General features: G+C 39.7%; 55 protein-coding genes (2 of these 55 cut by a window edge). 21 read left to right on the plus strand and 34 right to left on the minus strand.

Features of this window, described 5'->3' with window-relative positions:
- The 5 genes from MHI18_RS10985 to MHI18_RS11005 all read right to left on the minus strand — a co-directional run.
- On the minus strand, positions 1-250 hold the 5' end (the start) of the coding sequence (locus MHI18_RS10985) for a sensor histidine kinase (RefSeq protein ID WP_340847382.1). It extends 776 nt beyond the left edge of the window; the window shows 250 of its 1,026 coding nt (coding positions 1-250); it begins with the start codon at positions 248-250; its stop codon lies beyond the left edge, outside the window.
- The gene (gene liaF, locus MHI18_RS10990; protein WP_340847383.1) at positions 247-984 is read right to left on the minus strand and encodes a cell wall-active antibiotics response protein LiaF; all 738 of its coding nucleotides are present in this window, start codon (positions 982-984) and stop codon (positions 247-249) included. The genes MHI18_RS10985 and liaF overlap by 4 nt, the downstream gene beginning before the upstream one ends.
- 83 nt (positions 985-1,067) lie before the next feature.
- Positions 1,068-1,715: a PspA/IM30 family protein gene (locus MHI18_RS10995; RefSeq protein WP_340847384.1), complete on the minus strand. Its 648-nt coding sequence runs from the start codon at positions 1,713-1,715 to the stop codon at positions 1,068-1,070.
- A 21-nt stretch (positions 1,716-1,736) separates the two neighbouring features.
- On the minus strand, positions 1,737-2,084 hold the full coding sequence (locus MHI18_RS11000) for a lmo0954 family membrane protein (protein WP_340847385.1): 348 nt from the start codon (positions 2,082-2,084) through the stop codon (positions 1,737-1,739).
- 163 nt (positions 2,085-2,247) lie between these two features.
- Positions 2,248-3,570, minus strand: coding sequence for a DEAD/DEAH box helicase (locus MHI18_RS11005; protein WP_340847386.1), 1,323 nt, complete (start codon positions 3,568-3,570; stop codon positions 2,248-2,250).
- A gap of 273 nt (positions 3,571-3,843) precedes the next feature.
- On the opposite strand from MHI18_RS11005, the gene MHI18_RS11010 reads away from it, so the two are divergent.
- The gene (locus tag MHI18_RS11010) at positions 3,844-5,139 is read left to right on the plus strand and encodes an NCS2 family permease (RefSeq protein WP_340847387.1); all 1,296 of its coding nucleotides are present in this window, start codon (positions 3,844-3,846) and stop codon (positions 5,137-5,139) included.
- A gap of 41 nt (positions 5,140-5,180) precedes the next feature.
- Here MHI18_RS11010 and MHI18_RS11015 read toward each other — a convergent pair whose 3' ends face one another.
- Positions 5,181-5,744, minus strand: a complete 564-nt coding sequence (locus MHI18_RS11015) for a hypothetical protein (protein WP_340847388.1) — start codon at positions 5,742-5,744, stop codon at positions 5,181-5,183.
- 8 nt (positions 5,745-5,752) lie between these two features.
- Entirely contained in the window at positions 5,753-6,946 is a 1,194-nt protein-coding gene (locus MHI18_RS11020; RefSeq protein ID WP_340847389.1) for a ParM/StbA family protein, read from the minus strand.
- A gap of 402 nt (positions 6,947-7,348) precedes the next feature.
- Here MHI18_RS11020 and MHI18_RS11025 point away from each other — a divergent pair, with 402 nt between their 5' ends.
- Both MHI18_RS11025 and MHI18_RS11030 read left to right on the plus strand, forming a co-directional pair.
- A complete protein-coding gene (locus MHI18_RS11025; RefSeq protein ID WP_340847390.1) occupies positions 7,349-8,878 on the plus strand; it encodes an FAD-dependent oxidoreductase in 1,530 nt (509 codons plus the stop codon).
- A gap of 107 nt (positions 8,879-8,985) precedes the next feature.
- Complete coding sequence (locus MHI18_RS11030) at positions 8,986-9,660, plus strand: SIMPL domain-containing protein (protein WP_340847391.1); 675 nt, start codon at positions 8,986-8,988, stop codon at positions 9,658-9,660.
- 33 nt (positions 9,661-9,693) lie between these two features.
- On the opposite strand, the gene purU is transcribed toward MHI18_RS11030, so the two are convergent.
- Positions 9,694-10,593: a formyltetrahydrofolate deformylase gene (gene purU, locus MHI18_RS11035; RefSeq protein ID WP_340847392.1), complete on the minus strand. Its 900-nt coding sequence runs from the start codon at positions 10,591-10,593 to the stop codon at positions 9,694-9,696.
- A gap of 448 nt (positions 10,594-11,041) precedes the next feature.
- Between purU and MHI18_RS11040 the strand changes: the two genes are divergently transcribed.
- From MHI18_RS11040 to MHI18_RS11055, 4 genes are all read left to right on the plus strand, one after another.
- A complete protein-coding gene (locus tag MHI18_RS11040) occupies positions 11,042-11,821 on the plus strand; it encodes a transporter substrate-binding domain-containing protein (RefSeq protein WP_340847393.1) in 780 nt (259 codons plus the stop codon).
- A gap of 29 nt (positions 11,822-11,850) precedes the next feature.
- Positions 11,851-12,516 (plus strand): amino acid ABC transporter permease, encoded by a 666-nt coding sequence (locus MHI18_RS11045; protein WP_340847394.1) that lies wholly within the window; start codon positions 11,851-11,853, stop codon positions 12,514-12,516.
- 11 nt (positions 12,517-12,527) lie between these two features.
- Positions 12,528-13,268: an amino acid ABC transporter ATP-binding protein gene (locus MHI18_RS11050; protein WP_340847395.1), complete on the plus strand. Its 741-nt coding sequence runs from the start codon at positions 12,528-12,530 to the stop codon at positions 13,266-13,268.
- A gap of 223 nt (positions 13,269-13,491) precedes the next feature.
- Positions 13,492-15,147, plus strand: a complete 1,656-nt coding sequence (locus MHI18_RS11055) for a glutamine--tRNA ligase/YqeY domain fusion protein (protein ID WP_340847396.1) — start codon at positions 13,492-13,494, stop codon at positions 15,145-15,147.
- 96 nt (positions 15,148-15,243) lie between these two features.
- Here MHI18_RS11055 and MHI18_RS11060 read toward each other — a convergent pair whose 3' ends face one another.
- From MHI18_RS11060 to gnd, 6 genes are all read right to left on the minus strand, one after another.
- The gene (locus tag MHI18_RS11060) at positions 15,244-16,812 is read right to left on the minus strand and encodes an IS1182 family transposase (RefSeq protein WP_340846018.1); all 1,569 of its coding nucleotides are present in this window, start codon (positions 16,810-16,812) and stop codon (positions 15,244-15,246) included.
- A 266-nt stretch (positions 16,813-17,078) separates the two neighbouring features.
- Positions 17,079-17,930, minus strand: coding sequence for an STAS domain-containing protein (locus tag MHI18_RS11065; RefSeq protein ID WP_340847397.1), 852 nt, complete (start codon positions 17,928-17,930; stop codon positions 17,079-17,081).
- Positions 17,931-17,954: 24 nt separating this feature from the next.
- Positions 17,955-18,920 carry a peptide-methionine (R)-S-oxide reductase MsrB gene (gene msrB, locus MHI18_RS11070; RefSeq protein ID WP_340847398.1) on the minus strand — a complete coding sequence of 322 codons (966 nt, stop codon included), beginning with the start codon at positions 18,918-18,920 and terminating at the stop codon, positions 17,955-17,957.
- A gap of 146 nt (positions 18,921-19,066) precedes the next feature.
- Entirely contained in the window at positions 19,067-20,248 is a 1,182-nt protein-coding gene (locus tag MHI18_RS11075; protein WP_340847399.1) for a NupC/NupG family nucleoside CNT transporter, read from the minus strand.
- Between the two features lie 56 nt (positions 20,249-20,304).
- A complete protein-coding gene (gene gntK, locus MHI18_RS11080) occupies positions 20,305-21,858 on the minus strand; it encodes a gluconokinase (RefSeq protein WP_340847400.1) in 1,554 nt (517 codons plus the stop codon).
- A 53-nt stretch (positions 21,859-21,911) separates the two neighbouring features.
- The gene (gnd, locus tag MHI18_RS11085; RefSeq protein ID WP_340847401.1) at positions 21,912-22,808 is read right to left on the minus strand and encodes a phosphogluconate dehydrogenase (NAD(+)-dependent, decarboxylating); all 897 of its coding nucleotides are present in this window, start codon (positions 22,806-22,808) and stop codon (positions 21,912-21,914) included.
- Positions 22,809-22,958: 150 nt separating this feature from the next.
- On the opposite strand from gnd, the gene MHI18_RS11090 reads away from it, so the two are divergent.
- Positions 22,959-23,807, plus strand: coding sequence for a MurR/RpiR family transcriptional regulator (locus tag MHI18_RS11090; RefSeq protein ID WP_340847402.1), 849 nt, complete (start codon positions 22,959-22,961; stop codon positions 23,805-23,807).
- 92 nt (positions 23,808-23,899) lie between these two features.
- Here the strand turns inward: MHI18_RS11090 and MHI18_RS11095 are convergent, their stop codons facing one another.
- The 3 genes from MHI18_RS11095 to MHI18_RS11105 all read right to left on the minus strand — a co-directional run bounded on the left by MHI18_RS11095 (position 23,900) and on the right by MHI18_RS11105 (position 26,162).
- On the minus strand, positions 23,900-24,184 hold the full coding sequence (locus MHI18_RS11095; protein WP_340847403.1) for a hypothetical protein: 285 nt from the start codon (positions 24,182-24,184) through the stop codon (positions 23,900-23,902).
- A 66-nt stretch (positions 24,185-24,250) separates the two neighbouring features.
- Positions 24,251-25,480, minus strand: coding sequence for a sensor histidine kinase (locus tag MHI18_RS11100; protein ID WP_340847404.1), 1,230 nt, complete (start codon positions 25,478-25,480; stop codon positions 24,251-24,253).
- Between the two features lies 1 nt (position 25,481).
- On the minus strand, positions 25,482-26,162 hold the full coding sequence (locus MHI18_RS11105; RefSeq protein WP_340847405.1) for a response regulator transcription factor: 681 nt from the start codon (positions 26,160-26,162) through the stop codon (positions 25,482-25,484).
- A 393-nt stretch (positions 26,163-26,555) separates the two neighbouring features.
- Here MHI18_RS11105 and MHI18_RS11110 point away from each other — a divergent pair, with 393 nt between their 5' ends.
- Positions 26,556-26,891 (plus strand): DUF485 domain-containing protein, encoded by a 336-nt coding sequence (locus MHI18_RS11110; RefSeq protein ID WP_340847406.1) that lies wholly within the window; start codon positions 26,556-26,558, stop codon positions 26,889-26,891.
- Positions 26,892-26,907: 16 nt separating this feature from the next.
- Positions 26,908-28,446: a solute symporter family protein gene (locus MHI18_RS11115; RefSeq protein ID WP_340847407.1), complete on the plus strand. Its 1,539-nt coding sequence runs from the start codon at positions 26,908-26,910 to the stop codon at positions 28,444-28,446.
- 66 nt (positions 28,447-28,512) lie between these two features.
- On the opposite strand, the gene MHI18_RS11120 is transcribed toward MHI18_RS11115, so the two are convergent.
- The 3 genes from MHI18_RS11120 to MHI18_RS11130 form a co-directional block, all read right to left on the minus strand.
- Entirely contained in the window at positions 28,513-28,947 is a 435-nt protein-coding gene (locus tag MHI18_RS11120; RefSeq protein ID WP_340847408.1) for a threonine/serine exporter family protein, read from the minus strand.
- A 17-nt stretch (positions 28,948-28,964) separates the two neighbouring features.
- A complete protein-coding gene (locus MHI18_RS11125; protein WP_340847409.1) occupies positions 28,965-29,714 on the minus strand; it encodes a threonine/serine exporter family protein in 750 nt (249 codons plus the stop codon).
- A 133-nt stretch (positions 29,715-29,847) separates the two neighbouring features.
- The gene (locus MHI18_RS11130) at positions 29,848-30,648 is read right to left on the minus strand and encodes an alpha/beta fold hydrolase (RefSeq protein ID WP_340847410.1); all 801 of its coding nucleotides are present in this window, start codon (positions 30,646-30,648) and stop codon (positions 29,848-29,850) included.
- A gap of 258 nt (positions 30,649-30,906) precedes the next feature.
- Here MHI18_RS11130 and MHI18_RS11135 point away from each other — a divergent pair, with 258 nt between their 5' ends.
- A complete protein-coding gene (locus MHI18_RS11135) occupies positions 30,907-32,175 on the plus strand; it encodes a dicarboxylate/amino acid:cation symporter (RefSeq protein WP_340847411.1) in 1,269 nt (422 codons plus the stop codon).
- Positions 32,176-32,287: 112 nt separating this feature from the next.
- A complete protein-coding gene (locus MHI18_RS11140) occupies positions 32,288-32,950 on the plus strand; it encodes a lysoplasmalogenase (RefSeq protein ID WP_340847412.1) in 663 nt (220 codons plus the stop codon).
- Between the two features lie 62 nt (positions 32,951-33,012).
- Here the strand turns inward: MHI18_RS11140 and MHI18_RS11145 are convergent, their stop codons facing one another.
- From MHI18_RS11145 to MHI18_RS11165, 5 genes are all read right to left on the minus strand, one after another.
- Positions 33,013-34,002, minus strand: coding sequence for a LacI family DNA-binding transcriptional regulator (locus MHI18_RS11145; RefSeq protein WP_340847413.1), 990 nt, complete (start codon positions 34,000-34,002; stop codon positions 33,013-33,015).
- A 3-nt stretch (positions 34,003-34,005) separates the two neighbouring features.
- A complete protein-coding gene (gene galT / locus MHI18_RS11150) occupies positions 34,006-35,511 on the minus strand; it encodes a UDP-glucose--hexose-1-phosphate uridylyltransferase (RefSeq protein ID WP_445669990.1) in 1,506 nt (501 codons plus the stop codon).
- Between the two features lie 19 nt (positions 35,512-35,530).
- Positions 35,531-36,520, minus strand: coding sequence for a UDP-glucose 4-epimerase GalE (gene galE / locus MHI18_RS11155; protein WP_340847414.1), 990 nt, complete (start codon positions 36,518-36,520; stop codon positions 35,531-35,533).
- A complete protein-coding gene (locus MHI18_RS11160; protein ID WP_340847415.1) occupies positions 36,517-37,704 on the minus strand; it encodes a galactokinase in 1,188 nt (395 codons plus the stop codon). The genes galE and MHI18_RS11160 overlap by 4 nt, the downstream gene beginning before the upstream one ends.
- A 190-nt stretch (positions 37,705-37,894) precedes the next feature.
- Positions 37,895-39,094 (minus strand): class I SAM-dependent rRNA methyltransferase, encoded by a 1,200-nt coding sequence (locus MHI18_RS11165; protein WP_340847416.1) that lies wholly within the window; start codon positions 39,092-39,094, stop codon positions 37,895-37,897.
- A 171-nt stretch (positions 39,095-39,265) separates the two neighbouring features.
- Here MHI18_RS11165 and MHI18_RS11170 point away from each other — a divergent pair, with 171 nt between their 5' ends.
- A complete protein-coding gene (locus MHI18_RS11170; RefSeq protein WP_340847417.1) occupies positions 39,266-40,204 on the plus strand; it encodes a Gfo/Idh/MocA family protein in 939 nt (312 codons plus the stop codon).
- Between the two features lie 279 nt (positions 40,205-40,483).
- Here the strand turns inward: MHI18_RS11170 and MHI18_RS11175 are convergent, their stop codons facing one another.
- A complete protein-coding gene (locus tag MHI18_RS11175; RefSeq protein ID WP_340847418.1) occupies positions 40,484-41,503 on the minus strand; it encodes a PTS transporter subunit IIC in 1,020 nt (339 codons plus the stop codon).
- 211 nt (positions 41,504-41,714) lie between these two features.
- Positions 41,715-42,620 carry a LysR family transcriptional regulator gene (locus MHI18_RS11180; protein WP_340847419.1) on the minus strand — a complete coding sequence of 302 codons (906 nt, stop codon included), beginning with the start codon at positions 42,618-42,620 and terminating at the stop codon, positions 41,715-41,717.
- A 159-nt stretch (positions 42,621-42,779) separates the two neighbouring features.
- Here MHI18_RS11180 and gdhA point away from each other — a divergent pair, with 159 nt between their 5' ends.
- The 5 genes from gdhA to MHI18_RS11205 all read left to right on the plus strand — a co-directional run bounded on the left by gdhA (position 42,780) and on the right by MHI18_RS11205 (position 47,664).
- A complete protein-coding gene (gene gdhA, locus MHI18_RS11185) occupies positions 42,780-44,162 on the plus strand; it encodes an NADP-specific glutamate dehydrogenase (protein WP_340847420.1) in 1,383 nt (460 codons plus the stop codon).
- A 145-nt stretch (positions 44,163-44,307) separates the two neighbouring features.
- Entirely contained in the window at positions 44,308-44,925 is a 618-nt protein-coding gene (locus MHI18_RS11190; RefSeq protein ID WP_340847421.1) for an NAD(P)-dependent oxidoreductase, read from the plus strand.
- 938 nt (positions 44,926-45,863) lie between these two features.
- Positions 45,864-46,865, plus strand: coding sequence for a 3-oxoacyl-[acyl-carrier-protein] synthase III C-terminal domain-containing protein (locus tag MHI18_RS11195; protein ID WP_340847422.1), 1,002 nt, complete (start codon positions 45,864-45,866; stop codon positions 46,863-46,865).
- A gap of 54 nt (positions 46,866-46,919) precedes the next feature.
- Complete coding sequence (locus tag MHI18_RS11200) at positions 46,920-47,270, plus strand: hypothetical protein (RefSeq protein WP_340847423.1); 351 nt, start codon at positions 46,920-46,922, stop codon at positions 47,268-47,270.
- Between the two features lie 94 nt (positions 47,271-47,364).
- On the plus strand, positions 47,365-47,664 hold the full coding sequence (locus MHI18_RS11205; RefSeq protein WP_340847424.1) for a transposase: 300 nt from the start codon (positions 47,365-47,367) through the stop codon (positions 47,662-47,664).
- Between the two features lie 12 nt (positions 47,665-47,676).
- Here the strand turns inward: MHI18_RS11205 and rbsB are convergent, their stop codons facing one another.
- The 6 genes from rbsB to MHI18_RS11235 are packed head-to-tail and all read right to left on the minus strand — an operon-like array spanning position 47,677 to position 53,327.
- A complete protein-coding gene (rbsB, locus tag MHI18_RS11210) occupies positions 47,677-48,591 on the minus strand; it encodes a ribose ABC transporter substrate-binding protein RbsB (RefSeq protein ID WP_340847425.1) in 915 nt (304 codons plus the stop codon).
- Between the two features lie 15 nt (positions 48,592-48,606).
- Positions 48,607-49,563, minus strand: coding sequence for an ABC transporter permease (locus tag MHI18_RS11215; RefSeq protein WP_445669967.1), 957 nt, complete (start codon positions 49,561-49,563; stop codon positions 48,607-48,609).
- A 1-nt stretch (position 49,564) separates the two neighbouring features.
- The gene (locus tag MHI18_RS11220; RefSeq protein ID WP_340847426.1) at positions 49,565-51,046 is read right to left on the minus strand and encodes a sugar ABC transporter ATP-binding protein; all 1,482 of its coding nucleotides are present in this window, start codon (positions 51,044-51,046) and stop codon (positions 49,565-49,567) included.
- A gap of 18 nt (positions 51,047-51,064) precedes the next feature.
- Positions 51,065-51,457, minus strand: a complete 393-nt coding sequence (gene rbsD / locus MHI18_RS11225) for a D-ribose pyranase (protein ID WP_340847427.1) — start codon at positions 51,455-51,457, stop codon at positions 51,065-51,067.
- The gene (gene rbsK, locus MHI18_RS11230; protein WP_340847428.1) at positions 51,454-52,335 is read right to left on the minus strand and encodes a ribokinase; all 882 of its coding nucleotides are present in this window, start codon (positions 52,333-52,335) and stop codon (positions 51,454-51,456) included. Before rbsK ends, rbsD begins: the two co-directional genes overlap by 4 nt.
- Positions 52,336-52,337: 2 nt before the next feature.
- Positions 52,338-53,327 carry a LacI family DNA-binding transcriptional regulator gene (locus tag MHI18_RS11235; RefSeq protein ID WP_340847429.1) on the minus strand — a complete coding sequence of 330 codons (990 nt, stop codon included), beginning with the start codon at positions 53,325-53,327 and terminating at the stop codon, positions 52,338-52,340.
- Between the two features lie 156 nt (positions 53,328-53,483).
- On the opposite strand from MHI18_RS11235, the gene MHI18_RS11240 reads away from it, so the two are divergent.
- The 3 genes from MHI18_RS11240 to MHI18_RS11250 all read left to right on the plus strand — a co-directional run bounded on the left by MHI18_RS11240 (position 53,484) and on the right by MHI18_RS11250 (position 56,679).
- A complete protein-coding gene (locus tag MHI18_RS11240) occupies positions 53,484-54,167 on the plus strand; it encodes a polyphosphate polymerase domain-containing protein (protein WP_340847430.1) in 684 nt (227 codons plus the stop codon).
- 28 nt (positions 54,168-54,195) lie between these two features.
- On the plus strand, positions 54,196-54,891 hold the full coding sequence (locus MHI18_RS11245; RefSeq protein ID WP_340847431.1) for a DUF4956 domain-containing protein: 696 nt from the start codon (positions 54,196-54,198) through the stop codon (positions 54,889-54,891).
- Positions 54,892-54,960: 69 nt separating this feature from the next.
- A complete protein-coding gene (locus MHI18_RS11250; RefSeq protein ID WP_340847432.1) occupies positions 54,961-56,679 on the plus strand; it encodes a CotH kinase family protein in 1,719 nt (572 codons plus the stop codon).
- 264 nt (positions 56,680-56,943) lie between these two features.
- On the opposite strand, the gene MHI18_RS11255 is transcribed toward MHI18_RS11250, so the two are convergent.
- On the minus strand, positions 56,944-57,671 hold the final stretch of the coding sequence (locus MHI18_RS11255) for a sensor histidine kinase (protein ID WP_340847433.1). 1,486 nt of this gene lie beyond the right edge of the window; 728 of the gene's 2,214 nt are visible here — the last part of the coding sequence; its start codon lies off the right edge, out of view — the gene reads right to left on this strand; the stop codon is at positions 56,944-56,946.

Consider the following 57,671-nt stretch of genomic DNA (forward strand, 5'->3'; position numbering starts at 1 on the left):
AGTGTAAATCATCACTAAGCCTATTCATTTGTCTGCGCCAGTATATTCCTGATAATATTCCATATACAATTCCTACAAATAAAAGGATACTCGGAAAAGCAATGATAAATGATAGATTAAGCAGTTTCATTTCCCAGAGATTTCGCCAGTTCTCTAAAGGATAAACGTAGAAGACGAGAGCCGGAACAACAATTGCAGTTATGAGCGCAATAACAAAGGCATAGACAATCTGGCGAGTCATCACATTCATACCCGATTCACCTCGATATTTCCAATGAAGACGGAGGTGATAATGGTCACTTTTTGAACAGCCTTATTGAAGCCCTCTGTTTGGCAGGAAATAATCTGATTATACATCCGCTTTTCATGATTCTGAAAGATAACGGCTCTGCCGATTACGACTGAGTGGTGAAGGTTCACTTCAACATCATACGGAATTTTGATTTTTACGTTTCCGACCAAGCTTCTTATCGAAATAATGGTTTCACCTTTTGGAAGGATTGTATTGCTTAAATCGATGACTACATCACCAATTCCTCGTTGAATATTGACATTATTCCATTCGTAGACTGACTTTTGGGTTTGCTGCGATCCTATTAGTTTATTACTGAATAAATAACTTGTTTTAATCAACTGTTCTTTTTCTTCGGTATTTGGTTTAGGTTCAGTCAACATTAACTGTACTTTTTCTGGATTTTGTTTAGATAAATAGAAACCATAGAGGGCATATGCAAGAATCACGAGGAGAAAAAATTTGAATACGAACATATTTAACACAATAATAATCGCGCTAAATACCCCAATAAAAAACAGTATTTTCCCTATTTTTCGATGGTATTTTTTTTTACCTATAAATAAGCAGCCGATGGAGAGGGCTAGGGTGTAGATAAGTCCGCCGTCAAAAAAAACAAGTTCCATAATAAGCGAGATAAGGCCAATTAAAAAGATCCAGCTGATATAATCTGTGTTTACTTGTTTAAACATCCTGATCCTCCTCTCTCATCAACCCTGTTGATTATTCATTACGAAAAAGACGCAGCTAACTACGCCTTTTAAGAATACCATGATTACGAAATTGAGTGTGTTTCTTCTTTTTTCATATCCTTTTCTAGTTGAATAATTCGGGCATCGATACTTTGCCTTTGATAGTTTGAGTTAATTCTTTGCTCCAAATTATCCAAGTAGTTTTCTGTATCTTCAAATTTTCCTGTTGACGAACTTGACGTACTGCCAGCATCGATTACTTGATTCATACGTTGATGGGCATGAGCAATGTTTTCTTTACCCATTAGTTCCATTCTTCTTATATTCATGTCCTTTAATTTATGCTTCATTTCTCTGTACTTATACTCCAGTTCGTTCAACTGCTTTTCCGCCTTAACTAATGCTTCTTTTATTCGGAGTGCACGTGTGCTGTAAAGTTCATTTTCTTGAATAGCAAAGGCCTGCAGCTCTGATTCCCCAGCTTTTTCTGCAATCTTCGCTTGATTCTTCCGTTTTTCAGCTAACCCCTCCGCTTCAGCAAGTTCCTTCGTAAATTCGGCTTTTAATTGATACTGACGCTCGACCAGCTGACGGACCTTTTCAGTTTCCGCTTCGGCCTGACGTAAATATTGATTGAGCAGTGCTATTGGGTTTTTCTGTTCCATTTTATCAAGTACATGATAAAAATCAGCTGTTAGTGTTTGTTTCATTCGTGAAAATAGGTCATTCATATAAAACACTCCTCCGTTTTTTTATTTCTTCAAATTTGCCCACTGTTTTTCAAAGTTTGTAAAAGGATCTGATGATTCTTCATTAACTGTTTTTTTGTCTCCGTTCCATTTCTTATACACAAGATAGACGATATATGCTGCCACAAGTCCGAGTATTGCAGGTACATGTGATACAGATGCCATTAATGCTACCAGCACAATAATTGCCCAGGTAATTTTTGCTCCTGTATTTTCTGATTTAAGCAATTGTTTAAAGCTGTAATAAAGAATGGCTAAACAGATAATCAAGCTGATTAATGGGCCAACATTTGTAAGAGCAATGATCGCTGCAATTCCTCCAATAATGATTAAGCCTGCTTTTTTCATCATAGTAACCGTACCTCCTTTCCTTATTTCTATCATAGCTATTTGATGGATTTCTTATAATGAGCTACAGAGGTATTTTCACATAGGTCCTGCGACGTATTTCAACTAAGAAAAACGCAAACAAGCCCTGCTGCATAGCGCAGCAGGGCTAAAGAATGACACTCATTTATCTCTTACGTGAATCACTTCGTCCATTTCCTGATTTGGCTGCAAAGCCGCTATCTGAATTTGCGCCTCTTTTTCTTGAAGGAGAAGGTTTCCCAGAGCTTTTACCTGGGCTGCTCGGCTTGCCATGGCGCTTATTGAAATCAGAACGAGCATTATTGCCCTGAACTCGTTTTGGCTTAGCAGTCGCCCTTGTAGGCTCATTCATAACAATGCCTTCGAGCTGTCTACGATCGATTTTCATCTCGATGCCCTTTTCGATATCTTTTAAAATCGGCAAATCTTTTGTAGCGATAAACGTTACTGCTAAACCATGTTCACCTGCTCGTCCAGTCCGGCCGATTCTATGAATGTAACTTTCAGCATCTTCTGGAACATCATAGTTAAAGACATGCGTAACCCCCTCAACATCAAGACCCCTCGCAGCTACATCTGTCGCTACTAAAAACTGAAGGGAAGCATTCCGGAAGTTTCTCATGACACGTTCACGTTTCGCTTGTGAGATATCCCCATGCAGTTCGTCTGAATTGTAACCAGCACTCTTTAACGCTTCATTTAACACAGATACCCTGCGCTTTGTTCGACAGAAGATAACCGCTAAGTAGGGTTGTTCTTCATCAATGATTTTAATAAGTGATGCTTGCTTAGCACGGTCCGTGGTTTCAATAACCACCTGACGGATTTGTTTAACTGTAACCTGGCTGTTCTCCACCGCAATTGTAAGCGGATTATTCATAAACCGTTTAGATAGAGAAATAACTTGTTCTGGCATCGTTGCCGAGAAAAGCAGCGTCTGCCTATCAGCTGGAATATTTTCAATGATTTCCTCAACCTCAGGCAAGAAACCAATTTGAAGCATTTGATCTGCCTCATCAAGGACCAGATGTTTCACTTTTGATAGATCGATTGTTCCTCTTCTCGTATGATCTAACAATCTTCCTGGAGTAGCAACCACGACTAATATACTGCGTTTTAGTTTTTTCAATTGGCGGTCTACATCTTGCCCCCCGTATACAGCAAGGACATGAAAGTCCTCTATTTGTTCCGCGAATTTCGTCAGCTCTGCAGTAATCTGCAGAGCTAATTCTCTTGTCGGGGTGACAATAAGTGACTGAATATAAGGTGTCTCCGTATCGGTGTGCTCAATAATCGGCAGTAAAAAAGCCAGGGTTTTTCCAGTTCCAGTTTGCGCCTTGCCTATTACATCCCTGCCGGCTAGTATCTCAGGAATTGCTTGCTCTTGAATCGGCGTTGGAGATGTAATCCCCATATAATTCAACATTTCTTCTATTGGTCCATCTATTCCTAGTTCAGTAAATTTCATTTCGTACCTGCCTACTCTCCGAAGAGTTTTTTTCTTCTTACTTCTTTTAGCAAGTATACCACGTTTCACGACCTTCTTTTATACCTGTTCTTTTGTAGAACTTCCTTATCCTGTTATTGTGCTTTTAAGAGAACTTGATTATAATTTATAGGATTTATAATTATGTACAAACTAATGCATACAGAAAAAATTGCCGTTTATCGGCAGTCTATTCCTCCTTGCCTAAAGAATCCAACATGGCAAGGAGGTTTCTATATTAAAAGGAGTGGCATCATGTTTAAACTTAAAGAACGGAACACAACCGTTAAAACAGAAATTATTGCAGGCTTAACTACATTCTTAACCGTGGCCTATATTATTGTTGTTAATCCGAAGATCTTATCAGAAGCTGGTGTACCTTTTAACCAAGCTTTTACCGCAACGATAATTGCTACACTAGTCGGGACATTATGCATGGCCTTCCTTGCTAACTACCCAATTATTATTGCACCGGCAATGGGTTTAAATGCCTACTTTGCCTATTCCGTACTGGGTACTTATAATATTTCTTATACAGTTGCCTTTTCTGCTGTATTTGTAACTGGGATCATCTTCTTGATTCTATCTTTAACATCATTCAGGACAAAGCTAATCACAGCTATTCCCGATAATTTGAAGCATGCGATCAGTGCTGGTATCGGTCTATTCATTGCTTTTATCGGCCTGCGTCTATCTGGTATAGTCGCCGATCACCCAACCAACTTAGTAGCCTTGGGTGATTTTACAGATCCAAAGGTCGCACTGACATTAATAGGCTTAATCATAACCATCATCTTAATGACCTTAAACATTCAAGGATCCATTTTCATTGGTATGGTCATCACAGCTTTAATTGCCTACTTTACCGGTCAGTTACATTTCAACGGAATTGCTGCCTTGCCGCACTTACCAGAAGGCGCGCTCATCACAAATCCGATTACATCGTTCAATGATGTCATAAATTACGGTTTATATGGTGTCGTTTTCTCCTTTTTACTTGTTATGCTGTTTGATACGACAGGAGCCCTTCTAGGGATTGTTCGTCAAGCAGGGTTATTAAAGGACGGGAAGCTTGAAAAACCAGGCAGTGCCTTTTTTGCCGACTCCATCGGAACGACTGTAGGAGCTGTGTTTGGAACAAGTCCAACTGCTGCCTCCGTAGAATCTTCAGCAGGAGTAGGAGCTGGTGGTAAAACTGGTCTAACTGCCTTAACGGTAGCTGTTTTATTCTTAATAACGGCTTTCTTCAGTCCTTTAATCGGTTCTTTATCAGATGTTGCCGCTATTACTGCACCAAGTTTAATCATTGTAGGATGCTTTATGATCAAAAGTATTTCAGACATCAATTGGCATGATTTTGACGAAGCCTTCCCTGCTTTCTTGGTGATTGTGACCATGCCATTAACGTCAAGCATTGCTAATGGAATAGCTCTTGGATTCATCGCCTATCCTATTATGAAAATTGCAAAAGGGAAAATCCGTGAGGTTCATCCTTTCGTATACGTATTCGCTATTTTATTCTTATATCAACTGATCTTCTTAGCAAGATAATAAAAAAGATGCAGCCTCATTATGCGGCTGCATCTTTTTTATTATTTATTCATTTGAGCAAGAAAATCACCCAATAAATCATCAAGGCTTTCCTCTTTCACTTCTTCACTGCTCTCTTCCACCACTGCTGCACTGTCATTCCAATCAAAGTTATCCAATTCAGCTTCAGATACGGGTAAGCGTATGTGAATATCCTCTTCTACTTCTTGATCTTCTGTAACGGGCTGCTCCTGCAAATAAAGGGCATCATCAATCTCTAATGCATTGCTGGTCAGAGAAGCCAATAAGGACGTCGCTCTTAATGGATCAGACAATATATGATATAAAATGGTTCCAAGCATTGCTTCAGAATGAGCGTGTTTGAGCCAATCTCTTTGGCCTTTACTTAGCTTATGCGGAAGGGGCACTTTAATCATTTCCCGATCCTGTACAGTTGAGTTTCCAACATTCTCAAGCACAAATTCGGCTATCTTACTAGAAAAATTTCGTTTCTCTGTTTCCTTTAACTTTTGAAGCTGTCTTAATACATGATCGGGTGTGTCAGACGGTATTCGAAACGTAATCGCCTGGCCTCGCTGTATTTCAGATGCATTTGTTTTTTTCATATTTCAGCCTACTTAGTCATGCCGGATTTTTGAACATCCTTTTTGCTTTGAATTTGCTCTTGTTTAGCATTTTTTTTGGCGTAATCAGAAATTAATTTATAATAGGCATTCGCCATCATCCAGATGCTTTCTTTTTCGTCTTCAAAGAAGTCGATATTATAACCATCTAAGTTATTATTTAATTTCTTCAAATAATCCTTAAGTACAATGGCTCCTCCACCAACAAAATAGCAGATTTCCGTTTGAGAATTCTTCTGCCAAACATTGCGAAGATGGCGGTATTCTTTCTTAGCCAGTTCACCTAAGATACGATCCGTAATATCATGAACGCTTGTCCGGCTTCCGCGTACCATAATATGATTGCGGTCATTTTTCTTAGTAATTATGTCAACAACGTCTCGTCTGCTGTCCAATTCTACGCCATGTTTACTGCGAATTTCTTCTCTAATAGATTCTAGTGCTTCTGCAACACCCAAATTAAATCCTTGTGCTTTATCATCATCCACTTTACGGTTTCGAATGACCGCGATATCTGTCGAAAGACCACCAATATCTTGGATGAGGATTTGTTTATCGATTAAATCTCTATTAATAATGTTCAACTCATTATCCATAACTAAATTGATATAAGCAGCAAAACCTTCTGGGTACACTTTCACTTCATCAAATTTAATATTTACTTTAATTCCTTGGTATTTCGGTGTAACCAAGAACTCTACTTGATGGACAGATCCTAGTAATCTTGAACGATAACCAACATCCTTGCCTTCTTTTACTTCTCTTAACGGTAAACCAGTACCAAGCGTGTAATTGGCATCTACTACATTATTAGCCTTCTTAAAGTTTGATGCGTTTTCGTCTTTAACAGCATCAAGAGCAAGTGCAGCAAATAACATAATTAATGTTTGATCTTCCTCGGACTTACTGCTGCCTGGATCCAATTCTGATGGATTATCACTCTTAGTAGCTAAATTTCCCACACGGTAAATCATATTGTTTTCTTGTAATGCTGGAGAGTGAACACGAATATGAATTCCTTCAATTGGATCATTATCATTTAAATCTTCGATTCCGATTACCGGACGGTCTGCTATGTCTTGTGCAATAACATTAGGAATATATAACTCTGAATCTAATTTCCCAAAAAGTGCTTTAATTGCATCATTACCTACATCAATTGCTGCGATTCTTGAATAACTCATTTTATTAACCATCCCTTTCTTACCTACTATCTTCCATTTCATTTTATAGTAAATACAGATTAATACAAGAATTAATAGCTATTAAAATCACCTGGAAATCAGATGAACTAATTCCTAACACTTGTGTACAAAATTGTAAACATGTATACATTTTTGTACACATCCCGTTATATCAACATGTATACACTTTTGTATACATGTACACACTTTTCGTATACATGTATACGTTTTTGTAAACATGTATACGTTTTTTGTATACATCCATTTTTTTCTTATTTAGACATACGAAATCATTAATGATTTTCCTCTCGAAATTAAAATTTAAAGAGTAATTGAACAAGATATGGGTATGGTAATAAATGGAGAATACGAAACGAATAAATGAACTGGAGGGACACATATATGACTAGCCAAAATGATCATCTTCCAAAACAGCCAGAACCTTGTTGGAGGGACAACCTCCCCTTTCCAACGTTCCCTGCACTTGAAAAAAATTCCACAGCTGATGTAGCCATTGTAGGAGGAGGAATTACAGGAATTACGGCTGCCTACTTACTCGCAAATAAAGGTTTGTCAGTAACACTCATAGAAGCCAGTGACCTTTTAAATGGGACCACTGGGCATACCACAGCTAAAATAACCTCACAACACGGCCTAATTTACGATCAATTGATTAAGGACTTTGGTGAAGAAAAAGCAAAACTATATTATGAAGCAAATAATGAAGCCATGCACTTTATACGGGACATCGTAAATACGCATGATATTGATTGTGATTTAACGACGGAGGATGCTTACGTTTACGCAGGGACGGACGAATACATACCCAAAATCCAAGCGGAATTTACAGCTTATGAAAAGCTGGGAATACCATGTGAATATACTGAAAGTATTCCCTTCTCTATTCCGTGTAAGGCAGCCGTTGTTATGAAGAATCAATCACAATTTCATCCCCTTAAATATTTAACTGCACTGATTCCTACTTTGGTTGATGCCGGAATCAAGATTTATGAACATACTACAGCTGCCAAAGTTGAAGAAGAGGGTTCTAAACAAGTAATTCATACGTCTTCTGGTCAGACCATTACATGTAAGTATGTATTGACTGCTTCCCATTACCCTTTTAATGACGAGATTGGTTTGTATTTTACCCGTATGCATCCAGAAAGGTCCTATGTATTAGGCATCAAAACAGCTGAAGAGTACCCAGGCGGAATGTATCTCAGTGCTGATAGTCCTTCACGTTCTCTTCGGGACACCATAATTGATGGCGAACGCTTAATCCTCGTTGGCGGAGAAAGCCATAAAACCGGTCAAGGCATTCCAACCATGGAGCATTATGAAGCCCTGCAAGCCTTTAGCCATCAATTTTTTAGTGTAACGGACATTCCTTATAGATGGTCAGCGCAGGATCTTATTACCGTTGATAAGGTGCCTTATATTGGGGCAGCAACGAAGAACCATCCAACCATTTTGATTGCAACTGGATATGGAAAGTGGGGTATGACCAACGGAACTCTAGCTGCACAGATTCTAACGGATCGTATCTTAGACAAAGAAAATCGCTATGCCTCTCTATTTGATCCTTCCAGATTTGAAGCGAAAAGTCTTAAAAACTTTGTCACTGAAAATGCAAATGTCGCAAAGGAATTAATCAAAGGAAAATTATCGGTAAGTCCTCAAAGCTTGGAAGATTTGTCTATTGGAGAGGCAGCCATTATACGAGTTAATGGTGAAAAATCCGGCTGTTACCGAGATCAAACCGGTCAGCTTCATGTTGTGGATTCAACATGCACCCATCTAGGCTGTGAGGTAGCCTGGAACAGCGGAGATACAACTTGGGACTGCCCATGCCATGGATCTCGCTATTCTATTGATGGAACAGTGCTTGAGGGACCAGCTGTGATTCCTTTAAAAAAGGTAGATATTTAAAAAGAAGCAAGGCCAAGTCGCCTTGCTTCTTTTCTTTTTGTTGACATGTAAACAATTCCCAAGTCGTATAATAGATGGAGATGAACCAGAAAGGAAGGGTACATATTATGACAAATGATTCTCGTGAAGATTGGCACGCTTTGAATGACCTGATTCGTTTAGAAAAGGATTATACATTACGTGTAAATGGAGAAGGAATTGTCCGAGCGTCTCCTGATCAAGCAACCATTTCTTTAGGTGTCCGAACAGAAAATATTGATCCTGCCTCTGCTCAGCAAGAAAATGCCCTTATCGTAGCTAATGTGCTGACGTCAATGACTTCACTAGGCATTCCCGATGATCATATTAAAACGACTGATTATCGAATAGAACCCCAATATGATTTCCAAGATGGAAAAGAGATTTTCAGGAATTATAAAGTTACCCACATGATTGATATCCTAACCAGCCAAATTGACCAAGTCGGTGTAATTGTTGATACAGCTGTTAAGAATGGTGCTAATTCCGTTTCAAACATACGTTTTTCATTGGCTAATCCTGAATTAGTTTACAATCAGGCGTTATCAATTTCACTAAGAAATGCTTATCAAAAAGCCTTGGCCATTACCCAAACCATCCGAACTACCCTAGCCCCTACTCCACTAAAAGTGGTTGAACTATCCGGAGAACCTCTGCCTGTTCTTTATCAAGCAAATGTCTTCAGTAAAGCAGCCGCCACCCCCATTCAACCGGGGGAATTAACTATATCGGCTAGAGTCCAAGTAGAGTATGAATATAAATAACAAACTCCAGCGCTAAACACGCTGGAGTTCTTTTTAAAAGACAACTGTTTTATTTTGATGAACAATTACACGATCTTCGACATGCCACTTAACAGCCCTAGCTAAAACACGACGTTCGATTGAACGACCGATTTTCTTCATGTCTTCTGCATTATCACGGTGATCTACTCGATCAATATCTTGTTCTATAATTGGCCCTTCATCTAAATCATTCGTTACATAATGAGAAGTCGCTCCAATCAGTTTCACACCTCGATCATATGCTCGTTCGTATGGGCGGGCTCCGATGAACGCCGGCAGGAAAGAATGATGAATATTAATAATCCGATGCGGCAGGGCTGCAACGAAGTCAGGGGTTAAGATCTGCATATACCTTGCCAATACGATGAAATCCACTTCATAATCTGCCAATAGTTTTAACTGTGTTTTTTCCGATTCCTGTCTAATCTCTTTGTTCGCCGGAATATGGTAAAAAGGAATTTGAAGGGATTCGACAAGCTGGCGATTATCCGCATGATTACTAATGACAAGAACAATATCAGCCATTAAATCACCGCTTTGCCATTCCCACAATAATTCAAGCAGACAATGAGGCTCTTTGGAGACAAAGATGGCCATTTTTTTCAGACTGCTTACCTTTGATAACGTCCATTCCATTTCAAATTGATCCGCAATTTCCGCAAAGGATGTCTTCATTTGCAAAACTTTGTTAGTCAAATCAGGACAATCAAACTCTATTCGAGTAAAGAATGTGCCGCCGTTAGGATTAATGGAATACTGGCTCAACTCAACAATGTTAGCATTGTATTCTTTTAAAAAAGCGGTTACTGCAGCAACAATCCCAGGCTGGTCAGGACATTTGATCATTAAACGTCCCGTATTTACATGCTTTTCTATAAAATTATTTAGTTGATCCTTTACTCCCGAAGTCATTTCAACAACTGCCTCTCATTTGTTTTTACTCATTATACTTCATTGCATCCATGATAAAAAATGAACCAATGTAAAACCTCACCTTTTCCATCATAATTCCACGATTATTCAATACTCCCGTTACCCCCCTCTTACGTTCTTCAATGACTTTTATCCTTCACTCATCTTCATAACATCAGCAGCCAAGAAATTCGATGATCGAATGAAAACAAAAGCAACCGTATAATTAATATCGTAAATCAAAAAACTGAGCACTTATATGCCCTCACAAACTAAAAAATAGACATCCACGGATCATTTGGTCTGTGGATTTTTTAACCTATTTTTCTAGTAAGAAATGGATTTACTATTATCATAAAATACTTTTTTTACTAACTAAATGATTACTCAATTGTAAATATGGGTATGTAATTATCAGTCTAGTCGCGAAGGAGGTTACGTTTTTCGAATGAAGAAATCATTGATAACTATTTTATCGACATTATTTATACTTGTTTTGCTTTCTGGCTGTGCTGAAAAAGAACAGCTTGAGGATGGAACCAAACTGATTCAGAAGGATCAATTCGTATTTGCATCTTCTGGTGAGTTTAAACCATTCAGTTTTGTAAAAGATGACATGGAAGTCACAGGATTTGACGTTGAGGTTGGGAAAGCAGTCGCAGAAAAACTTGGCTTAGAACCCGTACCTAAACGAATCAAGTTCAAAGGAATCGTTGAAGGTGTTAAAACGGGACGGGCTGATGCAGCCGTGGCTAGTCATACGGTCAACCCGCAACGAAGTAAGCATGTTTCCTTTACAACTCCTTATTATTATTCTGGTCCACAAATATTCGTCCGTCCTGATAGTAAGGTAAAAAATATAGAAGATCTTAAAGGAAAAGAAATCGCCGCTTCAAAAGGCTCTACGTATGCCGACACCGCCGCTGAATACTCAAAGAATATTAAGACCTATGACAGTGATATTACTGCACTGAAGGCCTTGAGTGAAGGCAGACACGATGCAGTAATCACCGATTTCGTTACAGGTAAGACAGCGATTAAAGCTGGATTTGACATCGTCGGTCGTCAACTGATTGAACGAAGCGAGCAATCCATTGTTATCCCTCAAGACAATCCACAATTATTAAAACGCGTTAATACGGCTCTTGAGGAATTAAGACAAGATGGAACGCTTAAGAAGTTAAGTCAAAAGTACTTCGGAGAAGACATTACTACAAAACCTGAATAAGACGTTTAAACAGAAGGGGAGTTGTCCATTTGCCTAGTTTGTCACATTTTTTCGAAACATTCTTTGGAAAATCAAATGTATTCATAGACGCCATGCTCCTTACCCTGGAGCTCACTGTAGTTTCAATTGTTGTAGGGATTATCATCGGTCTGTTTTTTGCACTATTAAAAGTATCTAATATTAAAATTCTTGGGTATATTTCAGATATATATATTTACCTTGTCAGAGGTACCCCATTAATCGTTCAAATCTTTATCTTATATTTCGGAATCAGCAGCATCTTTTTACTGCCGGATTTTTGGGCAGCATCGCTCGCACTCGCCTTACACAATGGTGCTTATATTGCTGAAATTTTCCGTGGTACCATTCAATCTATTGAAAAAGGACAGCTTGAAGCCGGCCGCTCTCTTGGAATGAGCCCTGCTCTGACCTTGCGCCGTATAATTCTTCCACAAGCCTTCCGTCGTGCTCTTCCGCCGCTTGGCAACCAATTTATTATCGGACTAAAGGATTCATCTCTTGCCGCCTTTATCTCCATGGATGAATTGTTTAATGTGGCTACCACACTCGGCTCTAATAACTTTGATGAAATGACCTACTTACTGATCGTTGCGGTATATTACTTAATTCTTGTCGCTATCTTAACGATCATAGTTAACTTAATTGAAAAGAAATTATCCATAAGTGATCGATAGGAGGATATGTAATGGAGAAAAGAGTCATGCTTCGCATCAGAAATTTAAATAAATCCTTTGGTGATTTACATGTCCTAAAGGATATCGATATGAAAGTACTTGAAAGCGATGTTGTTTGTCTGATTGGTTCAAGTGGTTCCGGTAAAAGCACCCTGCTTCGCTGCTTAAACTTCCTTGAAAAAAGAGACAGTGGACAAATTTTAATTGAGGGTGAAGAAGTTAACCCAGAAACTCAGAATATAAATAAAGTCCGCGAAAAAGTCGGAATGGTCTTTCAACATTTCCACCTATTCCCCCACATGACTGTTATTGATAACATCATTGAGGCACCTGTTCATGTTAAAAAGGTTCCAAAAAAACAGGCACTTGCTGAAGCAAAAGAGCTTCTGCGTAAAGTAGGACTTGAAGATAAAGCAGATGTTTATCCAAGCAAGTTGTCCGGCGGTCAGAAACAGCGGGTAGCTATCGCTCGTGCAATGGCCATGAAACCTGACGTTCTACTTTTTGATGAACCAACTTCTGCCCTAGATCCAGAGCTTGTTGGTGAAGTGTTATCCACCATGAAAGAGCTTGCTGAAGATGGGATGACGATGGTTGTCGTTACACATGAAATGAGTTTTGCTCGTGAAGTGAGTGATTGGATTATTTTCATGCAAGAAGGACGCGTGATCGAAAGTGGTCCTCCGGAGGAATTCTTCACCAATCCAAAAGAAACGCGCACAAAAGATTTTTTACAAACAACTGTCTTTTAATAAAACCCGCATCCTAATAAGATGCGGGTTTTTCTATGCCAAACAGTAAGTTATAAAGGTTGGTCTAGACAATGGATGCGAAAATCTGTCTAACACAACGATTATTTGGTTATAAATGACCTAAGATATCGGCATTAAAGCCAACGGCATGGAAAAAAGTCTGTATTTATGGTATATTCACAGGTAAAATTACAAGTAGAATATTTAAGAAAGAGGTCTAATTATGGAAAATAATTCTCCGAACTTTGTACGAACGATTATTAAAGAAGACCTTGAATCCGGCAAGCATAACCACATTATTACCCGCTTCCCTCCAGAGCCAAATGGTTATTTGCATATCGGACATGCAAAAGCGATTATTCTTAATTTTGGTGTAGCCGATGAATTTAATGGAGAGACTAATCTCCGTTTTGATGATACGAACCCAATTAAGGAAGATGTCGAGTATGTAAACTCCATTAAAGAAGATGTTGAATGGCTTGGTTATAAATGGGACAACTTGTTCTTTGCATCGGATTATTTCGATGAGATGTATGAGAGAGCACTTTTACTGATCAAAAAAGGATTAGCCTACGTAGATGATCTAAGTGCAGATGAAATTCGCGAATATCGCGGTACACTCACTGAACCAGGTAAAAACAGTCCTTACCGTGACCGCACTATGGTTGAAAATCTCGAGTTATTCGAAAAAATGCGCAATGGTGATTTTAAAAACGGCGAAAAGGTGCTGCGTGCAAAAATTGATATGTCTTCCCCGAATATTAATTTACGTGATCCAGTTATCTACCGTATTTCTCATACAGAGCATCACAATACAGGTGATAAATGGTGTATCTATCCAATGTACGCCTTTGCTCACCCGCTTGAAGATGCTATTGAAGGAGTCACTCACTCCCTTTGCTCACTTGAATTCGAGGATCAACGTCCCCTTTATGATTGGATTGTCAAAAATTGTGAAATGAAGCACACTCCAAGGCAATATGAATTCGGCCGTTTGAACTTAACCAATACGGTTATGAGTAAACGGAAGCTCCGCCAGTTGGTTGAAGAAGGATATGTTGACGGCTGGGATGATCCACGGATGCCGACTATTTCTGGGTTAAGACGCCGCGGTTATACACCAGAAGCGATTCGTAACTTCTGCCAAGAAATTGGGGTTTCTAAAGCATATGGTACGATTGATTCACAGATGCTTGACCACTTTGTCCGTGAAGACTTGAAATTGAAGGCTCCACGTACTATGGGTGTTCTAAAACCACTTAAAGTCGTGATTACGAACTATCCAGAAGGTGAAGTAGAATGGCTTGAAGCTGAAAACAATCCAGAAAATCCGGAAATGGGATCTAGACTAATTCCATTCTCTCGTGAAATTTACGTAGAGCAAGAAGATTTCATGGAGAATCCGCCCAAAAAATATTTCCGTCTCTTCCCAGGAAACGAAGTGCGTCTAAAGCATGCTTACTTCATTAAGTGTGAAGAAGTCATAAAAGATGACGAAGGAAATGTAATCGAACTTCATTGCACATACGATAAAGAAACAAAGAGCGGCAGTGGTTTTACGGGCCGTAAGGTAAAAGGTACGCTGCATTGGGTTGATGCTAATCATTCTATCCCTGCAGAGTTCCGCAATTACCAACCGTTAATCATGGATGAAAATCCGACTGAAGAAGAGGAAGAAAAAACGTTCCTAGAGCGTGTAAATCCACAATCGTTAGAAGTCATGAATGGGTTTGTAGAACCAAACATGAAGGAAGTTAATCCACAGGATAAGTTCCAATTCTTCCGTCACGGATACTATAATGTTGACCCTAAAAACACTACAACAGACAAGCTGGTCTTCAACCAAATTGTCTCACTGAAAAGCTCATTCAAGCTATAAGAAGGTAAGAGGCTGGGACATAACTAGCTTCAATTATCAAAAAAAGTGAAATGGATTAACTCCATTTCACTTTTTTCGGTTTTCCTCTATGAAACCTTACCTACTGACCGCGAATTTCCTTATATTCACGGCCATTAATGCAAATCCCATTTCATTTTCAACCTTTTTCTGTCCGCGGACAGAAAATCGGTTGAAACGCAAATTAGCCTTCAAAAATCCAAAAACTGGTTCCACATCTATTTTCCGTTGACGGTAGATGGAACTTGTTTTTTCTTCTGAAAGCTTCGCTCTTACATATTCTTTTTGCTGTTCCCATTTTTCATTCACCATTAATTTTCGGTTCGTACCTTCCTTTGCTTTGGTGCAAGAGGAACGGAATGGACAGCCTGTGCAGTTTTCACACTCATATAGTTTGAACTCGCGTGTGAATCCTGATTTGTCCGTACGCACGGAATGATTTTTGAAGACCAAACGCTGCTGATTCGGACACGTGTATGTATCGTTTTCTTTATCATACTGCCAGTTGTCTGGATTAAATTCGTTTTGTTTGTATTTTTTCTTCTGCTCTTTCTGGTACATCCCATAGGTAATTAATGCTTCCCTTTTACGATTCGAAAGAATATCATCATAATTCTGTTCGCTTCCATATCCGGCATCTGCGACGATGTGCTTCGGCAACTCGAAATAATTTTGCTCAATTTGATCTAAGAACGGAATGAGGGTGCGAGTATCGGTCGGATTCGAAAATAGGCTATAGGCCAGGGTGTATTGGCCTTCTGTTGCGACTTGAAGATTATAACCAGCTTTCAATTGACCGTTCTTCATATAATCATCTTTCATTCGCATAAAGGTCGCATCGGGGTCTGTTTTTGAATAACTATTCCTGGTGCCAAAGATTTCAAAGTCTCGCTGATAGTTCTGTTTTCTTATAAGTAAATTTAGGACTTGTTTCCGTACTTGTTTTGGAAATTTTCGTTCGCTTCTTAACGTTTTTCGTTCTGCCGCATCTGAAGATGCTTCTATTTCTTTGTCATATTCAGAAATGACATCCTCTACTTTTTGAACCACTTGAGCCAACTCGTCTGAGGACAATTGCTCTACGTTTTCTCGTTCGATTTCGGGAATGATTTCTTTTTCAATGAGCTCATCATATAACTGATTAGATTTTTCGATTAAGCTTTTATGATAGTTTTCAATAGACTTTTTCCACACGAATGTAAATTTGTTCGCATTCGCTTCAATCTTTGTTCCATCAATAAAGATTGCTTCTTGATCAATGAGTTTCTCTTGAACAAGCTGGCAACGGAATTGAACGAAACATTGCCGGATTAATTCCTTTACTTCTGGATGAACACGAAAACGGTTAATGGTGCGATAACTTGGTTCATATCCTTGTGCTAACCACATCATTCGGAGGCTGTCCTGTAAAAGAGCTTCCATTTTCCGCCCTGAAAAAACAGATTGCGTATAGGCACATAAGATAATTTTCAACATCATGCGTGGATGATAGGCAGGACAGCCCTCATTTCGCAGGAAAGGTTCCAACGCTTCATGAGGAATACTTTCAACTAAGTGATGGACGTGGAAGGCAAGATCATTTTTGTGTAATTTCACTTCTAAATCTAAAGGCAAAACTAATTGATTCATGTTATACTCTTTAAACATAAGGACACTTCTTTCTGTTTGAATTTTTGTTGTGGTGACTTAATTTTAGCAGAAAGTGTCCTTATGTTATGAGTAAAAAGACAAAGCCGGTGAAAATTTTACGTATCGTAAAATTTTCACCGGCTTTTTTTCATTTTAGAGCAGGGTTTTGTCCCAGCCTCTTTTTTCTGTTTTTAACCGGGGAGAAATTTTTCGCTGTCAAAGTTGCTTCCCCGTCTGAGGAAGCCATAATCCCGTTGGTATTTGTAAAACTAAGTTCAAGGCTGTTAGTTCTGAAGCAGCTTAATGCCTGCCCGTTGCAGAGCTTGTTTTAAGGTGCTGTGTGTGGAAATTCCGCTAAAATCCAGGCCAAGCTGAATGGAGGTTTGAGCCACTTCAGGACGAATTCCTGAGATTGTTGACTTGATCCCTAAAAGAGATAAGGTTTTTGTCACTTGGAATAGCTGTTGCGCCACCATCGTATCAACTATTGTTACACCGGAGAGGTCAATAAAAAGATGTGAAATCTCGGCAGCCGCACATTTCTCCGAAACATTTTCAAGCATCCTGCCTGCACGGTGTGTATCAATATCACCTGTTAAAGGCAGGACAGCCACTGAGTCAACTAACGGAATGACAGGGGCACTCAATTCATTAATTAGTTCCTGTTGAGCATTCAAACGCATATTTGTTAACTCATAATATAGTTCAGTAAACCTTCCAATCAACCTGTCAAAGGCTTTATGAATGAGAAAATTCCAACGGATTATATCCTCTTTCGTAACCTTGTCTGTGTCACTTATAAATGTGACAATTGTTTTCCAGTAAATTTCCCGTACCTTATTCATTGCTTCTAACACCTCATAAATAGGTGTATCACTTTTGACTCTGCTCTCAGCAACGATTAATGCCCACTCCACCATACTTTCATTAAATATATCGCAATCATCCAAAAGGGCACTTGTGACCGTAGCAATGGTTAGCGTATTCTGGGTTCTTAATTGTTGTTCAATCTTTCCGGCTGCATTAACCGAGTAGATGGATCCATCCTGCTTTTCCCGCATATTCAGCCAGTTTTCAGTGATCAAACTTGAATGATCTAAGATGTATTGATACAATTCTTTATCTATTTTTCTCATATGTACTCTCCCCCTAAATCGCGATTATTTCATTCGAAATAAAATGAGAAAATCGCTATACCCCTCTTCTTCCAAACGTTCTTTTGGAATAAACCGCAGCGCTGCTGAATTAATACAATAACGTTTACTCTTGTTACTCTCCTCAAACACATGTCCTAGATGAGAATCCGCATCACGACTGCGAATTTCCGTTCTTGTCATACGATGACTTAAATCCACACTTTCTACTACACTCGCCGACATGACTGGCTTCTTGAAACTAGGCCAGCCACACCCGCTGTCATATTGGTCCTTTGATGAAAATAGTGGTTCTCCTGAGACAATATCAACATATATTCCTTCTTTATCGTTCTGCCAATATTCATTGTCAAACGGTTGTTCAGTGCCGTTCTCCTGTGTAACGTAATACTGCATTGGCGTTAATGTAGCTTTTAATTCACTTCGATTTTTTGGCCAATATTTCTTAAAAAAAGCTTCTCTGCCTGAACTTCTTTGATAAAGTGCATACCGAAAAGCATTTTTTTGATAAAAACTTTGATGATACTCTTCAGCTGGATAAAAAGGCATAGATGGCAAGATTTTCGTGACAATAGGCCGGTCAAAACGTCCACTTTCTTCTAATTCAATTTTTGATTGTTCAGCTTTCTTTTTTTGTAGTTGATTCTGATAAAAAATGACGCTTTGATACGCTGACCCGCGGTCAGAAAACTGCCCGCCGTCATCAAAGGGGTTGATTTGCTGCCAGTAAATATCCAGCAGTTGGTCATAGGTAATTATTTCAGGCTTAAAGGTTATTTTCACTACTTCCAAATGTCCAGATTGTCCTGTTTTCACTTGGCTGTACGTTGGGTTTTCTATGCTGCCTCCGCTATAACCTGAGACTACTTCTATAATGCCTTCCTTTTGATCAAAAGGCGATACCATACACCAAAAGCATCCCCCAGCGAATATAGCGGTTTCATTTGCTAACTGATTGTTGTCACATACCATTACAAACTTACCCCTTGCCTGTAAATTCTCTTTCCATAAGTATAGTCCATCCTTCAAATTTATTGAAATGTCCAAGCACATAACTTTCTGTAAATATGTGCAAAAAAAGCCGACACACGTAGCTGTCGGCTTGAAGACTATTTTTTTTAAAGAATGACGCTGACAATGATTGCAGACAGGACACTTACTAATGTTGCTCCATAAAGTAATTTTAGTCCCATACGAGCCACAACATTCCCTTGTTTTTCATTTAAACCCTTAACCGCTCCTGCGACAATACCGATTGAGGAGAAATTAGCGAAAGAGACAAGGAAGACTGAGATAATTCCTACTGTTTTTTCACTTAAATTCGCTTGAACATTCCCTAAATCAATCATCGCAACAAATTCATTAGTAACGAGTTTTGTTGCCATAATACCACCCGCCGTTACAGATTCCGCTATCGGAACTCCCATAAGAATCGCAAAAGGTGCAAAAATATATCCAATTACTTCTTGGAAGCTGATTCCAAAAATCATATTAAACAAGCTATTAATCATAGCAATCAGCGCAACAAATCCAATCAGCATCGCTGCCACAACAATTGCTACCTTAAATCCATCCATAATGTACTCACCAAGCATCTCAAAAAAACTTTGCTTTTCTTCTTCTAGTACATTTAAGATATCTTCTTCTTCTGTTACCGTATACGGGTTGATAATTGAGGCAATTATAAATCCGCCAAATAAATTAATTACAATCGCCGTCACTACATATGCCGGTTCAATCATAGTCATATAAGCACCAACAATAGACATCGATACCGTAGACATAGCTGATGCACACAATGTATATAGACGATTTGGCGGTAATTGGCCAAGCTGTTTTTTAACAGTTATGAACACTTCAGATTGCCCTACAATAGCAGATGCTACCGCATTATATGATTCAAGTTTACCCATTCCATTAACTTTACTCAGCAGGAAACCTATCCATTTCATAATGAATGGAAGGATTTTAAAATGCTGAAGAATACCAATCAAAACCGAAATAAAGACGATAGGCAGAAGGACAGTCAAGAAAAACGGTGCCTCTCCCTCATTGGCGATTCCGCCAAACACAAAGGCAATTCCTTCACCAGCATAATTAAGCAGTTTAGTGAAAGCACCAGCAATTCCCTCAATAATCACTAAGCCAAACTTTGTATTTAGTAATACGTAGGCAAGAATAAGCTGGATCACAATCATTAAAAGAATCGGTTTAATCTTAACGCTTTTTCGGTTACTACTCATTAAGTAGGCCAAACCAAGAACCACAAGAAGGCCTACAATAGCAATTAGAAACTTCATTTTTTCCCTCCACTTAGTTGTAGTACACTCTAGGTGATGTCTTTACACACGGTTTCTTACTTTCCACTTTTTATGTGTTTCTTTTGGAAATCCGCGATATTTTGGTATTCATCCTTTAACATACGAGAGATACGAATGAAGATCGGCGACAATTCACTGTAGATCTCAACATTCTCATGTATGGGAATATGGCGGTGTGATCCCCCAACCATGTTTGAAACAACATCTAATGAGTCTATCTCACCAATTCCATACAAACCAAGAATAGCTGCACCTAAACAAGAGCTTTCAATGCTTTCTGGAACGGAAACTTCTTGGTTAAAGATATCTGCCATCATTTGACGCCATAATCCGGATCGGGCAAATCCTCCTGTAGCGTGGATTTTATCAGGTTTACCAATTAATTCTGCTAATGCCAGCTGAACTGTATACAGATTAAAGATAACTCCCTCTAAAAGAGCACGGATCATATGCTCTCGTTTATGGTGTAAGCTGAGGCCAAAGTATGATCCTCGTGCATTCGAATCCCATAATGGCGCTCTCTCACCCGCAAGATAAGGGTGGAATATAAGTCCATCAGAACCAGGATTCACTTTAGACGCAAGTTCGGTTAATAATTCATAAGAATCGATTCCAAGGCGTTTTGCTGCCTCCATTTCAGATGAACCTAGCTGATCACGTGCCCATCTGAAAATCATTCCGCCATTATTAACCGCACCGCCAATCACCCAAAGGTTTTCCGTTAATGCATAGCAAAAAATTCTGCCTTTTGGATCAGTTACAGGTTTATCAGTCACAGCCCTAATTGCACCGCTTGTCCCAATCGTAACAGCAACAACACCCGGCTTAATTGCATCTACGCCAAGATTGGATAATACACCGTCACTTGCGCCTACTACAAATGGTGTATTCTTCATTATTCCCAATTCAGTCGCAAATACTTCAGCTAATCCTGATAAACGATACGTAGTTGGAACCAGTTCTGAAAGTTTGTCTCGAGTAACTCCTGCTATTTCAAGTGCGCCTTTATCCCAATCAAGTTCTTTGAGGTTAAATAAACCAGTGGCAGAAGCAATCGAATAGTCAATGACGTATCGGCCAAACAGCTTATAAAATACATATTCCTTTATTGATATAAATTTATACGCACTTGCCGCAAGTTCTGGATATTCGTGTTTAATCCAAGTTAATTTAGCTAACGGGGACATTGGGTGAATCGGAGTACCAGTCCGTAAATAAAGGCTATGTCCATCCATTTCTTCAGCGATTTTCTTCGCCCACTCCGAACTCCTGTTATCTGCCCACGTTATACATTGAGTTAAAGGACGTCCATTCTGGTCTACAGCAATTAGGCTATGCATAGCTGAACTGAATGAAATACATAAAAGATCTTCAGGAGGGATTTTTCCCTTTTTCAGCGTCTCTTTTATCGATTCAATTACAGCTATAAAAATCAGATCTGGATCCTGTTCTGCTGTTTCAGGAGTGGGAGAGTATAATGGGTACTCCACGCTATGAGTTGAGATAATTCGGCCCACTTTTGTAAACAGTACCGACTTCGTACTAGTCGTGCCTATATCTACACCAATTACATACTTTGTATTCATCATTTACCCTCCCTGTACCCTCGACAGGGCATCAAAAAGTCACCCATTTAACCAGGTTATTTTTTTACTACACTGTGGCCGCCAAATTCATTGCGTAATGCCGAGACTACTTTACCTGAAAACGTATCATCTTCTAATGAACGGTAACGCATCATAAGAGACATCGCTATAACTGGTGTTGCCACTTGTAAATCTAATGCAGTTTCTAGTGTCCATTTTCCTTCACCAGAGGAATGCATGATTCCTTTTAGCTCGTCTAAATGGGCATCCTTTGAAAACGCATTTTCGGTTAATTCCATTAACCATGAACGAATTACCGAACCATTATTCCAAACGCGGGCAACTTTTTCATAGTCAAAGTCGAAATCACTTTTATCAAGGACTTCAAATCCTTCAGCAATAGATTGCATCATCCCGTATTCCACACCATTATGAACCATCTTTAGAAAATGACCGCTGCCGCTTTTACCAGCGTATAGGTATCCATTTTCAACCGAAATATCTTGGAATAATTGTTCTACCGCTGCGAAAGCATCTGGATTACCGCCAATCATCGTACAAGCACCATTTCTAGCACCTGCCATTCCGCCGCTTGTGCCTACATCTAAGAAATGAATGCCTGTTTCAGCCAATTCATCCGCGCGGCGAATTGAGTCCTTATAATTTGAATTTCCTCCATCAATCACAATATCACCCTGTGAAAGCAAGCCTTTTAACTCCGTTAACACGGATTCAGTGATTTCACCGGCTGGAACCATCATCCAAATTACGCGTGGTGATTCTAATCCAGCAATTAGTTCTTTTATTGAAGCTGCTCCAATACCGCCCGCTTCTTTCACTTTATTCACATTATTTACATCTACATCAAATGCTGCTACTTCATGTTTATGAGAAAGTATATTTTGAGCAAGATTGTAGCCCATCTTCCCAAGACCTATTAATCCAATTTTCATTATTATTGACTCCTCTTATGAAATATTTTTTCATGACTTTTTTATTATATGAAATATTTTTTAAAATTTAAACCTTTAAGTAGTTATTTTATTATAATTCTTATATGCTATACTTTTGAAAAAGAAAAAATTTGGGAGATGGCTTACAATATGTCAACTAGTTGTTTACAAACCATCCGTTCTAATTATGCCCGTTTAAGTGATAAAGAAAAAATAATTGCAAAATATATTATTAACCATCCTCAGACCATCATTCACAGCACAATCAATGAAGTGGCTGAAAAACTGAATGTAGCCGATGCGACGGTGTTTCGATTTTGTAAGCGGGTAGGCTTTAAAGGTTATCAAGCGATGAAAATCGCGCTGGCTTCGGAGATCATGACACCCGCTCAGCAAATACTCGAGGACATCAGTGAAGATGATAATGAACGATTGGTTGCAGAAAAAATCTTCAAATCGAATATTAAGACCCTTGAATATACCTTGCAGGTTTTAGACGAAACTTCCCTTACTAAAGCTGTCCAATTATTACTTCATGCATCGCGCATTCATTTTTATGGCACAGGAGGTTCAGCCGTTATTGCTATGGATGCCTATCATAAATTTATCCGAACTGGCATTCAATCCTTCGCTTTCATTGATTCTCATTTCCAGCTCATGTCCGCCTCCCAGCTGACTGGTGATGATACTGCCGTCATTATTTCTCATTCAGGCACAAACAAAGATACGTTAAATATACTCGATACAGCTAATGAAAATGGTGCCCGCACGATTGCCATTACTAGCTACCCTAAGTCTTATTTAAGTACTCATGCCGACGTTACGCTGCTGACAAGTTCAGAAGAAACTGAATACCGCTCAGAAGCACTCGCATCAAGAATTGGTCAGCTGAGTTTAATTGATGCCCTCTATGCAAATGTGATGATGAGAAATAAAAAGGATTCCGAAGCAGCACTACAGAAAATCCGTTCGACTATTTCAGAGACTAGAATGGAATAAGCGCAATAAAAAGAGAAGAAGTCACAATGACGCCTTCTCTTTTTATTGCGCTTATTTTTTTCTTTTATTTAGACCTAACATGATTGCAAGGATCAGTCATGGATGTTTTTTACGGTTGAATCCTCCCCTGGCATTCCTCCTGGGCGCTGCCCTTCACCAGACTGACCCCCGCCTTCCATTTCTGGTCCTTTTCCTTGTACGGATTCAGCTTCGTCTTGTGAAACACCTTCATACTGGCAGGGTCCCAGCCTTTCTGCATACCGCTTGCATGGGTCATTTTTGCTGAAATACAGGGTTAATCCAGTTACTGACTGAATAAGTAAAAAGACCAGTGCTTCGATGCCGATCGAAAAATGAATTTTCTGAACCATTTTCATGAATATTCACATTCCTCATCTTATGAGGCTAGTATGAATTATCTTCTTCTTTAATTTTCCCTTAATTCATTGATTTTTCATTGGAAGGGTAACTTCAAAACTGGTGACTAGACCTGGTTCGCTCTTAACCTTAATCGTACCAAGATGAATATCAACAATCCATTTCGCAATCGATAGGCCAAGTCCGGCTCCTTCATTAGCATTTCGGGAAGTATCTATCTGATAAAAGCGATTAAAAATCTTCTGTATTTCCTGTTCAGGAATGCCTCTTCCATTATCCTCTACTTTCAGAATGACGGATGAAGCCGTTTTTGAACATGAAAGAGTGATTATTCCCCCATCACTAGTAAACTTCATAGCATTATCTACTAAAATAACTAGAAGCTGATGAATCCTTTCTTGATCGCCCACAAATAAAATATCTTTTTCGGTTGTCTTATTTTTTATTTTCTTTCCTTGGTATTCAGCAATATCCTCATATTGCAGAACAATATCGTCTACTTCCTCATTCAGAAAAAATTGAGTCTTGTTCAATTCAATTTGATTGGAGTCAGATCGAGCCAACGTCAATAAACTATTGACTAGCTTATTCAGGCGTCTTACCTCGTTTGAAATAATCGAGATATCAACAGCTTTTTCTTCAACCGTTGCACTTGGGCTTTGAAAAAGCAGTTCTGTTTTCGCTTGGATAACAGCAAGCGGCGTCCGAATCTCATGTGAAGCATCTGATACAAATCTTTGTTGATTGTCCCAGGTTTTCTTGATTGGAACCAATGCGCGGCCGGCAAGAAAATACCCTGCACCTATCGCGACTAAGCTGCCGATCCCGCTGCCGACAAGCAGGATGAGCATCAACCGGTTCAGCAGCGCTTTTTCAGAATCTACATTACGAATAAATTGAATCGTAATTTCCCCATAGCTCGTCTGTAGCTTGGTTGCCATTGAACGAAAATTGGCATCGCCTGCTTTAACTTCTTCTACCGAATTAAAAACAGTTGGATATAATTCTTTTTCTTTACCCTGCAAAGGATTATTTTCATTCATGACTGGTTCAATAATCTGCTGATCAGGTCCCCAGATAATACTGCTCGGTTCTGGGCCAATGAGAAATCTCCCTTGAGGATTTTTCCCCTTCATCGGCCAGTCTTCTTCCATTATTTTCATGAGAGAGCCATTTACTTCTCGATATATTTGCGTCTCGGTGTACCAATAAACAGCTCTGCTAAGGATAGCTAATAAAATAATAAAAACAATTGAATTTAATAATGTTAACTGCCATCTCGTTTTTTGGAACATATTATTCCCCTTCTGAAGTCTTCAGCATATATCCGATTCCTCGAACTGTTTGAATATCTTTTTGATAATGAAAGGGCTCCAGCTTTTTTCGTAAATGATGAATAAATACCTCTACGATTGCAATCGTCGTATCTGAATCAAATCCCCATATTCGATCAAAGATTTGTTCACGGGTTAAGATTTTTCCTTTGTTCTGAATCAAGTATTCCAGCAGTTCATATTGTTTAAGTGTAAATTTAACAGGCTGCCCATCCACGATCATTCCTTTTTCTTTACTGAGCAATTCCATCCCTCGGTATTTAGTACGAATATCCATGGAAAGAATACCACTCCGGCGCAATAAAGCACGAATCCGCGCTTTTAGCTCAGGAGCTTGAAAAGGCTTGACCAAATAATCGTCCCCGCCCATCTCGAGACCTTTTACCCGGTCCTCCAGTGCATCCTTGGCCGTCAAAAATAAAATATTTGTATCTAGTTTCTCAGCTCTCAACTTTTGAACGATTTCAAAACCATCCATTCCAGGCAGCATCACATCAAGTACCACACAATCGTAAATATTCTGCTGAGCCATAAATAATCCGTCGTCACCATTATCCGTTGTATCTACTTCATACTCATCTGAAAGAATTTGTTTAATCGATTCCAGCAAAAATAAGTTATCTTCTACTACCAGCACCTTCATACTCGGAACTCCTTTTAGCTTCATTTTATTCTACCCATAAATCAAAAGAAAGCCGTACCACATACGGGCCGGCCATCCGTGAACGTAACCAGCTCATCATCCTCTTCTTCAGAAGAAGCGGCATTAGTTGTTCCAGAACCGCTGATTTCTACCTTTAGATCACCTTTTTCTAACGCAGGTAAATCATCCTAATAATCTTATTCTCTCTGTAAAACCTTAACTTTTCCTTAAGGAATCGATTTAGAATAAACTAAACTTTTCTGTCCAATATAAAAATTTAAATATAAATATACTTTTCTGAATTTACAATTAATTAACATATCTATATAATGGGGAAAGGAAATATTTTGAAAAAGGAGACCGCTACACGAAGAAAAAAAGGAGGAGATTAATTTGGTTAGAAATGGGTCACTAGCTAAAAAGAAAGCGGAAGATTCGACCGATTACACACGAATAGCAAATTCACCATCCTTTCAAGAACTGCTTAAGAAAAAGTACGCTTTCATCATTCCTATGTCGATCTTTTTTATGGTTTTTTACTTTACTCTGCCTGTTTTAACATCCTACACAACCTTTTTGAACAAGCCTGCAATTGGTTCCATCAGTTGGGCCTGGCTCTTTGCTTCTGCTCAATTCATCATGACGTGGTCGCTTTGCATGATTTATTCCAAGCGTGCTGCTAAATTCGATGTAATGGTAGAGAAGATTATTCAGGAAAACAAAGTCTGATTGGGGGAAGTTAGTCATGAATATGTTAGCATTCACACTATTTCTAATTATTGTGGGTATCACACTGGTAATCACCTTTATTGCTTCCCGACGCACAAAAACCACAAGTGATTTTTATACAGCTGACAGCAGCCTGACCGGCTGGCAGAATGGATTGGCCATCGCAGGCGATTATATGTCCGCAGCCTCTTTTTTAGGTATCGCTGGAATGGTAGCGCTTTCAGGTTTTGATGGTTTCTTTTATAGCATTGGCTTTCTGGTAGCCTATCTAGTTGTTCTTTATGTCGTTGCAGAGCCGCTGCGAAACTTAGGAAAATATACAATGGCGGATATGATTGCTGCTCGATTTAATGAAAAGAAAGTACGCGGAGTTGCTGCCCTAAACACCATTACCATCTCCATATTCTATATGATTGCCCAACTTGTTGGAGCAGGCGCACTTATTAAACTTTTACTTGGTATTGAATACGTGTATTCGGTTATTATCGTAGGCATTCTGATGACTGTGTATGTAGTATTCGGCGGCATGATGGCCACAAGCTGGGTGCAGATCATTAAGGCCGTTCTCTTAATGGGCGGTACCTTTGTTATCTCTCTCATCGTTCTTGCTAAATTTGACTACAGTGTCTTCGAAATGTTTAAACAAATGAAAACAGCCACACCTTTAGGTGAAAATTTCCTAAATCCCGGTAATAAATTTAAGAACCCTATTGATACAATTTCTCTTAACCTAGCTCTTGTTCTTGGGACAGCTGGACTGCCTCATATCCTCATCCGTTTCTTTACGGTAAAGGATGCCATCACCGCAAGGAAGTCGGTTGTCTATGCTACTTGGATTATCGGTATCTTCTATGTAATGACCATCTTCCTTGGCTTTGGAGCCGCAGCATTCGTTGGATATGACACAATTGTTGAAGCAAACGTTGCTGGAAATATGGCGGCACCACTGCTTGCAGAAGCCCTTGGCGGAGACTTCCTTTTTGCCTTTATCTCAGCTGTAGCCTTTGCGACCATTTTAGCCGTTGTTGCCGGGCTCGTACTCTCTGCAGCATCCGCCTTTGCACATGATTTTTACAGTCATATCCTTAGAAAAGGACAAGCTACCGATAAGGAACAAGTGGTTGCAGCTCGTTGGGCATCCATTGGCGTTTCAATCCTATCTATTATCCTAGCTCTGTTTGCCCAAAAAATGAACGTAGCTTTCCTAGTTTCCCTTGCGTTTGCCGTTGCTGCGAGCGCCAACTTGCCTATTATCCTTTTCACCGTTTTCTGGAAACGTTTCAATACAACCGGAGCTGTCACAGGCATGCTTGTCGGCTTACTTACCTCACTGCTGCTGGTCTTCTTAAGTCCAAATGTCTGGTCTCCTGAAGGCGCAGCTATCCTAACTGGAGAACCACTATTTCCATATGAAAACCCTGGTATTTTCTCTATTCCAATTGGTTTTCTTGCTGCTATTGCCGGCACATTATTATCAAGTAAAAAGGCGGACCAAAAGAAATTTGATGAAATTCTCGTTAAAGCCAATACAGGATATAAAGGGCCTTCCGCATAACCAAGGAAAGACCGAAGCTGCAGTGCAGCTTCGGTCTTTTTTTAGTAGTGGATGTAATGTACTAGCTTAGTTTTTGACTTGCTTTGATTTTTTAATTAATTGGTTGATTACCTCTGAAAAGAGAAGACCCATGGCGATTGCTCCCGAAAGCATAAAAGCACGAGCAGCAAGCTGAAGTGCCATGTTATAGTCATTTTCCACAAAATTTCTCATAGCGTCATAGGATAATCCGCCAGGTACAAGCGGGATAATGCCTGCCACACTGAAAATAATAACGGGTGTTTTGTAGTATCTGGCAAAAAATTGGCTGATGATTGCAACCAACAATGTTGCTGCAAGGGTTGCCATAATACTGCTGACATTACTGCTGTATAGCAGGTAATATAAAAACCAGCCAGCCATTCCTACAAAGCCGCACTTGACCAAGGATTCCTTAGGAGCACTAAAAATAATTCCAAAGGCCGCCGATGCTATGAAGCTGGTAATAAGCTGTTCAATCATCTGCTATTCCCGCCATTCTAAAAAATAATAAATGTTGCTGCAATACCTATGCCAATCGCAAAGGCAGTTAAAAAGGCTTCCGCACCTTTTGCCACACCAGCCATAAGGTGACCAGCAATTAAATCTCTAACCGCATTCGTAATTAAAAGGCCTGGTACAAGCGGCATAACTGAGCCAATAATTATCTTATCAACTTCCAATCCTATTCCTGTTCGCACAGTCAAGATTGCGACTACTCCAATAATAAAAGACGAAAGAAATTCAGCAAAGAATTTCATTTCCAGCAGCTTATGCAGATAAATTAATGCAGAGAAGCCTAACCCTCCTGCTAAACAGGCTAACAAGAAATCGTTCCACTGTCCTTGAAACATGATTAAAAAACAACCGCTGGAAATGAAGGCTGAAAAGATCTGCAGCCAGATCGGGTAAGTATGACCAGCACGCTCAATTTCTTTTAAAGAAGTGAGTGCTTCTTTTGCTGACAATTCCCCTGCAGAAATCTGCCGAGATATGCCGTTGACGAGAGTAACCTTATTGAGGTCAGTAGATCGCTCAGATATCCGGACTAACTTTGTCGGATTCTCTCCCTCCATTGAGAAAATGAGTGCTGTAGGTGTTGCATAGCAGTGTGAAGTGGATATTCCATATGCTGCTGAAATGCGACTCATCGTATCTTCAACTCGGTACGTTTCAGCACCGCCCTGGAGCATAATTTTCCCTGCGAGTAAACTAACCTCAATAATTTCATAGGTAATAGCAGGTTTCATTTTTTCTTTCCCTTCTTAAAACACAATTCATGTGATCCAAATAATGTTACCATCGTATCGAACATTCTTGCGATTAGCAAAGCCTTTATATAAAAACGGCTATCAAATGATAACCGTTTTACTCGTTCATCTATTAATCTTTTATAAACTCATCAACCAGATGATTGAATTGGTCACTTTCCTCCCAGAATGGACAATGACAACTATTTTCGAAAATTTCTAATCTTGCATTTGGAATCTGTTCAAGCAGATGCTCTCCTGCAGCAACCGGAATTACTTTTTCTTCTCTGCCAAAACAGAGCAATGTGGGCACTGTAATGTGAGGAAGAAATCCCCGATAATCAACAACAGACTGATCAAATAGAATGGCGCTTGCAATCGATTCCGGCATCTTAGTCGCCTCATCTAACATCCATTTTGCATCAACAGCCGGCAGCTTCTCTTTAAACATGGAAGCAAGAAACCCCTCTAAAAATGCCGATCGATTGGTTTGAATTTCAGTCATAAATGTCGTTAGACTCTCTATATTAAAAGCACCTATATCAAAACCAGGGTATTTGAAATCTGATGCTAATTCATCAACAATAACCGTTGAGTGAATATTTTCTCCTCCGAATTGTTTGAGATAATCCCAAACAACAAATGCTCCCATCGACCAGCCGACGAGTACTACATCCTTCAAGTTTAATTTTCCTATTAAAGTATGCAAATCTTTGGCATAGGAAGCTACCGTGTGGCCGGCATGAACCTCTGTGGAGCGTCCATGTCCTCTAAAATCTACTGTAAGACAACGGTAGTTTTCCGAAAAATAAGGAACTTGTTTAGCAAAAAAGCGACTGCTCATCCAAACACCGTGAAGAAATATGACCGGTCTTCCCTGCCCCTTTTCTTCATAATAGACTTCGACACCTTCCTCAATCGGTAAAAAAGCCATACAAACCCCTCCACATACTTATTTTTATTCCCCAATCTTCTCTTATCTCTTCGTTACATACAGTGAGTTTTCCTTTCATATAGCGTTAATTTGCATTAATTTCACTGTAGGCTGTAGTCAAATGGAAATAATAACATTTTACCGACATAGCAATCTTCTATAAAAATGATTTCTAATCATTGTTCAAACCGTTATAATATAATTTCGTAGGTTTTACTTTTTTCAGCCTTATTTATAGAAAGAAAGGGTTGTAGCAGCTTGAAACATATATTTAAAAATTATCGATCTTCACTGGTCTTATTAACCGCCATACTCATTGGTGGAATTGCTGGGGTTATTTGGGGACCTAAAACAGCAATTGTACAACCGCTCGGGGACTTATTTCTTAATCTAATGTTCATGATTATTGTCCCATTGGTCTTTTTCAGTATTACATCCGCAATAGCCAGCATGAACGAAATGGCTAGACTTGGAAAAATACTAGGCAGCATCTTGCTTGTTTTTCTAGGGACCGCCCTGATTTCAGCGGTTATCGGTTTCTTAGGAACGATAGTCATTAATCCGTTAGAGAATACTGATACCACTGCTATTCAAGAATTAATGAAGGATGGCGATCCAGAGGCAGCTGTTGAAGAGGTTACGATACTCGGTCAGCTGGTTAAGACGTTTACCGTTTCAGATTTCTCAGAGTTATTCTCGAAAAGTAATATGCTTCAACTAATTGTCTTTTCCATCATATTTGGACTTTCTGCTGCTTTAGCCGGTGAAAAGGCTAAGCCGGTCACCGCCTTCCTATCGGCTGGTACGGCTGTGATGATGAAGATGGTTAAGATCATTATGTACTATGCTCCAATCGGTCTTGGTTGTTATTTCGCAGCCATTATTGGCCAGCTTGGACCACAGATTCTTGAAGGGTACGCACGTGCTTTTGCTTTATATCTTGTTCTTTCCCTGATTTATTACTTCGGCTTCTTTACACTTTATGCATTCATTGCTGGAGGCAAAGAAGGCGTAAAGATTTACTGGAAAAACGTCCTGCCGCCTTCCGTTACGGCAGTCGCTACCTGCTCAAGTGCAGCAAGTATTCCTGTGAACTTGGAATATGTCCGTAAGATGGGGGTACCAAAGGATATTGCCGAAACGGTTATCCCGCTGGGCGCTAACCTTCATAAAGATGGTTCCGTGTTTGGCGGCGTTTTAAAGATTGTTTTCCTATTCACCCTATTCGGTAAGGAAATGACTAGCATGACTAGCATTTTAAGTATTCTTGGTGTTTCCTTCCTGGTTGGCGCAGTAATGGGTGCAATTCCTGGGGGAGGCATGATCGGTGAAATGTTGATCCTGACCGTTTTCGGATTCCCAATCGAAGCTCTTCCAATCATTGCTGTCATCTCCACCATTATAGATGCACCGGCCACTTTACTTAATTCTACAGGTAATACTGTTAGTGCTATGATGGTTACTCGTCTTGTTGAAGGAAAAGACTGGCTGAAAAAAACATTAAAAACCGAAAAAAAACTTGCGTAAGTTCCAAACTCTCATTCTACTTGTAGAATGAGAGTTTTTATTTAAAAAAAGTAGAGGAAGACTAGCGATGAATAGCGAATACACTAGGAGAGGGTTAAGAGGAGGGTTATCAATGAAAAAGTGGCTGCCTGCTTGCATACTTATTATGGGTTTACTTTATATATTTCTGATTCCTAACGAACCGTTGTTTGTGAAAATCACCTTTAAGATAATCCCCATGTTATTAATGATTCTATATGCATACCAATTAAAACAAGATTTTTCTAAGTACCAAATCTTGATTTTAGTTGGATTATTTTTTTGTATGCTTGGCGATGGTTTACTCATTTGGTTCATCGTTGGATTATCCGCCTTTTTAATCGGACATCTATTCTATATCGCGGCCTTCCTTCAACGTTTTACGTTTTCTTGGCTGCGAGCCCTAACCATTCTTCCTATAGCCGTTTACTCCCTTATAATCGGCACCCAGGTTGTGCAGGCACTCAATCAGAACGACCAATCGAATTTGATGATTCCAGTTATCTGTTATATTCTAGTGATTTCAATTATGGGCTGGACTGCTATTATGACTGGAAATAGGTCTGCAGTCGTCGGCGGCCTGCTATTTGTGGCATCCGACTCTATTCTTTCATGGAATATGTTTGTCTCAGATGTTACCTATTCCCACCCGTTGATTATGCTCACCTACTATGGAGGTCAATTTTTCATAGCTAACAGTATAAGCACTCGTTTAGATGTTGTTAAGAACCCCATACAAAAAGGACTGACACCTTAACGAGTCAGTCCTTTTTGTATTCTGAATATTTTTTCTTTACTAAACTTTACTAACTTCAACCGTCAATTACTACTGTCTCTTAGAATAAGCGATGTTGAAATGAAGATTTTCTTAGTGATTTTTCGTCCTGCTATTCTTTCAAGTAAGGTATCAACAGCCGTTTCACCCATTATTTCGGTGTAGACCTTAATCGTACTTAGGGGCGGGTAGACATATTTTGATACGCTTATATCATTTACCCCGATGATACTCACCCGATCCGGCACCGCTACACCTGCTTCATGAAGTGCACGGAGCGCTCCCATGGCAAGCAAATCGTTGCCGGTAAAAAAAGCTGTCGGCAGTTTCTCTCCGTAGTCACGGATGGCTTGCTTCATTAATGAGTAGCCGTCATCCACGGTGAAACTACCAATATACAGACTGCTTTCATCAAGTAACTTTTTTGCCGCCATGTATGCCTTGAATGTCTTTTCTCTTGGATCTTCGATACTGGTTTTATGATCTCTATATGTTTCTCGTCCGCCGATATAGCCGATTTTTTTATGTCCTCTTGTTAGAAAATGATCCAAAGCCTTTTGGGTTGCCTTCTCGAAATCTATGACAATTGAATCGAATCGCTCATCATCCGGGCTTGAGTCCACAAAGGTAATCTTGTCAGTTAGTTGGGTTAGTTCCGTCACTTGTTCGAGACTAAACTTTCCAATGGCAATAATTCCTTGTACATCTGCCTGCTTAATTTCCTCAAGATTATAATGAAAAAATTTTACGACTTGAAGACCCATCTGCTGACTATACTTTTCTACAGCAAGTCTGATTGACATATAGTATAAATCATTTAGTTCCTCCGCCTCTGAATACCAATGAATGAGAGCAATTTTTGGCGTAATCGCTTTTCGAGATGGACGCTTTTTATAGTCTAATTCCTCGGCAGTTTCGAAGATTTTTTTTTTCGTTTCGTCTCCAACCGATAATGTTGTATCATAGTTCAGTACCCTGGAAACCGTTGCAATGGATACTCCGGCTTTCTCTGCTATATCCTTAATTGTGGCCATGTGTTATCCTTTCTTATCTTCGTTCTTGGTTAAAAGTTGAATGAATTTACGGAACCCCAGACGACCCTCTTTATCACGCTTAAACACCCCTGCATCTTCAAGTGTTTGCAGAAACTTTTTACCTACTTCTTCTTTCAGAATTTCATCAACTGTCTCTCGTGAAATCTGATTCCGATACGTTCCTTTAACCTGCTCTGCCCATTCACGATGATAGTCTTCAATGTGTTGATTTTCATCTAGTAAATAATTCCCCACAGCACGAAGTTCTTCATCCAGTCTTGCAGGTAATACCGCAAGGCCCATCACTTCTATTAAGCCGATATTTTCTTTTTTTATATGATGAACTTCCGCATGAGGATGAAATATACCCATGGGATGTTCTTCACTCGTTCGATTATTCCGAAGCACTAAGTCCAGTTCAAACTGGCCATTTCGGTTTCTCGCAATTGGTGTAATGGCGTTATGTCTGTTCCCGGAAGTCTCCGCATAAATTTCAAGCTCCGGATCGCTGTACTGTTTCCATGCCTGCAAAATAAGTTCTGCCGCTTGAATCAGCTCTTTTTTTTCACTGCTCCTTATACGGATAACAGACATCGGCCATCTTAATAGGGTACACTCCATGTTTGGAAATGCAGACCAAGTAAAAGCGAACTCTTCTTCTGCTTTAGCCATAGCAAACTCATAACGACCGCCCTGATAATGATCATGCGTTAAAATCGACCCGCCCACAATTGGGATATCACTATTTGAACCGATGAAATAATGAGGAAATTGTTCAACAAATACTAACAGCCGTTCAAATGTATCTCTGCTGATTTTCATGTCTCGATGCTCTTCACATAATAAAATACAATGCTCATTATAGTACACGTATGGAGAATATTGCAGATACCATGTTTCCTCTGGTACATCTACTTTAATCAAGCGATGATTAGACCGCGCAGGATGCCCTATTCGTCCTGGATATCCTTCATTCTCTATGCATAATAAACAGGTTGGATAGGTAGTTTCTGATTTCCCCTTTTTTCTTTCCAGTGCAATTTGACGTGGATCCTTTTCAGGCTTAGAAAGGTTAATTGTAATATCCATTTCACCGTATTCAGTTGAAACTTGATACTGAATGTTCTTCGCAATTCGTTTGGTTTGAATATAATTATTGTTTTGGCTGAAACGATAAAAATAATCTGTAGCCTCCTTGGGGCTTTTACGATAGTTCTGGTAGAAGGTATCATTAACTTGTGAAGGCATCGGCAACATCGTATTCATGAGTTTACTTGCAAATATTTCACGCTCATCAACGTACTCTTCGATGATTCCTTCTGCACACGCATAATCAACTATCTTTTCAAGAAGATCTGGAAGATCCTCATCACTATCTGCCTTGAGAGAGGGTTCCATCTGCTTAATTTGCAGCAGCCCCATCATCTGATTTCGTACATATATTTCATCATCTGCGTTCAACAGTTGAATCTTAATTGCTTTATTTATTAGCAGTTGAACCAATTGTATCCCTATCAATTTCTACACCTCAGCTTTCATACCCCTCTTGGTGATGTTGATGCCAATTCCAGGCATCTTGAATGATTTGCTCAATAGATGGCTTTTTGGGCCTCCAGCCTAGAATATTCCTTGCTCGTTCTGAAGAAGCAATTAATGTACTCGGATCACCTGCACGGCGTGAACCAATCTCTACTTTAATCGGTAAACCTGTAATCTGTTCAGCCGACTCAATAATCTCTTTGACCGAAAATCCTTGGCTGCTGCCAAGGTTAATGATCTTGCTTTCTCCGCCATCTTGTAAATAACGCAGCGCTAGAATATGAGCATCTATTAAGTCCTCAACATGTACATAGTCCCTAATACATGTACCATCTGATGTATCGTAATCATCACCAAAGATAATAATTTTTTCCCGTTTGCCCTGAGCAGTTTGTAAAACCAAAGGAATTAGATGACTCTCTGGATGATGATCTTCACCAATTTCACCGGTAGATCTCGCACCTGCTACGTTAAAATAACGCAGTGCTACATAATTGATTCCATTGGCTTTTTCTGCCCATTTCATCATTTTTTCCATAGCCAGTTTTGTTTCCCCGTAAGGACTCGTCGGCTCCGTTTTCATGTCCTCTGTTATTGGAACTTGCTCCGGCTCTCCATAAGTTGCGGCCGTTGACGAAAAGACGATTTTTTTCACATTAAATTCGGCTAACATTTCGAGAATAACCTGGGTACCAAATACATTGTTATCGTAATAGGCAAGCGGCTGCTCCACTGACTCCCCGACTAGAGAATTTGCTGCAAAATGCATGGCCGCTTCAATGGTTTCACTTTGAAAAACAGACCGAAGAAAATCACGATTACGGATATCACCTTGATAGAAAACCGCTTCAGGATGAATCGCTTGTTTGTGACCGGTCTGTAAATTATCAATCACAATCACCTTAAATCCTTGATCAATCAATTGATAAACAGCATGTGACCCAATATATCCTGCACCACCAAAAACAACGATACTCATACAATCACCTCTTCCAAGTCTAGTAGTTCTTTTGCGCCGTCCCCAACATTAACCTCATAAAAAGAAGCATGATAACCCATTCCTTCGTTATATACCTTCCCAACAGATTCAATGATCGCTGGAATTTTCTTTTTCTCTACAAGTGCAATAGCACAGCCTCCAAAGCCCGCACCCGTCATCCTTGCCCCTAGAACTCCATCTTGTTTCTGTGCCGCAGCAACAAGGAGGTCTAACTCTTTTCCTGTAACCTCATAATCTTCTTTCAGTGAAGTATGCGATTCGTCCATTAATCTTCCAAACTCAATTAAGTTTCCTTGATTTAAGGCGGACATTGCCTGCAGTGTCCTGTTGTTTTCATAGACCGCGTGACGAGCTCTTTTCCGAATAGTCTCATCTTTAATTGTGTCTTTATATTGTTCATATTGTTCTAGATTCAAAGAGCATAACTCATTAATGTCTATTGATTTCCGAAGTTCTTTAAGTGCTGCCTCACATTCACTTCTTCGCTCGTTATATTTGGATTCAGCTAACTCTCGTCTTTTATTAGTATTCATAATTAAAATGCCATGGTCAATCAATTCAATCGGTGCGTATTCATAGTCGAGCGTTTCACAGTTTAATAAAACAGCTGCATTTTTTTTACCCATCCCAACTGCAAATTGATCCATAATTCCACTATTAACCCCGATAAACTCATTTTCCACACGTTGACCAAGTTTCACTAGTTCAATTCGATCGATCGTATGCGAAAAGAGCTTCTCAAGTAAAACCCCCGTAACCATTTCAATAGATGCAGATGAAGATAATCCAGCTCCATTCGGAATAGTACCAAAATAAAGGACGTCAAGTCCATGTTCGATTTCATATCCGGCTGCTTTTAAATATCGAATGACCCCCTTGGGATAGTTCGCCCATTGATGCCGATGATTAAAATCTAATTCCTCGATGTCGAACTCAATAACTCCCGCTTCTTCGAAATTCAGCGAGTACATTCTAATTTTAGTATCCTTCCGCTTTGCAGCGATTGCGTAAGTCCCTTTGGTAATCGCACAAGGAAAAACATATCCGCCGTTATAATCCGTATGTTCACCAATTAAGTTAATCCGTCCTGGTGCAAAAAACAATCTATGCTGATCATGTCCAAATACTTCTGTAAACTTATCAACTAACACCTTACTTTTCATAAATTCCCTCCTAATAATCATGTACCGCACGTTTATCGCTCTTTCAGGAAAGCGCCTTCATTATTAGTATAATACAGTTAACACACTAGTCAATAATTTTAGTAAAAATTAAGTAATGTTTTACTAAACAAAAAAAGACGTGAACAGCAAAAAGAATTTTGCTGTTCACGTCTTTAATGAGGGTAAAAAATCAGCCTGAGATTTTTTTTATAAATACTACCTTTAAGTAGTTTCCTTCACGGTATTCAGGAATTGTTTTAAAATCCTGCGGCAATGTATAGGTTTCAAGAATTTGATAAGTTCCGCCCGTTTCCTTAAAGGCTGTCGCAATAAAACCTTTGAACTTCTTCATATCAAACCCGCTGCTATTCGTAGAAGCGACAATTACGCCGTTATCTTCAGTAATCGCAATGGTTTCCTTAATTAGATCTTTGTAATCCTTTGCGGCGCTAAAGATAAACTTCTTCGACTTCGCAAAGCTTGGCGGATCAAGGATGACCACGTCAAATTTAAGATTTTTCTTAACGGCATATTTAAAGTATTTAAACACATCCATCACAACGATACTATGTGCTTCATGATCAATTCCATTTATACTTAGCTGCTCAATTGTTTTCGGAAGACTGCGGTTGGCTAGATCGACACTCGTCGTCTTAGCCGCACCACCAAGTGCTGCAAACACTGAAAAGGCTCCTGTATAAGAAAACGTATTTAGGACTTGTTTATCTGCTGCATAGCGCTCACGAATCGTTTTTCGTACCTCACGCTGATCCAGGAAGACTCCCACCATAGCACCGTCATTCAAATAGATAGCAAATTGAACGCCATTTTCTTTAACCATTAACGGAAACTCCGGTTCTTCTCCACACACAAAATCGTTGTCATCCAGATACTGACCTTTCGTATCGAAGCGTTTCTTCTCATAAATGGATTTAACTTCAGCCACTTGCTGCAGCGCTTCAATAATATAGTTCTTAAATGCATAAATACCTTCACTATACCAATTGATTACATAATGTCCGGCAAAGTAATCGATGGTAAAGCCGCCAATTCCATCTCCTTCTCCGTTAAATAAACGGAAAGCTGTGGTTTCTTCATCCTCAAAAAAAGGTTGACGATAGGCACAAGCTGACGCCATTTTTTTTGTGAAAAATGCTTGGTCAATTTCTTCTTTTTCATTATGTGATAATACCCAGCCATACCCCTTATTCTGTTTACCGAAATAGCCGCGGGCGATGAATGCACCTTTATCATCAACAAGACGAACGATAGTGCTTTCTTCCTGTAAATCATCTACGTTAACGATTGCCTCTTTCACAATCAGTGGATAGCCATCATGATATTTTTTTGTTAATTTACCTTTTATTTTTACATCGATTTCTTTTTTCATTCTACTCATCCTTCTCGCCAGGTTCTATATAGTCATTAACCTAGCTATTCCTATCATCTCATTTTCCAATACGTTTCGCAAAGTTCGTCGTTAATAAATCCTGTTTCTGTTATCAAAATTATCAGAACCATATTATAATTGATTTAATACGCACATAAAGGTGGAGATATAATGATTAGAACCGGCATTATTGGATTAGGCGCAATTGGACAACGGATTATTCATGCATTTAACAACCATCCAAAAATCAAGATTACAGCTGTTTGTGATCACCTTGAAGCGCTCGCTGACAAAACGGCAGCAACTTACAATGTACAGGCATTCACCAATCACGAAGAAATGCTTGAACAGATGCAGTTTGATTTAGTTTACGTTGCCGTTCCACCAAAATATCATCATCAAGTTGCTTCAGCTGTTATTGAGAAGAACATACATATTCTCTGTGAAAAGCCACTTGCGAATTCCTTAGAAGAAGCAGTCAGCCTGCATCAATCTGCTCAATCTGCTTCCATCGTCCACGCGATGAATTTCCCGTTACATTACCAAGCTGAAAGCAGAATGTTTTCGCAGCTGCTACGAACAAATTACATTGGAGAGCTGCGTCGTGTCGAGCTGAAGATGCATTTTCCAAACTGGCCGAGATTATGGCAGCAAAATGCTTGGGTAGGCAGTCGTGAACAGGGCGGATTTACACTCGAAGTGGGCATACATTTCATTCAACAAATACAACAGATTTTCGGTCCGGTGAACGTAATCAATAAATCTATTCAATATCCTAAGGACCCAGAAGCAAGTGAAGATGCCCTGCTAGCTGTATTAAATGTCGATAATGGCATACCAATCTTACTGGATGGAATAGCACATACAGCTGGAAGTGAACAAATTGCTTTTACTGCGTATGGAACAAAAGGTACCCTTTCCCTCCTCGATTGGTCGAAGATAGAAGGAGGAAAAATTGGTGATCAGATTAAGCCTATTGAAGCAGATCAACGTCTTTCCCTTTCACTTGTAGATGAACTCGTAAAAGCAATTGAAGGTGAGAACGCAGAACTCGTTACCTTTTCTGCTGGTCTTGAGGCCCAAAGAGTACTCGAGCAATTACGGAGCTAGTCTATACAGAAGAAACACTCATCTTGAACTAACTAGCTTCTCTAGCAGAGATGATAAGAAGTTAGACCGATAAAGTGGTCTCGTGGACTGATACAACCATGAATTAAGCTGATAAATGTTTGCTAGACCGATATCATAGCTGCTTGACCGATATTCATTGCTGGTAGACCGATAAAATGGTCCCGTAGACTGATATCGCTTTGTCCCTAGCGGAAAGACGGCATTCATCTTCATATTTTCCAAATAAAACGCCCTGATAGACAGGGCGTTTCTTCTACATTATTGGACTTTCATATGTAAATCACCTGTTTTTGTCCAGCCAATTGTTTTTAAAGCCTGATGCAAGACCAGCGTAATAATAATCGGCAGGACCATACCGATAGCGACATAAATCAAAAAGACGTTCAATCCCTGGTTTGTCAGGATGCTGATTGGCGCAATAAGAGAACTTAATCCCATGCCGCCCAATTCATATGGAACCTGAAGGTCAAAAACCAGCGTGGCAATCGGTGCACAGACTATTGCTGCTACGAAAGGCGGAATAACTAAGCGTGGATTCTTAATTAAGTTGGGGAATTGAACCTTAGGTGTGACGATTGCTTGAGCCAAAAATCCACCTAAGTCATTCTCCTTACGCGACATAGCTGTAAACCCGACGAACTGAACCGTACAGCCAATTAAAGCAGCTGCACTTGAGACCGGATCCAGCTGCAGGGCAATGGCGAGCGCTGCTGAGGACGCTGGAGTCATTAACAGGATGCTCCAAATAAGTGCGATTACCATTGACCCGACTAGCGGGTAACCTTGAACTGCCACAGTAATTTGGGCACTAATTGAATTTAATAGCGGCGTTGTAACCGCAGCTAAGCCCGCTCCTGCCACACCTCCAACTAAGATTGCAGCCATCGGAACAGCCATCATATCTAATTTTGTTTTCCCTACCAAACGTTTTCCTATGTAGGTGGCAATAACAGCGGCTGCAGCGGCACTAATCGGCTGCCCAGTGACAATCGACATCGTCCCTTCGTTCATACTAATGGCCGCTCCGCCAACTGATGCACAAACCATGGAGCTAAAAATAACTAATGAATTCCCGCCTAATTGATAGGCAATTCCTACTCCTATTGCTGGTGCAAGTAATACTTTTGCTGCGCCTCCAATAAGTAGGAACGTTTCCCACCCAAAGTATTTTCCAAATGATTCAAATAACAGGCCGATTCCTAAAGTGACAAGAACCGCATTCGCAATTCCTCCAGAGGCCTTATACATCCGATCGATAACATATTCACTTTTCTTCATGTTTTCACTCCTAGATGCTGATATTTTAAGATAGATACTGAATCGGATAACTATATGATGCTTGATGCGAAATAACATTATACTAGCACAAATATTCTGAAAACAATAGATGTTTTTATATCACTAAAATAAAAAAGCTATTTATAAGATAATAAATAGCTAGAAGGTAGTATTCAATTAAAGAATATATTATCGCTGAATAAGATGTGATTTAATTTGTAAAGCCATTTAATTTCACAAAAAAGTTCCTTAAAAATTGGTAAAAGATTCGTTCTGTCGGCATTAACTCTCGTTCTTTTGGAATGATTACTCCCACATTTCGAGAGACTTCCGGTCCTGTTAAAGGCACTCTTACGGTTGATCGGGGGAGACTATCAATTAAAGTGATCTCAGGAATAAGCGTTACTCCAAGGCCCGCAGATACCAATCCCTTTATAGCATCAATATCTTGTCCTTCAAATGAAGTTAAAGGCGTAAATCCTGCTTTCTGACAAGCATCTACAACCATATCTCTCATAATAAATCCTTCTGGAAATAGAATGAAAGAATCTTCTTTTAAGTCACTAAGTGCTATTGCTGAACGATTTGCAAGGGGATGATCTGTTGAAAGCAGCGCAACAATATTGTCTAAGAATAAAACTTCCCCTTTTATTTTCTTTAACCCACGAGGTACAGGGGCAACTAGAGCAATATCGACTCCCCCTTTTATAACTTCCTCAATTAATTCGTGATATGATCCTTGCAAAAGTTTGAATTTAACATCTGGATATTGCTTACGAAAAGCAGAGATGACAGTTGGAAGCATATAGGAGGCTAGGCTGCTTGGATAGCCTACCCGAATAGTCCCTTTTTCAGGATCAAGACTTTCCTGTACTTCACGTACCCCTTGGTCAATCACATTAATAGCTTGCTCCATAAATGCAAGAAATGTGCTGCCAATAGGAGTCAGTCTGATACTGCGTCCTTCACGAAAGAACAATGGAACGCCCAGTTCAGCTTCCAGGTTGAAGATTTGCCGGCTTACTGCGGATTGTGCAACATGAAGAGATGTCGATGCTTCTGTCATATGTTCTCGCTTTGCAACTTCGATAAAGTACTTAATCTGTCTTAGCTCCAATAACGTTTACCTTCTTCCATCTTAATAAAGCATGATTACTATCTAATATTCAGATTGTTTAGATAGATTTTAAATTATAAACTAGATAAATAGCAAGTATATGGACCGTTCAATAACCATATAGAGATTTTTAAATTTGTTTATAAAGGAGCCAGTTTAATGACAACCGTCGTAAAGATTGCACCAGATGACTTAAAGACAGCTAGTACATACGTAAGCAATGTATATGATACGGTAGTAAAACGAAATCCAAATGAAACTGAATTTCTTCAAGCCGTAAAGGAAATCTTCGACTCCTTGGTTCCAGTGTTTGCCAAGAATCCGCATTATATGAAAAATGGTATCCTTGAACGAATTTCGGAGCCTGAACGTCTCATTACATTCCGAGTTCCATGGGTTGATGATCAAGGTACTGTTCACGTAAACCGCGGCTTCCGCGTGCAGTTCAGCAGTGCTATTGGACCGTATAAAGGCGGCTTGCGTTTTCACCCTTCCGTAAACGCAAGTATCATTAAATTTCTCGGGTTCGAACAAATCTTTAAAAACTCGTTGACAGGTCAGCCAATTGGCGGCGGTAAGGGCGGTTCTGATTTTGATCCGAAAGGGAAATCAGATGCAGAAGTTATGAGGTTTACACAAAGCTTCATGACAGAGCTTAGCCGATATATTGGACCAGATGTGGATATTCCCGCTGGCGATATCGGTGTAGGCGCTCGAGAAATTGGTTACTTATTCGGACAATACAAACGACTGCGCGGAGGTTATGAAGCAGGTGTACTCACAGGCAAAGGGCTTGGATACGGCGGAAGCCTTGCTCGTACAGAGGCAACCGGTTACGGTACGGTTTACTTCGTAGAAGAAATGCTTAAAGATAAAGGATTAAGCTTTAAAGGCAGCACAGTTGTGGTATCCGGGTCCGGTAATGTATCTATATATGCAATGGAAAAAGCAGCTCAGTATGGTGCAACAGTGGTAGCTTGTAGTGATTCTAACGGCTATATTTATGATCCAAACGGGATTGACCTTAAGACCGTTAAACAGTTGAAAGAAGTGGAAAGAAAAAGAATTTCTGACTACATTATTGATCACCCTGAAGCCGAATACTATGAGGACTGTAAAACGATTTGGACGGTACCATGTGATATTGCCCTTCCATGTGCTACACAGAATGAAATTGACAAGGATTCAGCTGAAATGCTTGTTTCAAACGGTGTCATTGCAGTAGGTGAAGGGGCTAATATGCCTTCTACACTTGAAGCCATTTCCGTTTATGAAGCCAACCAAATTCTATTTGCCCCAGCCAAAGCGGCTAACGCGGGCGGTGTAGCTGTATCCGCACTTGAAATGGCACAAAACAGCGCTAGAATTTCTTGGTCATTTGAAGAAGTGGATGAAAAATTACATCAAATTATGATTAACATTTATCGTGAAAGTGTAAATGCGGCTGATGAATATGGCTGTTCGGGCAACCTCTTAGCAGGTGCTAACATTGCAGGCTTCATTAAAGTAGCCGATGCTATGATCGTACAAGGTATTATCTGAATTTCACCTAATAAAACTCAACGAAATCGTTGAGTTTTTTTGTTGCGATCAGTTCCCTCAAACCTTTATTTATGATTCTTTTGAGGAAATGGAGATAATGATGATAAACTAAACATATAAGAGAACGTATAAGGAGGTTACACGTATGAAAGTGATTCTATTTGGCGCAACAGGAAAGACAGGCGAGCTCGTCGTACAGCAAGCACTAGAAGCTGGGCTTGAGATTACGGCTTTTGTTCGAAACCCACAAAAGATGAAAACATCACATCCTTTGCTTCATGTTATAGAAGGCGATGCCTTAGACAGAAATGCTGTAAGAAACGCAATGGAAGGACAAGATGCAGTCATCTCCTGCCTTGGTTCGAATACTGGTTTAAGGAAGTCAACTGTACTTGGAGAAATGGGTACGAATATTGTACATGCTATGAAAGAAAAAAACGTATCGCGTATTGTCTATCTTGCTTCAGCTGGTATTGACAAAGAAATCCCAGGTGTTTCAGGAAAACTAGTAATGAAGCTGCTAGGTAAGGTTCTTGCTGATCACCGTACGGCCGTCGATGCGATTAAAGCTAACCAGCTTGACTGGACGATAGCCCGCCCTATGAGTCTAAATGATGGTCCTTTAATTGGTTCATACCGAGAGGATTTCAAGGGTGTTCCAAAGAATGGCCGAGCAATCAGCCGGGCAGATGTTGCGCATTTCCTTCTTCGCAGTCTTGAGGATCAGAAATACAGTAAGCAATCTGTAGCTATTTGCTATTAATTCCTGAAAAAGAGGCTGTCTCAAATGTCCTTTTTCAAGTAAAGTAACGCAAATTTGAAGAGGCAGAAATGTTGTTAAAACAACATTTCTGCCTCTCTCTTTTTATTCAATTTCGGCTTAATTACCCCTTTTTGGGACAGCCCCCTCTTAGTTTAGCATCTATATTCTGCTTAATTGCTTCAGTGTATTATGAAGCTCTCCTCTGATATCCTCAACTACGTAACCCTGTTCACACTTCTATATCATATATTCCTGATTATATGAGACTTAACTCTACTGGTTATTAGACAAAAAATGCCCAATATGAAAGAAGTCAAAATCTAATCTTTTGGGGTGTTTTAGTATATTTTTAAATAAAGTGACGGTAAAAATTCCTATTTTATATTATATTTATCCGACTACAAACTTAACTCCGCCCTGATTACTTCTATATAACTCCTTCATTTTCATTGTCTTCATCTTTTAATCTCTTTTAGTAGTTTAGCAGCATCCGCGGCATTCTTCTCCTTCTTTTCATCTATTTATTAGCCGCTTAGTGATAATAGACAGTAAATAACATTACAAAACCGTTTGGAGTTACTTTCCAAGCAGTTTATCTGTTAGATATATATCTATAGTTATCATTCGTATATGGATATTCTTCTTAACTTAAGATGTTAATGGTTCAAAACGCTGAAGATTTTTGAATAAAACCTCTGCAATCCTTCAATGGTCTATATAAGGTGTACAAACATGATACGTAAGTTGTATTTGCCAAATAATCACCTGACTTTCGTTCAATTTATTGTCGAAATTTAAGATAAAATGTCGAATTTCCTCTTTTTAACATGGATAAATGATGTAATTTAGGATATAATTTCAGGAATTAAGTATATTTTATCCAAATGTTAGTAAATGTAATTATTTTCATCTTGTGTAGACAGAGGAGATTTTAGAGAATGACACGTAATGTACTAATCAAAGAAGTGGCTAAGTACCTTCCACCGACAGTCGTGAATAACGACTACTATATCAAGCATTTCGATCAAAGAAACATCAAATCGAGAGGGTTGTATGAAGCAGTCGGTCGGGATAAACGACATATCGTAAAAAATAACGAAGAAAATACGTACACAATGGGTCTAGAAGCCGCAAAAACCCTATTGGCACAGTCAGATATCTCCATTGAAGACATTGACATGCTGGTATTTGTGAGTGATTCACCAGAGTTCTTAGCTCCTACTACGGCGTTAACACTTAGAGAAAATTTGGGGGCAATCAACGCACATATGGTGTTTGACATGAACCAAAACTGTACAGGGATGGTCGCAGGACTGGATGTTGTGGCCCAATACCTGAAAACGAAGAAATATCTCAACAAGGCACTCGTGGTCAGTTCGTTTTACGGCAGTTTAATGGCTGAAAAAGACAGTGATCCTGTGTCACATGGCTGCTTATCAGACGGAGCGTCTGCGGTTTTACTAGAGGTTGAGGAAACAGACATTGAGAGAGGAATCATTGATTCTAGTTACCTAACAAATTCTGAGACTTGTAACTTAATGGTGTTCCCAGCAGCAGGCCTATCTAAGCTGCATGAGCCATCCGTACCGATGAAAGACAAAAAGATGTATTACGGGTATGAAGAAGCGGATTTCTTAGGTCACGATACGATTACAGGGTTAACCAAGCTATTGAAGCAAAATGACTTATCACCTGACCATATCAATCATTACCTGGTCTCTCAATTTGAAAGTGCCATTATTGACGAAGTGGCTGAAGCGTTTAATCAACCGAAAGAGAAATTTGTTACCACTATGGCAGATTTGGGTTATGTGGGTAATTCTAGTCCAATCTTTGCTTTTGAAAAGCTAGTTCAAAACGGTGTTACTGATGGAGACTTAGCGGTGGTTTCCTCTGTTGGTGCAGGCTATATCGTTTCATCTATTTTATATAAATTTTAATTCATACTCTTTTAATTTGATAACAACCTATAAAAACATCTGGAGGAACTAATCATGTATAAATTTGACATCAACGTATCTAAGAAATTACTAGAAGTAACAGTAGAAGGCTTCTTCACACCAGAAGAAGCAGGTGCCTACCTAAATGAGTTCCAACAAACCATTAAAAAAATAACCCCATCAGGGTATTCATTATTTGTTAATGGTAGTGGACAAAAAGTAGTCACAGCAAACCTGTTTGACGAGCTGCAACAAGCGGTTGATTTCTACTTATCTGGTGGATTTAAAAAGGTAATTGTGGCTTTACCTAACTCTGCAACGGCAGGAATGCAGATCAAACGTCTAAATGGCTTTGATAAAATTGAAATTGTGAAAACACCAGCAGAAGCGCACGCGTTGGTGTAAATAAATCAGGAAAATAAAAAACACGCCCAAATTCGAGGCCGTTAAAGAGGAAGTTTCGTCTTGAGCAGACAGTTCATGACCCTCTTCATCTGGAATGGTCTCTGAATCAAATGCACAGATTTACGCTCGACGAAAAATCGAGGTAGAGAGTGTTCTTGGTCATATCAAGGGCAATAGGTCGTTCCGTCGCTTTTCGCTTCGGGGCTTAGCAAAAGTCCAAACGGAGTTTGGCATCGTAGCCATGGCACATAATTTACTAAAGATAGCTGAAATTCGTCAGCTATCTTTAGTAAATTATTATAAAAATAGAAAAACAGGTGAAGATAAACGAATTGTTTTTCTTCACCTGTTTTATTTTAGGGACTTATTAGACAACCCCTTTTATCCTCCATAAGTGTTTACCTTTTTAGTTTGTTTGTAACTTCAATGGCACGGAGATATTTTCTTCAACTTTATCCCCTTTCAGAATCTTCACAGCTGCATTCACAGCTTCTTCACCAATTAAGGCTGGCTGCTGTGCGATCGTACCATCTAATTTACCTTCCTTCACTGCATCTAAGGCATCCTTCGTCCCATCAAATCCAAGTACAAGGATATCCTTTCCTGCTGCTTGAATCGCTTCAATAGCGCCAAGAGCCATTTCATCGTTATGAGCAAAGACAGCTTCAATATCTTTGTTACCCTGAAGAATATTCTCCATAACCGTTAATCCTTTTGTTCTGTCGAATTCAGCTGTTTGACTTGATACCACATTCAACTGCTTGTCAGCAATGTTATGGAAGCCTTTCCCGCGTTCACGAGTAGCCGATGCACCTGATACACCTTCTAGTTCAATTACGTTTGCTTTTTCACCCAGCTGTTCAACGATATACGTTCCAGCCATTTCTCCTCCACTTACGTTATCGGAAGCAATAAAGGTAGCAACCTCTCCATCCTCTGCTGAACGGTCAATCGTAATGACAGGTATTCCCGCTTCATTAGCAGAGAGAACACTTGAGGAAATGGCCGCTGAATCTGTAGGGTTAATCACGAGTACATCAACCCCTTTTAAAATTAAATCTTCAATGCCGCTTATTTGTTTTGATGTATCATCTTGTGCGTCAACGACTACAGTTTCCATCCCTTTTTTCTTTGCTTCCTTTACAATTCCGTCTTTTACAGATACGAAAAATGGATTGTTTAAGGTAGAGATACTCACGCCGATTTTAACGTCTTGTAATGATTCCTTTTTTGGTTGTTCTTTAATTAATCCTGATTCCATCGAACAAGCTGAAAGTACCATTAAAGAAAGTACAATGAAAAAGACTCCTATTTTCTTCATAATTACACCTCTCTATTATGCTGATTTTTTACGGTCTAATAATACTGCCACAATAATAACGATCCCTTTCACCACTTGCTGATAGAATGAAGAAACCCCTAGCAAATTCAACCCATTGTTCAGGGTTCCAATAATCAAGACCCCAATTAATGTCCCAAACATTCTCCCTTTACCACCAGAAAGACTAGTACCTCCAAGAACGACAGCCGCTATAGCATCCATTTCATACGATTGACCAGCTGTTGGCTGCGCTGAATTGAGGCGGGAAGTTAGAATAGCTCCTGCTAAAGCAGCCGCTGTTCCTGCTAATCCATAAATCATGATCTTAACTCGATCGACTTTAATCCCAGATATTCTAGATGCCTTTTCGTTTCCGCCAATTGCATATGTCTTTCTGCCAAACGCTGTTTTATGAAGCAAGAACCATAGAATGAAGAAGGCAAGAATCATTGTCACTGCAGGTACCGGAATACCTAAGAAATAGCCTCTGCCAAGCAGTTGAAATCCTAAAGAATCACCAAGGCCCGTAATCGGTTTACCTTCTGTATACACAAGCGTCAGCCCGCGGAAGATGGTCATGGAAGCTAATGTCGCGATGAAAGGAGCCATCTTTCCTTTTGTAATTAACAGTCCATTAATAACACCCATTATTGTCCCTAAAAGAACTCCGACTATAATGGCTAATATCGGGTCCATTCCTGAAACCATCATTCCAGCCATCAAAGCGCTGGATAATGCGAGTATTGATCCAACAGATAAATCGATTCCGCCCGTCAGAATAATGAACGTCATACCAAATGCAATCAGTGCATTAATGGATATTTGCCGTAATAAGTTCATAATATTTAATGGAGTTAGAAACGATGGATTCAACACAGTAATAATTGCAAATAATAAAAGTAGAGCGAACAATGGACCAAACTTCTGCCATACCGATGTGTTATTTTTCATTAGTTTTACCTGACTATTCATCCTAGTTACCTCCTGTTGCTAAAGCCATTATTTTTTCTTGTGTCGCTTCCTGCTTCATCAATTCTCCTGTTATCTTTCCTTCGTGAACGACCAGCACCCGATCACTCATTCCGATGATTTCAGGAAGTTCAGAAGAGACCATTATAATGGCCATTCCTCGATTGGTAAGTTCATTCATCAATTCATAGATTTCCCGCTTAGCCCCTACATCGATTCCACGAGTAGGCTCGTCCATAATTAAAATTTTCGGAGATGTACCTATCCATTTTGCAATTACAATTTTTTGTTGATTACCGCCTGATAACTGGCCTACGATGGTTTCCGTCGATACAGTTTTCACATTCAGTCTTTTGACCATCATTTCGACGAATTTTTTTTCATCATTTACCTTAACTAACCCTTTTGGAGCAAAACTCTCCAAATTGGCCAGCCCAATATTATCACGAATGGAGAAATCAAGAATTAATCCTTCTTCTTTCCGATTTTCTGTTATAAAGGCAAAACCAGCTGAAACAGCTTCGGCAGGATTATTAATTGAAACTTTCTTCCCATCAACTTTGACCTCACCGCTGTCCACAGCATCCATTCCAAATAAAGCACGCATAATTTCTGTTCGGCCGGCACCCATTAAACCTGAAACACCAAGAATTTCTCCACTACGCACCGTAAAATGAATATCTTCGAACAATCCTCCGCTAGTCAGCCCAACCACTTCTAACACATTTTCCCCTAAATTCGCCTCTCGCTGAGGGAAACGATCTTCTAAGTCCCTGCCAACCATTTTCTTAACTACTTGATCAAAGTTCGTATCTTTAATTGCTTTCGTATCGACCGTTATCCCATCACGCATCACTGTAATTCGATCACAGATGGCAAAAATCTCTTCCATTCTATGAGAAATATAAACTAAGGAAACACCTTTACTTGTGAGGTCCTTCATCACTTTAAACAACTTTTCAATTTCCCGATCCGTTAATGCTGCCGTGGGCTCGTCCATAATAATAACTTCTGCATCCGTCATCAGCGCCTTGGCGATTTCAATCATTTGCTGCTCTCCAACCGAGCAGAGACCCGCTTCTTTATCAAAAGGGAGGGAAATATCAAGTTTTGAAAATACCTCATCTGCACGCGCTTTCATTTCTTTCGTTTTTAAAACCCCATATCGGTTTACCAGTTCTCTGCCAAGGAAAAGGTTTTCAAGCACAGTCATTTCAGGCCAGATGTTTAATTCCTGACGAATGAATGCAAGTCCGCATTGCTCCGCATCAAGTGAATCTTTGAACAGCGTTTCCTGGCCGTTTATGACGATACTACCCTGATCTTGTTTATGAAGACCCGTTAAAATATTCATTAACGTTGATTTTCCTGCCCCATTCTCACCCATAAGCGCGTGAATTTCATTAGGTTCAAGGTTAAAATCAACACCTTTTAATACCTCATTTGGACCAAATGCTTTATAAATATTATGCATTTCAATTTTCATGTTGTTCACCCCTGTTCCTTAAAAGAATACTCCGGATTGCAAAATACAATTTGAGTAAGGTGTTATTTCCCCGGTTCTAATGATGGCCTTCGCCTGTTTTGTTAGTTCCTTAAACGCTTCGTGAGACACATATTCAACCTTTTCTTCAGTTAGTTGTTCGATAAATTCATGCTGAGTTTTATTATTTCCTACAATTTCTTCGGCTGCGATTACCTTTTCAACGACCATGTCATCTAAGATAGCGCTTACAACCATCTGGAAAGAAGGTGTTCCCGCGGTTACTGCTAAATCGATCTTTGGTACGCCTTCCGGAACAGGCAGTCCAGCATCGCCAATTACAATATAATCTGTATGACCAAGGTCACTCAGGACCTTGGCAATTGAACTATTTAACATTCCGTATCGTTTCATGTTAAACTCCCTTCGACCTCAGCTCTTGTAGGCATACCGCCTTGTGCGCCAAACTTTGTCACAGAAATCGCTGCTGCCTTGTTCGCAAACTTTAGACTTTCTTCATAACTCTTTCCTTCAGCCACAGCAACTGCAAAAGCTCCATTAAAGGTATCTCCTGCTCCGGTTGTGTCTACTGCTTTCACTGAGAAACTAGGAATCACTTTTTCAATCATTCCATCAAAATAACGAACCCCTTTTTCACCCTCAGTGATGAAGAGCTTATTTGGGTATTTCTTTAATACGTCAGTTCGATTAATCCCAGCAAATAAAACGGAACATTCATGTTCGTTTGGTGTCAGATAAGTCGTACTTTCAATGACTTCTTCACTTAGTAATCTAGCTGGTGCAGGATTTAATAATAATTTTATCCCCAGCTCTTTACATAAGCGTGCCGTATATTCTACCGTTTCCACAGGAATTTCTTGCTGAATCATCACGATATCCGCTTCTTTAATGACTGCACTTGCCTTTTGGACATAATCAGGAGTAATCCAATCATTGGCGCCTTTTACCACAATGATACTATTATCCCCTTCTGCAAGCGTGATATGGGCAGTACCTGAAGCGATATCTGGAACGGGTTCCACACAGCTTGTATTAACTCCATTTATGTTTAAATTCTTTAGTATAATTGATCCATAAACATCATCACCGACTCTGCCAATCATGGTCACTTCTGCACCAAGTCGTGCAGCTGCTACTGCTTGATTTGCCCCTTTTCCTCCTGGTACGGTGCTAAAGGTTTCACCAAGCACGGTTTCGCCAGCTGCTGGTCTTTTTTCGGATGTGACAACTAAATCCATTGATGAGCTGCCTATTACTGCTATCTTCACCATGTTTACATCCCCTTTCTTGTTGTTTGTCTATCGATAAAAGTTACGTCCAATTTTATATGTTGTTCCATAAGGTGTTCACTATTTATCATTTTAATTAATGTTTCTGCTGCAACTTCTCCCATTTCATAAGCTGGCTGTCTAATTGTAGATAGCGCGGGATACAGCAGGGCACACATAGGAATATCATCATAGCCAATAATCTGAAGATCTTCAGGGATTCGTCTTCCTAACCTCAGTCCTTCTTGAAGAATGGCTGAAGCCACAATATCATTACACGCTATCACTCCATCTGTCTCCGGATATTTCTCAAACAATTCCTTTGCACAGCTCTTTGCACCCTGGAAGGATAACATTGAATCAAGCACCTGAACGTTTACACCTTCTGTGTTTTGAAGCAGCTCTAAAGCAGATTGATAACGTTCCCGAACTGGCTTAATCGTAATTGGCCCTCTTACAAGGGTAATCTCTTTACTGCCTCTCTCCGTTAATACAGCTGCAGCAAGTTCCCCTCCGGCATGTTGGTCAGCATAGACGGCTGGAAGATCCTCCGTAGTCCGGTCTAACAGGACAACTGGCATATTTAGATCCTGGTAATTCCGATCATTATACTCACTTGTCGAAGCAATGATACCAATGATGTTATTTTGAGAGAATGTGTTAATATATTCTCGTTCTTTTTCCTGTTTACCATCGCTATTCCCAATGATTAAACGGTAACCTCTCCGCTGAAGATAATCTTCAACTCCTCGAGATAATTCAGGAAAAAAAGGATTGGTGATGTCAGGAAGGATTAGACCAATTAATTTAGACTTGCGCTTATAAAGAGAGCGGGCGACTTCGTTCGGCTTATACTGAAGCTTACTAACCGCAAGTTCTACCGCCTTCTTGGTATCTATATGCGCATATCCACTTCCATTAATGACTCTTGATACAGTAGCAACGGAAACTCCTGCTTCTTTTGCTACATCCCTGATTGTGACCAATTTCCTCAACTCTCTCCCTTTATGTAACCGTTTCCACAAATACACTTTATCATGCATTTTCCGTTTTTACAACCAATAATTATTACCTTGCAAGAATTCTTAAGGTTATCTTAAGAATCCTTCCTTATTATGAAGTCATTCCAACACGACAGGAGGTCAGAAATAATGAACGGCTTAAAAGGAAGACGCGAGTTAAAGCATGGTATTACCAAGGCTGACTGTTATCTGCTAAGAAATAATCTTCAGCATTTTATGACACTTGATTCCCATGGTAATAATGGAAAATATTTAATTCGCAGTGTCTACTTCGACAATTTTGATAACAAAATCATGAATCAGAAAACGGAAGGCTATTATCACCGTGATAAATTCAGGGCCAGGTTGTATGACAATAATACCGACTTTATTAATTTGGAGAAAAAAAGTAAGCGGGACAATTTGACATACAAACAAAAGTGTAAAATCACAGCTGCTGAATATGAACAAATGCGCATAGGCGAACTTGATTGGATGGCAGAGGATTCGCGGGACTTAATTCGCGAATTATATATCAATATGAATCTATATCAACTTAAGCCAACGACGGTAGTAGATTATGAACGGGAAGTATTTATCTATCCGCATGGTAATGTCCGTGTCACGTTTGACAGCAATGTTCGGACAAGCTATCTTAACACGGATTTCCTTAACCCAGATTTAGTCATGGTTGAAGCGCTTGATCCAAACGATATTATTCTCGAAGTGAAGTTCGATGAATTTCTTCCAGATATTATTAAGTCACTGCTTCAAGTAGTAAATACACGCAAAACAGCTTACTCTAAATACCTTTTAAGCAGAAGGTACGGGTAAGTAAAATCTACTTAACGGAGGTTAACCATTGGATACGCAAACTAACACTACAAACTTTACTGATATTTTCAAATCAAGCTTTTTGGATAACACCGCATCGTTCTCGATTGTTGATTCAATGATTGGATTAGTGGTTGCTTTCGCACTCGGTATGTTTATCTATGTGATTTATAAAAAAACGTTCGCCGGTGTCATGTATTCCCACAATTTCAATATTTCATTAATTATCATGTCTATGATTACTGCCCTTGTCATCATGGGGATTTCTACTAATATTGTCATTTCTCTTGGTATGGTTGGTGCTCTTTCTATTGTTCGTTTTAGAACACCCATTAAAGACCCAATGGATCTTGTTTATCTCTTTTGGGCAATTGGCTCTGGTATCCTTTGCGGTGCCGGCCTCATCCCGCTTGCTATCATCGGTGCAATCTTAATAGGAATCGTGATGTTGTTCTTCAGCAACCGATTAACGATTGAAAATCCGTATCTTTTAATTGTAAAGTACACTGATTCTTCTATTGAATCTAGGTTGGACGAGGTCCTTTCCAAACAGTCCAAAAAGCATACGATTAAATCGAAATCGATAATGCCTGATAATAATTTAGAAGTAACTTATGAGATTCGACTCAAGGAAAATGATACGGAATTCATCAACCTTATCAAAGAAATTAATAGTGTAAGATCTGCTGTTATGTTGAGTTACGACGGCAACTTCACAGCATAATTTCCTAGAAAGCGCGGGCATGGTTTGATTCACCTGCCCGCCTATTTTATAACAGAAAGGAGTTCTAACATGATAAAGAACCGATACGTCATCGGGGCCATCACACTCCTGCTGGCAGTCTCTATTGCTGTTCTTTTCATTGTGCCGACTTTTCATGTCCAACAGCCCGCAAGCATGGCTAAGGCATACAAATCGTCCGTCTTTGATCAGACCAAGGTCACGAAGGTCGATATTGAATTAAGTGATAAAAACTTGGCATCCATACTAGAAAGCCCCACAGATGAGGAAATTGTCGACGCTGATGTTACTATTAACGGCCAAACAGTCAGCCATGTTGGCTTTCGCACAAAAGGAATGTTGTCTTTAAGCTCCGTAGCCGCCATGGAGGATTCTGACCGATACAGCTGGAAGATTGATTTTGACTATTACCGCAGTGAACAAACACTGGATGGCTTACAAAAACTCGCCTTAAATAATAATTTCAGTGATGCTTCCATGATGCGGGAATACCTTTCCTACGATTTAATGGAAGAAATGGGCGTACCTGCTCCATCTCACTCGTATATGTATGTCACCATTAACGGAGAAGAACAGGGACTTTACTTAGGGGTGGAGACTCTTGATGAAAGCTTTCTCTCACAGAATTTCACTACTGGGGACGGCGACTTATACAAACCGGATGGAACAGGAAGCGATCTTAAATGGATCAGTGACGATATTGCTGATTATACTGGTTTAAATCTGAAAACAAATACGAAATCATCTAATCAATCCTCGATGATCAACATGCTGGATGTCATTAATAATGGCGGGAAATTGGAAGAGGTAGTCGATGTTGATGAGATGCTCCGTTATTTTGCCGCCAATACCGCTTTAGTCAATCTTGATCACTATCAAGGCGATAAAAAGCATAATTATTATCTCTACGAAGAGGATGGTCTCTTTTCCATGCTTCCATGGGATTACAATATGGCATTTGGCGGTTATGGCGCTATGGGCGGTAAGGATAGACCCCAAGTCAAAGATACACAAACAAAAGGCACCACAGAAGAGGGAGAAGCTGAAAAGGCCCAAATGCCGGGCGGTGGAAAAGGCGGCATGATGGGTATGGGTTCGTCAAGCTTCATAAACGATAGTGCTATAAATTTTAGCATTACCACCCCTGTTTCAGGAGCTACCCTTGAAGAACGTCCTCTGCTGAATGCCCTGCTAGAAGATGATGAAAATAGAGAGACATTCAACAAATATCTAAAAGAAATAGCGACTGGATTCTTCTCTGAGGAAATCATCACAGAAAAAGTTAATGAAATTACCTCGATGATTACACCATACGTGGAGAAAGATCCTACTAAGTTTTATACTATGGAGGACTATCTTAAAGCGACAACTGGTGATGAGAGTATCATAGAATTCTCCACACAGCGTGCTGAATCCATTTTGGCGCAATTATCCGGAGAATTAGTCGTTGAAGCTGAAACAAGTTCTGATAGGGGCGGAGGACAGGAACAAGGACAAATGAATCCGCCTGACGATAGTACCGGGGAAGCCCAGAAAAAAGGACAGCAGCCGCCTGCTGGTCAGGGTGGAGCAGGTCCTGGCGCTGGTGGACCACCTGATATGGGCGGCGGCATGCAGCCTCCAAGTATGGACGGTGGACCCAATGCTCAAGCAGGAGCGGCTGGAAGCAGCTACTCTAAAGAAACATTAATCATGATTGGTATATCGCTTGTTCTGCTAATTGGAGCGATTGTCTTTGCTCACTTCTTTAAACGAAGACGGTCATCGTGAAGCAATATCCCTCTAATTCCAGGCTGCCGAGAAATCTTCGGCAGCTTTTTTTTTCACAACTTTTTCACCGGCTTGCTCTAGATCCCTTCTGCACAATAATTGGCTTGAAATGCACAGAAACCAGCTCCATTTGCACAGTAATTCGTCTGTTTTGCACACCTTTTTCTCCATTTTGCACAATACACAGGTTAAGATGAACAGCTTTTTTTATTTCTCTCCTAATACAAAAAACCGGAAGAGAAATACTTCTCCCGGTTTTCCTATTTAGCTTAAATCAAGCATCACAACTGCCTTAAATAAATCGCCATCCACATCAATATCAAGGATTCCGCCATGAAGGTCAATAATAGATTTAGCAATGGCAAGTCCTAATCCTGATCCTTCTGTATGGCGAGAGGTATCCCCTCGTTTGAAGCGTTCAAACATTTCATCCGTATTATCTCCAAGCTCATACTTGGTAACATTTTTAAACGTAATGACAACTCGATCTCGTTCAGCTGTAACAGATATATAGACTCTGGTATTCTCCAGCGAGTAGTTTAAGATATTTCCTATGAGATTATCAAAAACACGCCATAGCTTTTGACCGTCAACGAATGCAACACATTTATCAGGCATCGATACGCGAAACTGTAGGGACGACTGCTTGATGGCTTCATCCCGTTCAGCCAGGGATTGCTGCAGCAGCTGAACAATATCTGCACGATCCTTAACGAGCTCGATACTGCCGCTGGCCATTTTTGATGCTTCAAACAAATCATCAATTAAAACCTTTAGGCGTTTTGATTTTCGATCAATAATTTGAAGATAGTCCGTACGTTCCTCTTCACTGAGAGTCGGATTTTTTAGTAATTCTGTATAAGTAATAATTGACGTTAACGGTGTGCGCAAATCATGGCTAACATTCGTAATCAGTTCAGTCTTTAATCTCTCGCTTTTGGCCTGTTCCTGTTGTGAGGTTTTTACACCTGTTTTTAAACTATTTATATTTC

The organism is Peribacillus sp. FSL H8-0477, assembly GCF_038002765.1.
GTDB lineage: Bacteria > Bacillota > Bacilli > Bacillales > DSM-1321 > Peribacillus.

Coding starts and splice junctions, on each gene's coding strand:
- MHI18_RS11090 (WP_340847402.1), top strand. CDS start 22,959: ATGTCAACTAGTTGTTTACAAACCATCCGTTCTAATTATGCCCGTTTA.
- MHI18_RS11250 (WP_340847432.1), top strand. CDS start 54,961: ATGATAAAGAACCGATACGTCATCGGGGCCATCACACTCCTGCTGGCA.
- liaF (WP_340847383.1), bottom strand. CDS start 984: ATGTTTAAACAAGTAAACACAGATTATATCAGCTGGATCTTTTTAATT.
- MHI18_RS11065 (WP_340847397.1), bottom strand. CDS start 17,930: ATGAGAAAAATAGATAAAGAATTGTATCAATACATCTTAGATCATTCA.
- MHI18_RS11055 (WP_340847396.1), top strand. CDS start 13,492: ATGGAAAATAATTCTCCGAACTTTGTACGAACGATTATTAAAGAAGAC.
- MHI18_RS11125 (WP_340847409.1), bottom strand. CDS start 29,714: ATGAAACCTGCTATTACCTATGAAATTATTGAGGTTAGTTTACTCGCA.
- gnd (WP_340847401.1), bottom strand. CDS start 22,808: ATGAAAATTGGATTAATAGGTCTTGGGAAGATGGGCTACAATCTTGCT.
- MHI18_RS11030 (WP_340847391.1), top strand. CDS start 8,986: ATGACAAATGATTCTCGTGAAGATTGGCACGCTTTGAATGACCTGATT.
- MHI18_RS11020 (WP_340847389.1), bottom strand. CDS start 6,946: ATGAGTTATTCAAGAATCGCAGCAATTGATGTAGGTAATGATGCAATT.
- MHI18_RS11130 (WP_340847410.1), bottom strand. CDS start 30,648: ATGGCTTTTTTACCGATTGAGGAAGGTGTCGAAGTCTATTATGAAGAA.
- MHI18_RS11215 (WP_445669967.1), bottom strand. CDS start 49,563: ATGAATAGTCAGGTAAAACTAATGAAAAATAACACATCGGTATGGCAG.
- msrB (WP_340847398.1), bottom strand. CDS start 18,920: ATGGTATGTGACAACAATCAGTTAGCAAATGAAACCGCTATATTCGCT.
- MHI18_RS11160 (WP_340847415.1), bottom strand. CDS start 37,704: ATGAAAAGTAAGGTGTTAGTTGATAAGTTTACAGAAGTATTTGGACAT.
- MHI18_RS11140 (WP_340847412.1), top strand. CDS start 32,288: ATGAAAAAGTGGCTGCCTGCTTGCATACTTATTATGGGTTTACTTTAT.
- MHI18_RS11195 (WP_340847422.1), top strand. CDS start 45,864: ATGACACGTAATGTACTAATCAAAGAAGTGGCTAAGTACCTTCCACCG.
- rbsD (WP_340847427.1), bottom strand. CDS start 51,457: ATGAAACGATACGGAATGTTAAATAGTTCAATTGCCAAGGTCCTGAGT.
- MHI18_RS11095 (WP_340847403.1), bottom strand. CDS start 24,184: ATGAAAATGGTTCAGAAAATTCATTTTTCGATCGGCATCGAAGCACTG.
- MHI18_RS11100 (WP_340847404.1), bottom strand. CDS start 25,480: ATGTTCCAAAAAACGAGATGGCAGTTAACATTATTAAATTCAATTGTT.
- MHI18_RS11050 (WP_340847395.1), top strand. CDS start 12,528: ATGGAGAAAAGAGTCATGCTTCGCATCAGAAATTTAAATAAATCCTTT.
- MHI18_RS11205 (WP_340847424.1), top strand. CDS start 47,365: ATGGTCTCTGAATCAAATGCACAGATTTACGCTCGACGAAAAATCGAG.
- MHI18_RS11025 (WP_340847390.1), top strand. CDS start 7,349: ATGACTAGCCAAAATGATCATCTTCCAAAACAGCCAGAACCTTGTTGG.
- MHI18_RS10995 (WP_340847384.1), bottom strand. CDS start 1,715: ATGAATGACCTATTTTCACGAATGAAACAAACACTAACAGCTGATTTT.
- MHI18_RS11060 (WP_340846018.1), bottom strand. CDS start 16,812: ATGTTTAAAGAGTATAACATGAATCAATTAGTTTTGCCTTTAGATTTA.
- MHI18_RS11040 (WP_340847393.1), top strand. CDS start 11,042: ATGAAGAAATCATTGATAACTATTTTATCGACATTATTTATACTTGTT.
- MHI18_RS11015 (WP_340847388.1), bottom strand. CDS start 5,744: ATGAAAAAAACAAATGCATCTGAAATACAGCGAGGCCAGGCGATTACG.
- MHI18_RS11240 (WP_340847430.1), top strand. CDS start 53,484: ATGAACGGCTTAAAAGGAAGACGCGAGTTAAAGCATGGTATTACCAAG.
- purU (WP_340847392.1), bottom strand. CDS start 10,593: ATGACTTCGGGAGTAAAGGATCAACTAAATAATTTTATAGAAAAGCAT.
- MHI18_RS11000 (WP_340847385.1), bottom strand. CDS start 2,084: ATGATGAAAAAAGCAGGCTTAATCATTATTGGAGGAATTGCAGCGATC.
- MHI18_RS11005 (WP_340847386.1), bottom strand. CDS start 3,570: ATGAAATTTACTGAACTAGGAATAGATGGACCAATAGAAGAAATGTTG.
- gdhA (WP_340847420.1), top strand. CDS start 42,780: ATGACAACCGTCGTAAAGATTGCACCAGATGACTTAAAGACAGCTAGT.
- MHI18_RS11075 (WP_340847399.1), bottom strand. CDS start 20,248: ATGAAGTTTCTAATTGCTATTGTAGGCCTTCTTGTGGTTCTTGGTTTG.
- MHI18_RS11145 (WP_340847413.1), bottom strand. CDS start 34,002: ATGGCCACAATTAAGGATATAGCAGAGAAAGCCGGAGTATCCATTGCA.
- rbsB (WP_340847425.1), bottom strand. CDS start 48,591: ATGAAGAAAATAGGAGTCTTTTTCATTGTACTTTCTTTAATGGTACTT.
- rbsK (WP_340847428.1), bottom strand. CDS start 52,335: ATGGTGAAGATAGCAGTAATAGGCAGCTCATCAATGGATTTAGTTGTC.
- MHI18_RS11105 (WP_340847405.1), bottom strand. CDS start 26,162: ATGAAGGTGCTGGTAGTAGAAGATAACTTATTTTTGCTGGAATCGATT.
- MHI18_RS11115 (WP_340847407.1), top strand. CDS start 26,908: ATGAATATGTTAGCATTCACACTATTTCTAATTATTGTGGGTATCACA.
- MHI18_RS11190 (WP_340847421.1), top strand. CDS start 44,308: ATGAAAGTGATTCTATTTGGCGCAACAGGAAAGACAGGCGAGCTCGTC.
- MHI18_RS11010 (WP_340847387.1), top strand. CDS start 3,844: ATGTTTAAACTTAAAGAACGGAACACAACCGTTAAAACAGAAATTATT.
- MHI18_RS11165 (WP_340847416.1), bottom strand. CDS start 39,094: ATGAAAAAAGAAATCGATGTAAAAATAAAAGGTAAATTAACAAAAAAA.
- MHI18_RS11200 (WP_340847423.1), top strand. CDS start 46,920: ATGTATAAATTTGACATCAACGTATCTAAGAAATTACTAGAAGTAACA.
- MHI18_RS11220 (WP_340847426.1), bottom strand. CDS start 51,046: ATGAAAATTGAAATGCATAATATTTATAAAGCATTTGGTCCAAATGAG.
- MHI18_RS11120 (WP_340847408.1), bottom strand. CDS start 28,947: ATGATTGAACAGCTTATTACCAGCTTCATAGCATCGGCGGCCTTTGGA.
- gntK (WP_340847400.1), bottom strand. CDS start 21,858: ATGATGAATACAAAGTATGTAATTGGTGTAGATATAGGCACGACTAGT.
- MHI18_RS11175 (WP_340847418.1), bottom strand. CDS start 41,503: ATGAAGAAAAGTGAATATGTTATCGATCGGATGTATAAGGCCTCTGGA.
- MHI18_RS11170 (WP_340847417.1), top strand. CDS start 39,266: ATGATTAGAACCGGCATTATTGGATTAGGCGCAATTGGACAACGGATT.
- galE (WP_340847414.1), bottom strand. CDS start 36,520: ATGAGTATCGTTGTTTTTGGTGGTGCAGGATATATTGGGTCACATGCT.